This is a genomic window from Microbacterium sp. (genome assembly GCF_047607465.1).
Taxonomy (GTDB): Bacteria; Actinomycetota; Actinomycetes; order Actinomycetales; family Microbacteriaceae; genus Microbacterium.
In genome coordinates this window covers 1-50,715 of the sequence record NZ_JASGCY010000018.1, presented here as the reverse complement: position 1 = coordinate 50,715, position 50,715 = coordinate 1, and the positions used below count along the sequence as shown (strand labels likewise).

Here is a 50,715-nt window from a genome sequence, read left to right as displayed (position 1 = left end):
GTGCATCGCCCGGCCGACGGGCTGGGCCCGGCGTTCGTCGGCGCGCCTGCGGGCCCCGGCGCGCGCATCGCCGCCTTCACGATCGATGCGGCTGTCGTGGTCGTCATCGCCGCCGTCGTGCTGCTCACGACGAGGAGCCCTCTGCTCGCGGGACTGACCGCGGTCGAGCTCGCCGTGTTCCTCTGCGTGCTCGAGGCGCGCACCGGTGTCACCGCGGGCAACGCGCTGCTGCGTCTGCGCACGGCGCAGGGCGAGCGGCCGTTCTCGCCGGGCGTCGGGCGGCAGTTCGTGCGCGCGGTCATCACCGCAGCCGGGCTCCTCGTCGGCGTCGGCAGCTGGGTCGTCGTCGCCTCGGCCGGCTGGGATCGCGGCTCCCGTCGGCAGAGCTGGGCCGACAAGGCGGCGAACACCGTCGTCGTGGCGCTGCCCGCGCGCGCGGCCGCGACTGCGGCGCCGGTCATCCCCGAGGTCGTCCCCGAGCCGCTCGCGCCCCCGCAGGTCGTCGCGCTCGGTGAGCGCGGATCGTTCGTCGACGACGATTCCGAGCCGACCGGCGCGCGCGCCGCCTCCCGTCGCAGCGACGCACGCGGAGCGGATGCCGGCGAGAAGCAGTTGGTCGCGGTCGCCCCGGCGACCTCGCCGCAGCCGGTCGCTGAGCCCGCACCGGCATCCGAGACCGGTGCACTGCTGCTCATCTTCGACACCGGCCAGCGCGTGCAGCTCGGCCTGCCGCTGGCCGCCAACCTCGGCCGTGCCCCGATCGCGAGCACCCCGGACGACCGCCTCGTCGTCGTCGCCGACCCCGACTCGTCGGTGTCGAAGACCCATCTGCGACTGGAGCACTCGCGCGGACGCACCTGGGTGACCGATTTCGGGTCGACCAACGGCTCGGACGTGCGCTCCGATGAGGGCGAGACGACCGAGCTCGTCGCCGGTGAGCGCGTGCTCCTCGACGACGCCGACCGCGTGCGGATCGGCAATCGCAGTTTCACGATCAGCCTGCTGCTGGGCACTGACGGCAGCGCCGGAGAGAGAGCATGACAGGACCCCGTCTCGCGCCGCCCCGAGTGCCCTCTGGAAAACTCCCGGTGCAGGCGCCGCCCGAGCTGCAGCCGAGCGACGGCGGCATGGGCGTGCTGGGCTCGCTGCTGCCGATGCTCGGCAGCGTGGGAGCCATCGTCATGGTCACGATGTCGAACCAGTCGGTGACGGGTCTGCTCACCGGCGGCATGTTCCTGCTGTCGTCGCTGGGCTTCGTCGCCGTCAACGGCTGGCGGCAGCGTTCGCAGCGCCAGGCGACCACGCTCGCGGCGCGGCGCGAGTACCTCGCCTATCTGGCAGAGCTGCGTCAGAGCGTGCGCGTCGCCGCGCGGCAGCAGCGACGGGCCGCGAACTGGCATCTGCCCGCGCCCGCCGCTCTGCCGTACATCGCCGAGGAGCGCACGAGGGTGTGGGAGCGCACCGCGAACGACCCCGATTTCCTCTCGGTGCGCGTCGGCACGAGCGATCAGCCGCTGTGCGTCACGCTCGAGGCGCCGGAGCTGCCCCCGCTCGCCCAGCTCGACCCGGTCGCGGCGTCCGCGGCGCACCGCTTCATGCTCACGCACGAGGTGCAGAAGAACCTGCCGTTGGGGATCCCGCTGCGCGACTACGCCCGCGTCGAGATCACCGGAGACGAGGACGAGTCCCGCGCGCTCGCCAGGGCGATGCTCCTGCACATCGCCACGATGCACGACCCCGACGCCGTGCAGATCGTCATCGCCGCCGACCCTGCCGCCCTTGCGCTGTGGGAGTGGGCGAAATGGATGCCGCACACGCACTCCCGCACGGCGCGCGACGGCCTCGGTGCCGCGCGGATGATCGGTTCGCAGCTGTCGGAGCTCGAGGACATGCTTCCGGCCGAGGTGCGCGAGCGTGCGCGCTTCGCCCGCGACGGGGGCGCAGCGAAGACTCCGCACATCGTGATCCTCACCGACGGCGCGAGCACCTCGATCAACGACGTGCTCGTCAGCGGCGACGGCGTCCAGGGCGTCACCGTCATCGATCTGCCTGCGCGCTGGGGCGACCTCGACGACCCCTACACGCTGCGCGTCGCCTTCGAGCCGGGTGGGCGGGGGACCAGGGCCGAGCTGCTCAGCATGCAGTTCACCGGCAGCCCGTTCGACGCCGACGGCATCAGCATCGTCGAGGCCGAGGCGACCGCCCGGCGGCTCATCGCCCTCTACAGCGGCGGGGCGACGGTCGCCGCGAAGAAGGGCACAGGGGCGACCGGCCAGGCCGAGCTCGTCGAGCTGCTCGGGCTGCCAGACGTGCGCGACCTCGACCTCGACGCCGCGTGGAAGCCGCGGCTCGAGCGCGACCGTCTGCGGGTGCCGATCGGCCAGACCGAGGACGGCAGCCCGCTGATCCTCGACATCAAGGAGTCCGCCCAGCAGGGTATGGGACCGCACGGCCTCATCATCGGTGCGACAGGTTCCGGCAAGTCCGAGGTGCTGCGCACCCTCGTGCTGGCGCTCGCGATGACCCATTCGCCGGAGCAGCTGAACTTCGTGCTCGTCGACTTCAAGGGCGGTGCGACCTTCGCTGGCATGGCAGACATGCCGCACGTCTCGGCGATCATCACCAACCTCGGCGAGGAGATCTCGCTCGTCGACCGCATGCAGGACGCGCTGCAGGGCGAGATGGTCCGGCGCCAGGAGCTGCTGCGCGCCACCGGCCCGTTCGCGAACGTGGCCGACTACGAGAAGGCGCGCCGCGGCGGCCGCACCGACCTCGCGCCCCTTCCCGCCCTGCTCATCGTCGCCGACGAGTTCTCCGAGCTGCTGTCGGCGAAGCCGGAGTTCGCCGACACCTTCGTCAACATCGGTCGGCTGGGCCGCTCGCTGCAGGTGCACCTGCTGCTGTCGTCGCAGCGGCTCGAAGAAGGCAAGCTCCGCGGACTCGACACCCACCTGTCGTACCGCATCGGCCTGCGCACGTTCTCGGCGGCCGAGTCTCGTACGGTTCTCGGCGTCCCGGACGCCTATCACCTCCCCACGCAGCCCGGCGCCGGCATCCTGAAGTCCGACACCGAGACGATGACGCCGTTCCGGGCGGCGTACGTGTCGGGTCCGCCGCCCCGGCGGCGCCGGCGCGCCGGGGCGGGAACGGCGCAGGCCTCGGGGACGACGGCGGTCGAGCTGTTCACCGCCGCGCCGGTCTGGCGCGCCGAGGCGCCCGTCGACGAGCCCGCCGAGACGGTCGTCGATGCCGAGCCGGAGGAGACGCGCAACACCTTCGAGATCGCCGTCGAGCTCATGAGGGGCCGGGGCCCCGCCGCCCACCAGGTCTGGCTGCCGCCGCTGGAGACGCCGGCGACCCTCGACCAGCTCTTCGGAGACCTCGTCGAGGATCCGGCGCTCGGCCTCGTCTCGCCGCGCTGGCGCGCCGCCGGCGGGCTCACCGTGCCCCTCGGCATCGTCGACGTGCCCCTCGAACAGCGCCGCGAGACGCTCGCCGTCTCCCTGGGCGGGGCCGCCGGCCACATGGCGATCGTCGGCGCGCCGCTGAGCGGGAAGAGCACGCTGGCGCGCACCGCCCTGGTGGCGCTCGCGCTCACGCACACGCCGCAGGAAGTGCAGTTCTTCGTCATCGACTTCGGCGGCGGCAGCTTCACCGGGCTGCAGCGCTTCACGCACGTCAGCGGCGTGGCCACGCGCTCGGAGCCTGACGTCGTGCGCCGCACCGTGGCCGAGATCACGGGCCTGCTGAACGCCCGCGAGGTGTACTTCCGCAAGAACGGCATCGACTCGATCGACACCTACCGCCAGCGCCGGGCGCAGGGCCTTGCCGACGACGGCTACGGCGACATCTTCCTCGTCGTCGACGGCTGGGGGACGCTGCGCACCGAGTTCGAGATGCTCGAGCCCCAGATCCAGGCGATCGCCGCGCGCGGTCTGACCTACGGCGTGCACGTCGTCATCACGGCCTCGCGCTGGATGGAGATCCGCGCGAACATCAAGGACCTCATCGGCACGCGCATCGAGCTGCGGCTCGGCGACCCGACCGACTCCGAGGTCAACCGCAAGGCGGCCGAGAACGTCACCTCCCTCCCCGGCCGCGGCCTCTCCGAGAACGGTCTGCAGATGCTCACCGCACTGCCGCGGATCGACGGCGTCGACGATGCCTCCTCGCTCGCCGTCGGCATCGACGACGTCGCCGCCCGGGTCGCCGCCGCCTGGCACGGCCCCGCAGGCCCCAAGCTGCGCCTGCTGCCCTCGCGCATCGGCCACGCCGATCTGCGGGCCGTCGCCGCCGCGGCATCCGCCGACGGCTCGGAGCCGCGGGAGATCCTGCTCGGCATCGACGAGGCCAACCTCGCCCCGTTCTCGATCGATCCCATCGCCGAGCCCCTGCTCTACCTCTACGGCGACGCCGATTCCGGGAAGTCGTCGATGCTGCGCGGTGTCGTGCACGAGATCATGCGCCTGTACGGGTCCACCGAGGCGAAGATCTTCGTCGTCGACTATCGGCGGGCGCTGCTGGGCGAGATCCCCAAGGAGTACTTGGGCGCGTACCTCACCTCGCACGAGATGGCGGAGGGGGGTCTGGCGGAGCTCGCCCAGTTCTTCCAGACCCGCATCCCCGGTCCTGACGTCACCCCCGAGCAGCTGCGCTCGCGTTCGTGGTGGAAGGGCGCAGAGGGCTTCGTGCTCATCGACGACTACGACCTTGTCTCGACGTCGCAGGGCAACCCCGCGGCGGTGCTCGCACCGCTGCTGGCGCAGGCGGCCGACCTCGGTCTGCACGTCATCCTCACCCGCCGCACGGGCGGTGCGAGCCGGGCGGCGTACGACCCGATCATCCAGCGGATGACGGACCTCGGCGCCACCGGCATCCTGCTCTCGGGAAGCCCCGAGGAGGGCCAGCTCATCGGCAAGGTGAAGGCGGCCCCCGCGATCCCCGGCCGGGCGCAGATCGTCAGCCGCGACCGCGGCGTGGTCGCAGCGCAACTGCTGTGGGTGCCCCCGTCGTACCAATAACACCTGCGGAGGTTCCACGAATCACATCGACGATCGCGCAACCGGTTCTGCGAAGGCGCGAAGCGCCGCCCTCTGGTGGGGCGTCGCGGCCGCCGCGCTGGCGGTGATCGGCGCGATCAGGCCGCCGATCACCGCGGTCTTCGTGTTCGCGATCATCGCCTGCGCCGCGGTCGCGGGCGTCGTGGCGATCGTGCTCGGCATCGTCGCGGCGCGGCGTCCATCCGGGCGCGTTCCCGCCGTCGTCGGCATCGTCCTGGGCGTCGGGGCGCTCGCCGCAGCCGTCGTCTTCACGGTGCTCACCCTCGGCGCGGTCGCCGGCGGTCCGGTGGCGCAGGTCGAGCTGCGCGCCCAGGGCGAGGGCGCGTTCAGCGTGGAGTACCACGATGGCCGGGATCAGCGCACGGGCTCGAGCGCCGACGGGGACTGGACGGCGATGTTCGGCACCCGCGAGAACGCCACCGAGATGACGGTCACCGCCGACGAACCCGGCGAGGTGAGCTGTCAGATCCTCCGAGACGGAGAGGTCGTGGCCGAGGAGACGTCGGATTCAGGCACGGTCAGCTGTCAGTTCGACGGCTCGCGCTGAGCATCCGCTTCCGGCTGAGCATCCGCTTCTGGAGAACGGTGCCCGCTCAGCGGGCCGCGTCGGCGAGGTGCCTGGCGTCGTGGCCGAGGACCTTCACCATGATGCCGCGGCGGCGCAGCTCCGCCACGGTGCGGGTGCCCTCCTCGGCATCCCGTCCGAGCGCGTTGATGTTCGCCACGACCAGCACATCGCCGGCGTTGAGCGTGCCGATCAGGCGCGCGATGCGGTCGCTCCAGCTCTCGAGGATGTCGGGGGCCGGATGCCGGAACCCCTCGATCGGCACGCCGAAGCGGGTGAGGGCGTCACGCTGCTCGACGACCGACGGCATCCCCTCGCGGGCGACGACGAGGCCGACCAGGCGCGATCCGTCAGGGCGCGCCGACCAGAAGTCGCGGTTCTCCTGCAGCTCGGTGAAGCACTTCGGGCACTCGGCGGCCGCGTGCGGCAGGTGCAGCGGGCTCGTCTGAGCGTCATCGAATGATGCCGCGGTCTTCGTGGGTTCGTTCGTCTCGCTCATCGCGCACCTCCGGCATCCATTCTGCACTGTCTCGGGTGCGGAGTACCCTCAAGGCATGACCTTCAATCCGGATGCCGACATCTCGACCCATACGACCCGCAAGCGCGGTCGCGGCGCCGTCGTCGCCGGGGCCGGCGGCATCGGCCTGCTCGGCATCATCGCGCTCATCGCGGGGCCGCTGCTGGGGATCGATCTGACCGGGCTGGTCCCATCGGGCGAGTCCGCGGGCGGCACTGGCAGCGGGTCGGAATCGAGCCTCAGCGAGTGCAAGACCGGGCAGGACGCGAACGAGAACGTCGACTGCCGCATGGCCGGCGCCGAGGTCGCCCTGAACGCCTACTGGGAGGACCACGTCGACGGCTACGTCAAGCCAGGCATGATCGTCGTCGAGGGCTCCACCTCGACCGCCTGCGGCACGGCATCCAACGCCGTCGGTCCCTTCTACTGCCCGCCCGACCAGACGGTCTACATCGATCCGTCGTTTTTCCAGCTCATGCAGCAGCAGTTCGGCGCATCGGCCGGCAACCTCGCCCAGCTCTACATCGTCGGCCACGAGTGGGGCCACCACATCCAGAACATCGTCGGCACGATGGAGCAGTACCCGAACGACGGCACCGGTCCCGACAGCAACGGGGTGCGCATGGAGCTGCAGGCCGACTGCTACGCAGGGGCGTGGATCGGCCAGATGGCCTACGAGAAGGATGCCGACGGCGAGGCGTACCTGAAAGCGCCGACGGATGCGGAGCTCGACGACGCGGTGAATGCCGCGTACACGGTGGGCGACGATCACATCCAGGAGACCTCTGGCGGGTTCGTGAACCCCGAGAGCTTCACGCACGGCACGAGCGCGCAGAGGCAGTACTGGTTCGCCTACGGCTACAAGAGCGGTCTCGACGCGTGCGCGACGGCGTTCACGCTGCCGGGCGACCAGCTCTGACGCTCGGTGTGCTGCGGGGCTGAATGCGCCAGGCAGCGGTAGCGTCATCGGTGCAAGTCTGATCGGGGGATCACGATGACGAATCTGGACGCGCTGTATCCGGCCATCGAGCCTTACGAGACGGGGGAGCTGCTCGTCGGCGACGGGCATCGCATGTACTGGGAGATCAGCGGCAACCCGTCCGGCAAGCCGGTGGTGTTTCTGCATGGCGGGCCCGGCAGCGGCACCTCGCCCTGGCAGCGGAGGTTCTTCGACCCCGATGCGTACCGCATCGTGCTGCTCGATCAGCGCGGATGCGGGCGCAGCACGCCGCACGCGAGCGCTCCTGGCGCCGATCTGCGGTACGTCACGACCGCGCACCTCATCGCCGACATCGAGCTGCTGCGCAAGAACCTCGGCATCTCGAGCTGGCAGGTATTCGGAGGCTCGTGGGGCAGCGCCCTCGCGCTCGCCTATGCGCAGGCGCATCCGGATGCCGTCAGCGAGCTCGTGCTGCGCGGCATCTTCACCCTGCGCCGCGAAGAGCTGGAGTGGTTCTACGAGGGCGGCGCCGCGGCGCTGTATCCGGACCTCTGGGAGGAGTTCGCCGCCCCGATTCCGCTGCTCGAGCGCAATCGCATGATCGAGGCGTATCACCGGCGGCTGTTCGATCCCGACCCCGCCGTGCACGAACCGGCCGCCGTCGCCTGGACGCGGTGGGAGGCGGCGACGGTGACGCTGGTTGCGGACGCCGAGCACATCGAGGAGATGTCGGATGCGGCGCGGGCGCTCGCGTTCGCGCGCATCGAGAACCACTTCTTCGTGCACCGCGGCTGGTTCGCGGAGGGGCAGCTCATCGCAGGGGTCGACGGCATCCGCCACATCCCGGCCGTGATCGTGCAGGGGCGGCACGACGTGTGCACGCCGATGATGACCGCCTGGGATCTGCACCGGGCCTGGCCGGAGGCCGAGTTCGTGGTGGTCGACGACGCCGGGCACTCCGCGGCCGAACCCGGCATCCAGCGCGCGCTCCGCGCCGCGACCGACGGCTTTGCCCGGCGCTGAGCGCCGGTCGTCGGGCGCGGGGCGCCGGGCGAGGGTTGGTGGTGGCCGGTTTGTCGGGTGCGGATGCCGGTGCGCCGGCGTGTCGGGGCGGATCGGCCCGACAATCGGCAATCGGCCCGACAAAGTGCCCGCCTCCCTCCGGCATCCGTTCGTCGGGCGGTGGCCGCCCCGCGTGCGGAGCGAGACCAAACCCCGAGCGAGAACAGCGGCTATGCGCGCAGCGCCCGCAGCAGGGTCTTCACGAGTCCAGCGACTCCGCCGTTCGCGCGGAACCGCGTCAGCCCCTCGCTGACCTCGGCGCCCGTGCGCGACGAGACGAACCACGGGGGCTTGGGCAGGATCGTGGCCCTCGACGGCCGGCGCGGATCCGGCATCCATCGGGGAAAGGGCCGGAACGGGCCGCGGATCACGGAGCGCTCCACGTCGTCGAGGAGCAGTGCGTTGTGCACGACGCCGATGCCGCTGCCCACGTCGGCGATTGTTCCGCCGGGATACGCGCCCCATGTCATCGTCGGGGTGATGAAGCCGAAGGCCGTCCAGCCGTTGATGGCGATCGAGCCGTAGCGGAGGTCGGCGATGGCGCGCTCGAAGCCCGAGCCCAGCGACCTCTCGGTGGCCGGATCGATGATGATGTTCGCGCCGAGGGTGCCCTGCAGCGCCTCATTCGCATGAGCGACGGCGGCGTCGAGGAACGCCTGCCCGGTGCCAGGGACGGTGACGACACCCAGCACGGGGGCGAAGTACTCCGTGGTCTCGAGCGCCTCCGGGTCATCCGCTTCGCCGATCTCGACGAGCACGCGGTCGCCGAGCACGAGGGCATCGGGGTAGTCGTCCGTCGCCGCCTTCATGCGCGAAGGCGATCCCGGGTACCAGATCGGCCGCTCCGGCGCGGTGGCGTACGCGCGGCGCAGTTCGGCGCGGAACTGGTCGGCCTGCTCCCAGTCCTCCGAGAGGATGACGACCTGACCGGCGATGCAGTTGCGGCCGCAGTTCTGCAGCCGCATGGTGGCGACGTGCTCGGCCTGATAGGTGAGGTCGGCGGCGCTCCACTCGCCGGGGATGACGATGATCGGCGACACCCCGCCGAGCTCGGCCGTGATGGGCTTCTCCAGCAGCGGACGGTTCTCGCGCCGCCGTTCCTCCGGACTCTCGCCGGGAGCTTCCGGGCTCGTCGATGCGCCCCAGACGATCGCGTCGAACGTCGCCGCAGACCCCGTGATGTGCACGTGCGCGATATCGGGATGCCGGGTGAGGTACGCACCGACGGCCGGGCCACCGCGCACGATCCGCAGGATGCCGGGCTCGATCAGCGCCGCAAACGCGCGCTTGTAGACGGGAACGAGCGCGTCCTGCGTCGGGTTCACCTTGAGCAGGACCGTGCGGTTGTGCGCGAGCAGCTCGTAGAGGACATCGAGCACGGGGATGGAGGTGATGTTGCCGGCGCCGAGCACCAGGCCGACCCCGCCCGAGGCGTTCGGCGTGCGCTGTGCGAGGCCGGCCGCCGCCCGTGCGCGGTTCGTCGTCGTGCCCGGCGTGAGCCACACCTCGCCGGAGAAGCCCGACAGCAGAAAGCGGTCGATGCCGGTCAGCGGGAACGCGTGCACGCGGGTGCGGCCGCCGGGCGCCCGGTCGATGGTGACGCCTTCGAGGGGGTTCGTGCCGTTCGCCAGGCGGGAGAGGGTCTCGATGTACGCGTCGAGCGCACCGAGCACGCTGTACGGTCCGCTCAGCCACTCCTCGCCCCGAAGCGGATGCCGCCCATCGAGGCCTTTCGATGCCGCAGCCGTCTCCGCCCAGTCCTCGGAGGTGGCGGCGACGCCCGTGCGCACGGCGCGCAGCAGCGTCACGCGCTGGGCGAGCGTGAGCGCCGACCAGATCGAAGCTCCCGTCTGCAGCGCGCCGATCGCGGTGTCGAGCTCGTCGCGCTGGGCATCTGTCAGCGCGGAGGCCGTGGGCGCAGCATCCGTCTTCGTGTCCTTCGACGGTGTGGCGGATGGGGTCGCAGAAGTCATCGGCGTCTCCTTCGGGAAGGATCCCAGCCTAATCCGCCGAGCCTTCGCCCAGGCTCGACGACCGGGCTCGCTGGCTGGGCTCGCCGCCGAAGTCCGGTCGCGCTGCTGTTCTTGTGGTCGTTCTCATTCGTCGCGCTGCTGTTTCCCGCGTCGCGCTGCTCTTCTGGTTCGTCGCGCTACTGTTCTCCGCGTCGCGCTGCTCTTCTGGTTCGTCGCGCTACTGTTCTCCGCGTCGCGCTGCTGTTCTTGTTGCTGATCTCCTCCGTCGCGCTGCTGATCCCTGAGTCGCGCTGTCATTCTCCGCGTCGCGCTACTCAAGTCCGCACGCGCGGCTGAAGTTCCAGCAGCGCGGGCCGAGAAAAGCAGCGCGACGATCGATCCGGCAGCGCATGCGACAAAGAGCAGCGCGACAAGAGAACCGGCAGCGCGACGACAGAACCCGCACCGCCGCCGCGGGCGGCTCAGGCCTCGATGTCGGCACGGCGCAGCCGGTAGCGGGCGAGCACCGCGATGCTGGCGATCATGAGCAGGGCGGGAAGGATGCTGAAGCTGAGCACGATGCCCGTGACGGCTGACGCGGGCTGCACGGCAGACGCTCCGGCGACGGTCGAGACGTAGCCGGTCACGGCGAGCGTGAGCGATACGGCGCTCGCGCCCAAGGCGAAGCCGATGGTCTCGCCGGCGGTCCAGACCCCCGTGAAGGTTCCGGCGCGACCGGGTCCGCTGAGGCGCTCATCATGCGAGATGACGTCGGGCAGCATCGCCATCGGCAGCGACTGCAGCCCCGCATAGGCGATGCCGGCCACGGCGACGGCCGCATAGATCCACGGGCCGGGCGCCCACACAGCGACCGTGAGCGTCCCTGCCGCCGCCGTGAACAGGACGCTCGCGATGCGGAACGCCCGTTCCTTGCCGATGCGGCGCGCGACGATCGTCCAGCCGGGGGTGGCCAGCAGCGCCGGTCCCACCAGGGCGAGGAAGATCAGCGTCACCGCCGACTCCGAGCGCAGCACCCAGGTCGCGACGTACTGGGCGCCGGCGAGCATGGTGCCGGTGGCGAGGGCCTGCAGCAGGAAGGTGCCGAGCAGCGCCCGGAACGGCTGGCTCCGGCGCAGCGCCTGCACACCCGCGGCGTACTGCGCACGCAGACCGGACGGATGCTCCGAGACGGCGACCTGGCCGGTGCGGCGAGCTGCGGCATCCGCTGTCCTCGACGCGATCCACATGCCGAGGCCGATGGCGAGGCCCGCGGCGATGCCCATGATCAGGTAGCCGGTGACGGGATCGCCGCCGGCGCGGCGGAGCTCGGGTCCGCCCGCGCCGAACAGCAGGATCGCGGCGGTCAGCACGACGACGCGCCAGCCCAGCAGTCGCGTGCGCTCGTCGTAGCTGCCGGTGAGCTCCGCGGGCAGGGCGACGTAGGGCACCTGGAAAAGGCTGAAGGCGGTTGCCGTGGCGAGGAAGGCGAGCAGCACGCAGATCGCGCCGGCCACAGGCCCCCACGACGGCGGCACAGCGAAGGTGAGCGCGAAGCAGAGCGGCAGTGCGAGCGCACCGACCACCATGAAGCCGCGCCGCGAGCCGGTGCGGGCGAACTGGCGGTCAGAGGCCGCACCGATCAGGGGGTCGATGATGACATCCCAGATCTTCGCCGCGGTGACGATGGCCCCGGCGGCGAGAGCCGCCACCCCGAGGTTGTCCGTGAGGAAGTAGGTCAGCACCAGGCCGGGGACGGTGGCGTAGCCGCCCGTTCCCAGCGATCCGGTCGCGTACAGCGCGACCGTGCGCGCCGGAAGCCGGGTGGATGCTCGCTCGCGGCGAGCTGCGGTGCTCATCGCGCCAGCATAGTTGCGCCGTCGGCTCAGATCAGCGAGAGCTCGCGCAGCTTGGCCTCGACGTCGTCGTTCGACGGCTCGACGTGGTGCGACGAATCGGGGTACACCACGACGGGGATGTTCGTGCGCCCCGAGATCTCCTTGGCGACGTCGGCGGCCGCCGGATCGGCGACGAGGTCGACATAGGTGAACTCGACGCCGAGGTCGGTGAGCTGCTTCTTGGTGCGGATGCAGTCGCGGCACCAGTCCGCGCCGAACATCGTGATGGTGGATGCTGCCGGTGAGGTCATGGGACAAGCGTACGACCATCTAGGGGAAAGAGGGCTTGTTATAAGGGTAGCCTTACCTATACTTGATGCATGACTTCTGCGCGTGAGCACCTCGAGGATCCGGACTGGGACACCATCGAAGGGCCGTTGCTCATCGCCGGCGACGTGAACGACGTCGGCCGGATCGCCGAGATTTGCGCGCGGCTGCCGTGGGACGCGCAGGGCGTGGTGCTGCTCGAGGCGGCCGCGCGCATCCAGCAGCGCTATATCGACATGCCCAATGGCGTATCGGTACGCTGGCTGCTGCGCGGCGACGGCCTCGACCAGCCGACGCGGGGCGAGCGGCTGGGGCGCGCAGTGCACGCGTGGTGCGTCGAATGGGTGTGCGACGAGCCGGACGCCCAGTGGACGGTATGGCTCGGCCCGCACACCCCGCCGCGGATCGCGAGGATGGCGCGGAGCCTCCTCGGCGTCGGCGGCTGAGCCGACTCAGACCCCGGCGGTCGCCGTCTTCGAGGCGCCGGCGCTGATCGCATCGAGTGCCCGGCGCAGTGACGTGCTCGAGGTGTGCGCGGTGTACGGGAAGTACACGACCTCGACCCCGACCTCGGCGAACTCGCGCTCCAGGCGCAGGCCCTTCTCGGTGCCGCGCCAGTCGTCGCCCTTGAAGAAGTGCGTGAAGCGCACCTGCTCCCAGGAGTCCATCTTCGACGGCGTGGTCTCGACATAGACGTCGTCGACGAACGAGATGTGCCGCACGATCTCGGCCCGCTCCGCCGTCGGGATGACGGGCTCGATGCCCTTCACCTGACGGAGCATCTCGTCGCTGACGACGCCGGCGACGAGGATGTCGCAGTGCTGCTTGGCGTGACGAAGAAGGTTCAGGTGCCCGACGTGAAACAGGTCGAAAGCACCAACGGCATAGCCGATGCGCGTCCCCATGATCTCCCCAGATCAGTATTTCCCCAGAAGACGGATCCCCATCCGTCCAGCGACTCCCACAGCCGCTTCCGGCCAGCATACCAGAACGCGCCGGGCTCTTGCGTGCGCAGCGTGTGGAGGACGTCGTGCATGAGCGGACTCCGCCGGATTCCTCGCTCATAGCAAGTCGTGAAACGATGGGATGCAGGCGAAGAAGGGGAGCAGTGGTGGTACAGGTCACGGTCATCGTGCCGACCTACAACGAACGCGACAGTGTTGCCGAGCTCGTAGCGCGCACATCAGCAGCGCTTGACGGGCGCGACGCCGAGATCCTCTTCGTTGACGACAGTAGCGACGACACGGCGCTCGAAGTCGAACGAGTCGCTGTCGACGCCCCTCTTCCGGTGCGGGTGATTCACCGCGAGGACAACACCGGCGGACTCGGCGGGGCCGTCGTGGTAGGTCTCAGGGCTGCGGCATCCGATGTCTGCGTCGTCATGGACGGCGATCTGCAGCATCCGCCCGAATTGCTGCCCGCCCTGCTTGCGCGGCATGACGAAGGCGGAGCCGACGTGGTCGCCGCCTCGCGTTACGTCGGCGGCGGCGATACCAGGGGACTGGGGACGGCCGTGCGCTTCGGGGTCTCGCGGGCTGCGACCTGGCTCACCAAGGCGATGTTCCCGATTCGCCTGGCTCGTAGTACCGATCCCATGACCGGATTCTTCCTCGTCGACCGTTCGAGGCTCGATATCGATTCCCTCAAGCCGCAAGGGTTCAAGATCCTGCTGGAAATCCTCGCCCGTAACGATCTGCGCATCGCCGAGGTGCCGATGGAGTTTGGCGAGCGGAGGCACGGCACCTCCAAGGCGAGCCTGCGGCAAGGGGCGACGTTCGTCGCACACCTCGCCAGGCTTCGCTTCGGCAAGATGTCGCTGTTCGCGCTCATCGGCGTGATCGGCGCCGTCGCCAACCTCGGCATCATGTGGCTGCTCGTCGAGACGGGCGTGCCGTACGTGTGGGCGGCGATCATCGGCGCCGAGGTCACGATCATCGGCAACTTCCTGCTGCAGGAGCGCTTCGTCTTCGCCGACATGACGACGGACGCCCGACGCATCGGCGTCCGCTTCGTCACCTCCTTCGCGTTCAACAACGTCGAGGCCGCCGTGCGCATCCCGGTGATGGCGCTGATGGTCGAGACCTGGCACATCTCGAGCGTCCTCGCCACCGGGCTGTCGCTCATCGTCGCGTTCTTCGCGCGGTTCCTGTTCCACTCCCTCGTCGTCTACGCGCCCACCCGGCGCAAGGGGGAGGAGCCGGCGGTCGACACCGCTGCGCTGCGCGTGATCAAGGCGATCGACGCGGAGGCCATGCGGCCCGGGGAGCTCTGAGCCGCCCGACATCTGCCAGGATGGCGGGCGGGGAGGCGATATGAAACGCAAGGCGCTGGGGGCCGTGATCGCCCAGGGAGTGCAGGCGGCGACGGGACTTCTCCTGCAGATCCTCGTGGCACGCCTGCTGGGAATCGAGGAATACGGGCGTTTCGCGATCCTGTACGGGGTGGTGATCGTCGCCACCGCCGTCGTCACGGGGCTCATCGGCGACTCGCTGGTCGTGCTGGACCGATCGCAGCGCCGCGTCCGAGCCGGACTCGAGTCGATGCTCGTGCTCACCTCGGTCGTGCTCGCGGTGGGAGCGTTCACGATCGCGTGGTCTTCGGGATTCTCCGGGTTCTGGGAGGCGCTGGTCTTCGCCGTCGCGCTCGCCGCATTCGCGGTCGAAGAGATCGTCCGCCGCATGCTCATCGCCCACATGTCCTTCCTCCGCACCGCAGCGACGGATGTCTGCGGATTCCTCATCGCCCTCATCCTGATCCTGACGATCCAGCTCACCGGTACGCTTTCGCTCGCCGCGTTCCTCGCCGGGATCGCCGTCGGGCAGCTCCTGGCATCCGTGATCGGATGGCTTCTGCTGCCGCGGGACGATCGCCGCCTCGTCAGCCTTGTGGGCGCGGACCTGGGAGCCGTCTGGAGATACGGGATGTGGCGCGGGCTCCAGCAGGTGCTGCGACCGAGCCTCTTCACCGTCGTCCGGCTGATCGTCCTGTCCGCCTCGGGCCTCACCTCAGTGGGCCTGCTCGAGGCGGCCCGAACCTACACGTCACCCCTCATCCTCGTCATCGGAGGGCTCTCGTCGTTCCTGTTCGTGCGTTTCGCCGATCAGCACAAGGCGGGTGCCGGGGGGTCCGTGCGCGAGGCCGACAGGGTCGTGCTCTTCCTGCTGCTCGGCACCGTCGTGATGAGTGTCATCGCCGTCGTGCTGATCCCGTGGGTCAGCCCTATCGCCTTCGGGGTCGAGGTCGACGCTCTCGCTGTCATCGCGTGGCTCGCATACGGGGTGTCGGTAGCGATCGTCACGCCGTACGGTGCGCTCGGAGCGGTCGCGGGACGACAGGTGGGGGTGTTCTTCATCCGGCTCTCGGACACGCTGCTCGCGGTGCTCGCCGTCATCGGGATGCTCGCGTTCGGAGCAGCCCCTTCAGCGCTTCCCTTCGGGCTCGCCGTCGCCTCGATGCTGGGCGGTCTCGGGCTGCGCTGGATGGTCGTCGCCACCGGCCGGGAGGGCGACGGCGACCGGTAGTCGCTCCCAGGATCGAGAATGATAGGTTTGTCCCCTGTCTTCGACTGAGGGGGTTGGCGATGGAGGATGTCCCGTACGGGCGGATCCTGCGCGAGGGATGGGTGATCATCGTCATCCTCGCCGTACTCGGCGTGGGGTTCGGCTGGATCGTCACGAAGCTGCTGCCGGAGACCTACGCGGCAACATCGACGTTGCTGCTGCGCGTCGATTCGAACGAGGCGTCGCTGTTCGAGCGCAACCAGTTCAGCCTCGCGCGGATCAAGTCGTATCCGCCGCTCATCGACAGCCCCGAGGTCATCGACGCCGTGCGCGCCGACCTCAAGCTGGAAGACGCCGACTACACCGATCGGGATCTCCGACGGATGCTGTCGGCGGAGAACACCACCGACACCGTGCTGCTGGTGGTGCGGGCGGATGCCCCGACAGCGGCTCTCGCCACCGACATCGCGAACTCGGCGGCGAAGCACCTCTCCGAGCTGATCGGCGAGACCGAGAACGACAAGGCGGACACGAGGTACACGGTCGCGCTGGATCAGGTGCTGCCCGCGGTCGAGCCGCTGGCGCCGATCTCGCCCCAGGTGACCGCGATCACGGGTCTCGGCGGGATCGCCGGTCTCGCGCTCGGGGCGATCGTCGCCGTCTATCGCACGACGACGAATCGACGTCTGCGCACGATCTCCGACGTGCGACGGGCGTCCGGTCTGCCGGTGGTCGGGCAGATCCCGCGCCGCAGCCGCCTGCACCCCGAATCGAACTCGGCGGCCATCATGGCGTACGAGGAGATGATCGGAAACCTCGTCGCTCTCGCCGGCGGCGGCATGCGCACGCAGATCCTGGTCCCGGCCTCCGAGGGCGCCATCGACGACGATGCCGTCGCCGAGCTCCTCGCCGCCCAGCGGGCGATCGGCGCCACCGCGTGCGTCATCGACACCCGTGACTCCCCCGTGACCGGAAGCGGGTCGACGATCAACGAACTGATCGAGGACCCCTCGTTCGACGGCGATGACGAGACGCCCGCGGTCTTCGTCGCCGACGAGGCGATCGCTCTCGAGACCCTGGCGCATGAGCTTCCTGCGGTGGTCCTCGGGGCGCAGTACGCCTTCGATGTGGTCGTCGTCATCTGCGACCCCGCGGCCTCGGCTCTGATCGAGCAGCTCACCGAGCCCGGAACCGGGATCATCGTCAGCGTCAGGCACAACCGCACGTCCGCGACGGAGCTCGTCGCCGTCACCACCCGTCTCCGGGTGATGGGATTGCGGCCGGTCGGCGTCGTCATGCTCCACACGGGCACCAGAGCGCTCGGCTCCATCGCGGAGTCCTGGCGGGTCACGGATCGCGAGTCCGCACTCGCCGGCGCGGCCGGCCACTCGAGCCACCGCGCGGGCAGCGGAGGCTCGAATGCGCGAGCCGACTGAGAAGAGCAGGCAGCCGCGCCGCCAGTCAGCGCACCACCCGAGCCGGGCTCGCGGGGTGGTCGTCGGCGGCCTCTACATCCTGCTCATCGCGAGCGTCATACCCTGGCGGAGCCAGACGATCTACAGCGGCGGCGTGGATGCCGTCGTGATCGCGAAGGCGCTCATCGCGTTGCTGGCCCTGGCCTGCACCCTGATGCTCGCCGCCCGCACGAGGGAGCGCGTGGCCGTCGGCATCGCCCCGGCGGCGGTGATCTCGGTGACGCTCGTCGTGAGCCTGCTCGGCTCCGTGCTCGCGGGGAACGACGCCGCGACGATCGTGCTCGTCGCCAGAGTCTTCATGGTGATGGCGACCGTCCTGCTGCTGCTCACGATGGTCCCCTGGATCACCAGCGTCGTCTGCCTGCTCGCCGCGATGTCGTCCGTCGCGTTCGTCGCGGCGATCACGGGGCTGCCGGGGTTCGCGTCCTCAGGGCGCCTCGGGGGCGGCATCCCGGAGATCCATCCCAACGAGCTCGCGGGTCTCGTCGCGGCGCCGCTCGTCGGCCTCGTCGTGCTCATGCTGCGCACCGGCACGACGCTGTGGCGGCTGTCCGCCGCGGGGGTCCTGCTCGCGATAGCCGTGGCGAGCGGCTCGCGCACCGGTCTCCTCGCGATGGTCGTCGGGATCGTGATCGCTCTGCTGACCAACGGCATCCGCCATCGCAGCGTGCTGTATCTGCTGTTAGGCGCACTCCCGCTGGCCTACGCCATCGGCTCCTTCACCGACATCTTCGGAAGCATCGCGACCCGAGCCGGCTCGAACGACACGTCGACGGCGCTCGACTCGCGGTTCGACGCCTGGCGGGTGGTGCTCGCGTGGGACTGGAGCGAGTGGCGGAAGTGGATCGGTCTCGGCCTCTCCGCGAAGAAGGTCCCCGTCGACATCAAGTGGCGGGATGAGCAGGTGCTCGACAGCAGCTGGGCGTCGCTGCTCGCGCAGTCCGGCCTGATCGGCACCGCGCTGATCGCCGCGCTCCTCGTCTGGTGCGTCGTGGCCGCGATGACGTCGTCGCGTCGGCGTTGGCTTATCGCGCCCCTGCTCGTTCTCGTGATCGTGCGATCGGTGACGGAGAGTGGACTCGTCGACAGCGCGACCGCGTTCATCCTCTTCTTCGCCGTCACATCCCTGCTGACTCACAGGTCGAGGCATGCGGACGACCCCGTGGAACCTCGTTTCGAAGTGGAAGAAGCCGACGATTCGAGTCGGCGGGCCTGACCTAGAATGACGACAGTCCGCGCAGCCGCGGAGAAACGGTTCTGAGGAGCAGACAGTGGCCGAGTCGCAGAGCGAGCCGCGGGTACGGCGGGGGTGGCGCATGTGGACCGCCGTCGTCGCGATCGCCGTCCTCCTCGCAGGGGGGATCGTCTGGGGAGTGCTCGCCGGAGCAGGATCCGGCCGCTCGGGCGAGGAGTCCTCGCCCGAGTCCTCGTCCACGCCCACGCCGCAGCCGACGGAGTTCGCCACACCGTCACCCGGCGCGACCGACGAGGTCGAGAAGCCCGCCGACGGCGAAGAGGTCCCGCTCGATCAGCCGGCTCCTGCAGTGCAAGGGGTCGTTGCAGAGGTCGTGGGCCTCGAGGCGACGACGGCGGGCGGCGACGTTCCCGGCGAACCCGCTGGGCCAGCGATCAAGGTCACGGTGCGTCTCACTAACGGCTCGGCGTCCGCGGTGGACACGGCCGGATCGAATGTGACGCTGACTTACGGCGGAGACGATCGGCTTCCCGCCGCCGGGCTCGCCGTCGACGGGACATCGACGTGGCCGGATTCGATCCCGACGGGGGGCCATGCAGATGCGATATTCCAGTTTGCAGTTCCCTCTGTCCCCGAGGGGGACATACGTGTTATGGTCGACCTGTTGGCGTCAGCGCCGAACATCGTCTTCGTTGGATCGCGACCGTAGGGAGGTCGCGACGGCAGGGCGAGCACACTGGGGAGTCATCGTTCAGTGCCGATGACGGGATCGGCACGAACGGTTCATCATCTGGGGAGATGAACGATGGGCAATACAGCAATGTCTTGGGGACGCCGCGGACGCGGGGTGGTCGGAGCGATCGCACTGACGATCGCCGTCGCCATCGGGTCACTGGTCGTCACGGCACCCGCCGACGCGGACGTGAGTCCTCCCGCGGGTGAGGCGCAGACGGTCACCGCCGACTCGCTGCCCACCGTGCAGATCGACGGCATCGTGTGGGACCAGGCCGTCGTGGGCAACGTCGTCTACGCAGCCGGCTCCTTCTCGAGTGCGCGCCCGGCCGGCGCTGCGGCGGGGACCAACGAGACCCCTCGATCCAATCTGCTCGCCTATGACATCACCACCGGCGTGCTCATCACCTCCTTCGCGCCCACGATCAACGGCCAGGTGCGGCAGGTCGAGGCCTCCCCGGACGGTACCCGGCTCTACATCGTCGGCGACTTCACCACGGTCAACGGCGTCACGCGTAACCGTGTCGCCGCCTTCGACCTTCCGACGGGCACGCTCTCAGCGTTCAACCCGAACTCCAACGGCGTCACTTCCGGCGTGGCGGCGACGAACGACACGGTCTATATCACCGGGACGTTCGGGCGGGTCTCGGGGAACGACCGCTCCGGTGCCGCCGCCTTCACGCGCAGCGGCACGCTCCTGCCATGGGCGCCCGTGCTCGAGGGGCGTCAGGGCAAAGTCGTCACCGTGTCCCCCGACGGCACGAAGGTCGTGCTCGGCGGTAACTTCCAGACACTGAACGGAAGCTCGAACCCCGGATACGGGCTCGCGATGGTCTCGGCATCCGACGCTTCGCTGCTGCCCTTCTCCGCGAACAACGTCGTCCGCAACGCCGGACTCGACGCATCCATCTTGTCTCTGAAGTCCGACGGCGACGACATCTACGGCACCGGCTATGTGTTCGGCAACGGCGGAAACCTCGAGGGGTCGTTCCGTGCATCCTGGTCGACCGGAGATCTGATCTGGGTCAACGACTGCCATGGCGACGAGTACGACGTGCAGCCGATGGGCGACGTGGTCTACGCCGCCGGGCACTCGCACTACTGCGGAAGCCTCGAGGGAGGCTTCCCGCAGAGCGATCCCTGGACGTTCTACCGAGGGATCGCCGTGACCAAGGACGTGGCCCGGATCACCCCGTACGGGCTGAACCTCGGCTACTACGACTTCGGCGGCAATCCCGCTCCCAAGCTGCTGCACTGGTTCCCCAGCTTCAACGCCGGCAACGTGAGCGGCGCCTCGCAGGGCCCGTGGTCCGTCAGCGCGAACAGCGACTACCTCGTCTACGGCGGGGAGTTCACCCGGGTCAACAACACAGGGCAGCAGGGTCTCGCCCGGTTCGCCGTCACCTCCAAGGCCACGAACGCGCAGGGGCCCATCCTCTGGAACACCGCATGGCCGGCGACCGCGATCGCCCTCACCGGCGGATCGGTCCGCGTGAGCTGGCCGCTCAACTACGACCGCGACAGCGAGTACCTGAAGTACGAGGTGCTGCGCGACAACGTCGTCGTCAAGACCTTCGAGAACGTGCGGTCGAAGTCGCCCGACTGGGGTCTTCCGCCGATGGCGTTCGTCGACACCACCGTCGTGAACGGTACCAGCTACACCTATCGCGTGCGCGCCACCGACAACGAGGGGCATTCGATCCTCGGCGGCACGGCGACCGTGACCGCATCCGGATCCGCCGAGCCGAGCGTCTACCGCTCGGCCGTCCTCGCCGACGCGCCACTGGACTACTGGCCCCTCGATGACAGCAATGCGAGCTCCTCGTACGACTGGGCGGGTGCGTCCGACCTGGCCGTCCGCAGCGGCGTGACCCGAGGCGTCACCGGAGCCATGCTGAACGACACCCGCAAGGCGTCGGACTTCGACGGCTCGAACGACGGCTTCGCGACGACCACGACGGCCATCGCGGGTCCGGACACCTTCGGCGTCGAGGCGTGGTTCAAGACGACCACGACGAACGGCGGCAAGATCATCGGTTTCGGCAACAGCCCGACCGGCACGTCGTCGAACTACGACCGTCATGTCTACATGGAGCCCGACGGCAGGGTCACGTTCGGCGTGTACCCCGGCTCGTCGCAGACGGTCACGTCGTCCAACGCCTTCAACGACGGGCAGTGGCACTACATGTCCGCGGGCCTCGGCAGCGCCGGCATGGTGCTCTACATCGACGGCGTGCGGGTCGCGCAGCGGACCGACGTCACATCGGCGCAGGCGTACAACGGTTACTGGCGCATCGGCGGTGACAGCCCCTGGTCGGGCGCCGCGTTCTTCGACGGTCAGATCGATGACGTCGCCATCTACGGGGCGCCCCTGAGCAAGGAGCAGGCCGCCGTGCACTACGTCGCCTCCGGGCGGACGCTGGAGGGGGCCGCGGCACCCGCCGACGCGTACGGAGCCGCGGTCTACTCCCTGGATCCGGCGCTCTACTGGCGCCTGGGCGAGTCGATCGGCAGCACCGCGGCCGACGCCTCGGGCTACGGCCAGAAGGGCACCTACTTCGGCGGTGTCAACAAGGGAGCGGCCGGTGCACTGACAGGGGTGGCGAACACCTCGGCCACCTTCGACGGCGGACAGGTGATCAGCCAGAACTCGTTCACCAACCCGAGGTCCTACTCGCTCGAGGCGTGGTTCAAGACCACGACGGCCACGGGCGGGAAGATCATCGGGTTCGGCAACAGCCCTGACGGGAACTCCTCCGGCTACGACCGTCATGTCTACATGACGCCGACGGGGCAGCTCATCTACGGTGTCTGGGTCGGCTTCGGCGACACGCTGCAGACGTCGGGCTCGTACAACGACGGGCAGTGGCACCACGTGGTGGCCACCCAGGGCACGACCGGCATGCGCCTGTACGTCGACGGAGCGCTCCAGGGCTCGAACGGGCAGACGAGCGCTCAGGACTACACGGGCTACTGGCACGTCGGCGGCGACGTGACCTGGGGTCCGGGGGACTGGGAGTTCGACGGCTCCATCGACGAGGTCGCCGTGTATCTCGCGCCGATCTCCGCGACAGCGGTGGCGCAGCACTACTCGCTGGGCACGACGGGCGCTCCGGCGAACATCGCGCCGACGGCCGCCTTCACCACCGCCGTCACGAAGCTGGCGGTCTCCGTGGACGCCGGGGGCTCCACGGACTCCGACGGCACGATCGCGGGCTACTCCTGGAACTGGGGTGACGGGACCCCTGACGGCGGCGGCGCCACCGCGTCGCACACCTACGCGGCCGCCGGAAGCTACACGGTGACCCTCACGGTGACCGACGACCAGGGGGCGACCGACACCGAGACCAAGACGGTCGACGCCGTGGCCAACCAGGCGCCGGTGCCGTCGTTCACCTCGACGGTCGCGGATCTGAAGGTCGATGTCGACGCCGGCGCGTCGACGGACACCGACGGCGCGATCTCCTCCTATTCCTGGAACTGGGGCGACGGCAGCGCCGCAGGCACGGGCGTCACCGCGACGCACACCTATGCGACGGGCGGCGCGTACACGATCACGCTCACCACGACCGATGACGAGGGGCTGTCGTCGCAGACGACGGCATCCGTCATCGCCACCGCACCGGTGGGCGCCGTGACCTACGCCTCCGACTCGTTCAACCGGTCGGTGGCGAGCGGTCTGGGAACGGCGGATGTCGGGGGCGCCTGGACGCTGTCCAACACCGCGTCGAACTACCTCGTCAGCGGGGCGTACGCGGCCTTCCAGCAGCCGGCCGGTGGCGCGCAGCGGTACGCCTACCTCACCGGCGTCTCGTCTGCGGACACGGCGGTCGACGTCGATGTGGCCCTGCCTCAGCGTCCCGTCGGCGGCAGCGCCTACTACACGGTGTCCGTGCGACGGGTCGGGACCGACGAATACAAGTCGCGTGTGATCGTCTCGACGACGGGAGTCGTGACGCTGCAGCTGCAGCAGAACAGCGCCGTGCTCACCAACGTGGCCGCCGGTATAACGGTCGCCGCGGGAGACGCGCTGCACGTGCGCACCGAGGCCACGGGCACCTCGCCCACGACGATCCGCGCGAAGGTATGGCAGGTCGGCACCACCGAGCCCGCCAACTGGACCACCTCGACGACCGACAGCACCTCCGGCCTCCAGGTCGCGGGCCACGTGGGCCTCGGCGTGTATCTCGGTGGCGGGGTGACCAACGTCCCGTTCCAGACGCGTTTCGACAACTTCTGGGCAGGATCGACGACCGGAGACCCGACGCCTCCCGCCAACCAGCCGCCGACGGCCGCCTTCACCTCCGCGGTGAACGGTCTGACGGCCACCGTCGACGGTTCGGGGTCGACGGATGCCGACGGCACGATCGCATCCCTCGCCTGGGACTTCGGCGACGGCGGCACCGGCACGGGGGCGACCCCGGCGGCCCACACGTATGCCGCGGCCGGCACCTACCAGGTGAAGCTGACGGTGACGGATGACGACGGCGCGACCGGCACGGTCACGCACGCCGTCACGGTGACCGCGACGCCGGGCAATCAGAGCCCGACAGCATCCTTCACCGCGGTGCCGACCGACCTCACCGTCGCGCTCGACGCCTCGGCGTCGAGCGACCCGGACGGGAGCATCGCCTCCTATGCCTGGAGCTACGGCGACGGAGCGACCGGCACGGGAGTCACGGGATCGCACGTCTATGCCGCCGGCGGCACATACACGGTGACGCTCATCGTGACCGACGATCAGGGCGCCACCGGCACGCTGACGAAGTCCGTCACGCTGGTCGCACCCGCCGGCGACGTGTTCGCGGCAGACGACTTCGGTCGCGCGAACGGCCTGCTGGGCACCGCGCAGAACGGCGGGCTCTGGTCGCAGACCGCCGGCGCGGCAAACGTCGCCATCGACAACGGCACGGCGAAGTTCACCACGCAGGCGGCAGGGCAGACCCGGACGGCGACGTTGAACTCGGCCCTGTCCTCGAGCACGGACCTGACGTTCACCGTCACCGCCCAGGCGCTGCCCGCGGGCGCGCGCATGTACGTCACCGCCCTCGCGCGAGTCATCGGCTCCGACGACTATCGCGCACGCTGGCTGGTCGGAGCCGACGGCTCCGTGCAGGCGCAGCTCGCTCGCGGGGGCACCGCGCTGGTGACGCAGAACCTCACCGGGTTCACCTTCGCCGCCGGCACGACCTACAACGTGCGGGTCCAGGCGTTCGGCACCGCTCCGACGACGCTGCGGAGCAAGATCTGGGCTGCGGGGTCGCCGGAGCCGCTCGACTGGCAGCTCGCGACGACGGATGCGACCGCGGCCCTGCAGAACGCCGGATACGTCGGGATCGCCACCTACGCGGGGGGCGGCTTCAGCGCTCTGCCGTATACGCTGACCTTCGACGACTTCGCAGCGAGAGGAGTTGCGCCCTGACATTCGCAGATTCGTACCGGAGCCTGGCTGCGGCGCAGAAGGGAAGGGCCCGCGGGGCCCCCGCGTACTCGGTGTTCGTGAACCGCCCGGTCGGACGAGTGATCGCGGCGGCGGCGCACACCATCGGACTCACGCCGAACCAGGTCTCGCTGATCAGCGCCGCCTTCACGATGACCGGCGTGGTCCTGCTCGCCACCGTGCCGCCGTCGATCGGCCTCGGCATCGCCGTGTGGCTGCTGCTGGCCATCGGCTACGCCTGGGACAGCGCTGACGGTCAGGTCGCGAGGCTGCGCGGGGGAGGCTCCCTCGCGGGAGAGTGGCTCGACCACGTCCTCGACTCGACGAAGCTCGTCGCTCTCCCCATCGCCGTCGCGATCGGCGCGTATCGCTTCTTCCCGTTGCCCAGCGATCTCTGGCTCCTGGTGCCGCTGGGGTTCGCCGTGGTGTCCACGGTCACCTTCTTCGGCATGATTCTGAACGATCTCCTCCGGGGAAAGCGCGGAGTCGCGCAGGCAGCGGATGCCGGAGGATTTTCGGTTTTCCGCTCTCTGCTCGGATTGCCGACCGACTATGGCATCCTCTGCGTCGCGTTCGCCCTCTGGGGCTGGCCGCCCGCTTTCATGCTGATCTACAGCCTGCTCGCGCTCGCGGCGCTGCTCTATCTGCTCGCGGCGCTGGCTGTGTGGTTCCGGAAGATGTCCGCTCTCGGGTAGTCCCCGAGGGGTATTTTCCGGCACAGTTACGCAATCGATATCAGCAAATCCTCAGGAAGCATCCAGTGGATTCAGGATATGGTCTAGGATCATCCGCCACCGAAGGCGGATGTCATCGCCGTCATACCCGAATCTGACGGCGACGAGAAGCACATCGGACAGAATGCCTCCCCCTCATGCGTCTACGTACCCCTGTCATCGTTTCCCTCACTGCCCTGATACTTCCCTTCGCTCTCACCTCGCCCGCGGCAGCAGACTCCGCCTCAGACGTGGTCGTGGTCCAGGATTCCATGGACCGAACCGTCACCTCGGGCCTCGGAGCCTCGCCTGACGGTACCGTCTACGACGCTGCGCCGCTGGCGGCCGTCTCCGTCGACGGCGACGCCGCCCGACTGGTGGCGGCCAAGCCGGGAGCGACGGTCACAGCCCGACCGAGCGGCCTGTCGCTCGCTGATTCCACGCAGTCCGTGCAGTTCACGTTGCCGCAGCTGCCCAAGTCCGGCTCCGGCGCCTACGTGAGTCTGCAGTCCCGCATCGCGGACAGCGGCTTCTACCAGGTTCAGGTGCGGGTCGACCCGAAGGGCACGGTGCTCCTCGAGACTCTGCGGGTCAACGCGGGCGTCCAGACGTCCCTGGGCTACACCTGGGTACCAGAGCTCCGGGTGAAGGCCGGCGTCCCGTTCGTACTCGAGACCCGGATCTCCGGTACGGATGCCGTCGCCATCGACGCCCGCGTCCACGCTGCGGACGCCACGCCGAAGAGCTGGAAGCTGTCCCTGACCGACCGCGCGGCCAAGCGACTGACCACGGAAGGGCGCACGGGAGTGCGCCTGTACCTGTCGCGATCCACGCCCGCGCTGTCCGTCCTCTTCGACGATCTCCAGGTCACCACTCCGGCGGACGAGGATCCGACGACTCCGACGACTCCGACGACGCCCACGACGCCGACGACGCCCACCACGCCGACGACGCCCACCACGCCGACCACGCCGACCACGCCCACCACGCCGACCACGCCGACGACTCCTTCCTCGGATGCGGCACCCGTCTGGAACACCGCGGGCGCACGCACGGCCGCGGGGTCGGCGCTCGTCGGCACCACGAACTACGCGGTTCCCGCTGGTGCGCTCTTCGTGAGCGCGGGAGGCGCGTCCTCCGGAACGGGCACCTCGGCATCGCCTTTCGCGACCGTCCAGTCCGCCGTCGACCGCGCCGCCTCCGGCGCGACGATCGTCGTGCGCGGGGGCACATATCACGAGTCCGTCGTGGTCCCCTCGGGGAAGAAGATCACGATCCAGTCCTACCCGGGAGAGGCCGTCTGGTTCGACGGCGCTTCCACGCTGAAGAGCTGGCAGGGGTCGGGCGGACGCTGGTTCGCCTCGGACTGGAAGTACGACTTCGACTCCACGCCGTCCTTCACCAAGGGCGAGGCCGACGGCACGGCGGCCGGCTGGCGGTGGCTCGATCCCGCGTACCCGATGGCGGCGCACCCCGAGCAGATCTGGGTCGATGGCGTCGCGCAGCAGGAGGTGTCCTCGCTGGACAAGCTCGCTCCCGGCACGTTCTTCACCGACGTGGCGAACGACCGCCTCTACCTCGGCACGGATCCGACAGGGCGCACCGTTCGCGCCTCCACTCTGACCAAGGCGCTGTCGCTGCGCGGCGAGGGCGCGGTCGTCCGCGGCATCGGAGTGCGGGGATACGCGACCTCCGTCTGGATGATGGGAACCGTGACCGTCGAGGCCCCTCAGGCCACCATCGAGAACGTCGTCATCTACGACAACGCGTCCACGGGGCTCTTCGTCGGAGCCTCGAATGCGACCGTGCGCGACGTGACCCTGGCGCGAAACGGCCTGATGGGTCTCGGCGCCAACTATGCGGATGCGCTCGCGATCGACGATCTGCTCGCCGTCGAGAACAACGCCGAGCACTTCAACACGGCCCCCGTATCCGGTGGCGTCAAGATCACGAAGTCACGCGGCGTGACCGTTTCCGACTCCGCCATGCTCCGCAACGACGGCCCCGGCCTGTGGCTGGACCAGTCCGTGTACGACGTGGACATCGTCGGATCGGACCTCGTCGAGAACCAGGGCGCTGGTGCGTTCCTGGAGATCTCGCAGAAGATCGACTTCGTCAACAACCTGGTCCTGCGCAACGTCGGCAACGGCGTGAAGATCAACAACACCGGCGGGGTGAACCTGTGGAACAACACGATCGTGGGCGGAGACAGGCCGCTCAACATCGTGCAGGACAGTCGCAGCGCCTCCGACCCGTCGGTGCCCGGCCACGACGGCCGCAGGCCGAACCCGGACCCGACCATGCCGTGGCTGATCCGCGACATCTCGATCGGCAACAACGTCATCGCGGAGAGCGCAGGGAACTGCACGTTCTGCATCGAGGACTACACCCATCGCTACACGCCGAGCGAGCTCAACATCCGCACCGACGGCAACGTGGTCCAGCGGAACAGCGCGACGGCGCCCACGTGGTTCGTCGTATGGTCGCGAGGTGCGCAGAACGCCAATCCGTATGTGTTCAACACGTGGGACTCCTACCGGACCACGACCGGTCAGGACGCTCACTCGACGGCGGTCGAGGGGCGACCGGTGACCGACCTGAACGGTAGGCTGCTCGCGGGGATCACCGCTGTCCCTCAGGGGGTTCCCGCCGCTGTCGCGCCGTACCTTCCCGCAGGGCCGGTGACGATCGGAGCTCGTTTCTCCTGACATGAGAGGGCGGGGCGGGCGGCGAGAGTCGCACCCGTCCCGTCCCGTCTCGGCCCTGGGCCGGGCCCACCTGGACGTGGTCGTGGCATCCCATCCGCGGCAAGGCCAGGCCCCGCGATGGCCGGGACCGCTTGACTCATCCGCGCGGCGATCTCGCCGCGCGGAGACGGGATCAACGCAAAAGATGAAGGCCGGGGTGGTGTTCCACCCCGGCCTTCGGCTGTGTTCCCCTCGCCTCAGGGGGTGACTGCGATTGCTCGGTAGTCGTCGAAAGCGATGCTGTACGGGAGGCTGCTGAACCCGGACCCCGCATAGGTCAGGATCCCCGTGTATCCGGCGGTCTGGAGCGCGGCGGTCGAGTCCGTCGTGCTGATCTGCCAGGCGGTCGGCTCCGTGGTCCCCGCAGCCCAGATCTTGCTGCGCAGCGTGGTCGTCCCGGTGCCGTACACCTGGACCCGCACGTTGTAGGCGGTGCCGGGGACGATCGTGAACCCGGTGAGGTTCTGGGCCACGAGGGCGGTGCCCCCGCGAGCGAGCTGTGTCTGGACGGTGCCGTCCGCGGCGATCAGCCAGCGTGCGCGGTAGTCGTCCGACCCCACGACCCTGCCCAGCGCTGTGACGTAGATACGGGCACCGGCCGCGGCCGACGGCGTCGTGAACGAAAACGACAGATCCGTGCTCGACGACAGCGCCGACTTCAGCGAGGCGGTCCAGGTCTGACCGGCCGCCAGCGTGGTGAGCTTCGCCTTGCCGCCGTCGATCGAGACGTTCGCGGTGCCACCCGTCTGCATCCACGCGCCTCCGACCGGAGCCGTCCCGAGCACGCCGTTCGCCCGGCCGAAGTCATCCGACGCGAACGGCAGGACGGCCGGAGCGGTCACGGTGATCGGCTTGGTCGTCGTGCCGGTGGCGCCCCCGTTGTCGGTGACCGTGAGCGACACCGTGTAGGTGCCGGCCGCCGCGTACGTGTGCGAGGCGGTCACCCCCGTGGCCGTCGCGCCGTCCCCGAACTCCCACGAGTACGAGGCGATCGTGCCGTCGGCGTCTGTCGACCCCGAGGCGTTCGTCGAGACGGTGAGATCGGTGGCAGCCGAGGTGAATGCGGCCGTAGGAGCCTGGTTCGGCGCCACGGTGACGTCGTGGCTCGTCGAGGCCGATCCGCCGCGGTCGTCGGTCACGGTGAGGGTGACGGTGTAGGTGCCGGCACTCGCATACGTGTGGGTGGCCGTCGCTCCCGTGCCCGTCGCGCCGTCTCCGAACGTCCACGCGTACGCGGTGACAGTGCCGTCAGGATCGGTGGAGGATGCCGCATCCACTGCGACCGTGAGCAGGTCGGCGGAGGCGGTGAACGCCGCCGTCGGATCCTGGTTCGGAGCGAGCGTCGTGGTCACGGACTTCGTCTTCGTCGCCGTGGCCCCGCTGTCGTCGGTGACCGTCAGCGTCGCGGTGAACGTGCCCGCCGACGCGTAGGTGTGCGTCACGCTCGCCCCCGTGCCGGTCGTGCCGTCGCCGAAGTCCCACGCGTAGGACGCGATGGTTCCATCGGGATCGGCGGATGCCGAACCGTCGAACGCGACGTCTCGGTGATCCACCGTGGCGCTGATGGCGGCGGTCGGCGCCTGGTTGGCGGCGACCGTCACCGACCGCGTCAGGGTGTTGCTGAGCGCGGTGCTGTCGGTGACCTTGAGGCTGATCGTGTACGTGCCTTCGGTTCCGTAGGTGTGCGAGGCGGTCGGGCCGGTCGCCGTCGCGCCGTCTCCGAAGCTCCACTCGTACGTGAGCACGTCGCCGTCGGCATCCGTCGAGGTGCTGGCATCGACGTCGACCTTCAGCTTGTCGATCTGGTTCGCGAAGGCCGCCACCGGAGCGCGACCGGGCACGGTGCGCCCGCTGGACGCGAAGTGATCGTGGATGCGGCTCTCGGGTAGCGCCGTGGGGTACACGGCCACTTCGTCGAGGGTTCCGGCGAAGTAGTTGCTGGACGTGCTGCCCCAGGTGCGGTCCGCGCCGACGCGCCAGTATCCGCGGTAGTTCTCCGAGCCCGCCATCGAGTTGCTGCCGATGAGCTGGGTGTCGACCCACAGCCTCATGCCCTCGGCGCCCTGCGTCGCGACCACGTGGTGCCAGGCGCCGTCGTTGTAGGCGGTGGGGCTGACGAGCGTCGTCTGCGGCTGGCCGCTTCCGAACTGCAGCTTGCCGTCGTTCTGCATGATGACGTGTCGGTCATACGACGAGCTGAGTCCGCTCGTGGCATTGCCGAACCCGATCAGGGTGCCGCCCTTGTTGGTCGTCGTCTTGAACCACAGCTCGGCGCTGTACGTGGTCGGAGCCGTCCACGCCTCCTGAGCGACGATGAGCGCGTTCGAGCCGTTGAAGGTCGTCGACGTCCCGCTGTCGATCGCCGGAGCCTGGCCCCTGGTCATCGTGCCGGAGGCGTTGCCGGTGGTGCCGCCCGCAGCGGAGTCAGCGATCGTTCCTGCCGCGGTCTCGTTCAGGCGCCAGTAGAGGTCCGGCCTGTCGGTCGTCACCGAGGCCCCGTACACGTCGCTCGGAGCAGCCGTCCACGCGGCGGAGCGACCGCTCGCGAGATAGTGCGACTGGATGGCCGAAGGCGTCAGCGCTGTGGGGTACACGGCGACGTCGTCGATCGTTCCCGCGAGACCTGCGTTGGTCGGCTTGTTGGCGAAGCCGTTCGTCTGGTCGGCGCCGATCCTCCAGTAGCCGTTGTAGATCTTCGGCGCGGTGCGGGCCTGGTCCCGGTCGACGCGCTTGCCGTCGACGAAGAGCTGCATGCCCTCCGAGCCGACGGTGCCGACGATGTGGTGCCAGTTGCCGTCGTTCACGCTCGAACGGCTGGAGACGGTGCGGTACGACCCGTCGTTGATGGCGAAGTTCGCGCGACCGGAGTTGTCCAGATAGAGGACGCGGTCGGTGACTCCCGAGGTCGCCGTCCCGGTCGCAGAGTCGCCGAAGCCGACGATGCGTCCGCCCTTCGTGTTCGTGGTGTTCACCCACGCCTCGACCGTCACGGCCGCGTCCGCCGCGTTCACATCCTGCGTGGCCATCTTCGCCGTGCTTCCGCCCGCGGAGGTGATGCCGGGATTCGCATCATTGGTCATGGCGCCGGCGGCTCCGAGCGTGAGACTCGTCGCCGTGCCGACAGCGTCACCGACGTCGTCGTACAGGCGCGTCCCCGTCGTCTCGTCGAGTCGCCAGTAGTGGCTCGCCCCGTCGGCGCGCACGGCGGCGCGGTAGGCGGACGTCGGAGTCCCCGACACCGTCACGTACGGCGACCACGCACTCCACTGCACGTTGCCGTCGGCATCCTTGGCGCGCACCTGATAGCGCACCTGCGTCCCCGGTGTCTGACCGGTGTCCACGATGCTGAGGTTCGGGAGGCTCCAGAAGCGTCCGTCCGTGCGCGTGATGGTCCCGATCTTCACAGACGGGTTGCGGAACACGTCGTAGGTGATCGTGGCGTTGTCACGGTCCCAGGCGCTCGTGAAGGGAACGCGCACCACTCCGGCCTCGTTGGAGTACGGAGCGGGCGTCAGACCGGTGTTGTACACCGGGCCGACTGCGTGCGGGGACACTCCGGTCTTCCCGAACCGCACGAGACCCTGCTGGGCGACGTTGTTCACCTTCGGGAACTCTCCGCCGAGGACCACGTAGTCCGCGTTGCCGGTCACCGACCACGCTGCCTGGCGTGCGGGCGTGTAGGTGCCGAACTCGAGGTCCGGGTACCAGTTGAGCTGCTCCGTGTACGGCAGCCCCGTGAAGTCCCAGCCGTAGGCGTCCTTCTTGGTGGTCACGCCGCTCGGGGTCGTGCTCTCGGCGAGCGCCTTCTGCCAGCGCGCCCGCGGGTTCGTGTCGGGGAACGCCCCGACCACGCTGCAGTCGTGCTTGTGCGAGACCGAGTACAGGACGCCGCCCTGCGGGAAGCTGGCGTAGGTGTCTCCGAGGCAGTCGTTGACCCAGTTGATCTGCCCCGTGTACGGGTCAGCGGCGAAGGTCCCCTCGAACGAGGCTCCGGCGCCGAACGCATAGCCCGTTCCATACACCTGGGTGCCGTCGGTGCTGAGGCTCGAGATCGCGCCGTTGAGACCCGCCGACTTTATCCGGTCGGTGGCCGCCCAGGGGAGCGCGGTGCCGGTGGAGGCGTCGATCGATGCCATGCCGTAGGCGCTTGCGTCGTTCAGAGTCGTGAACGAGCCGCTGATGATCACGCGCGAGGAGTCGGGGCTCATCACCATATCCCACACGAATCCGTCGCCGGCCGCCGACGGCGCCCACGAGGTGAGGTTCCCCGTCGAGCTGCTCCACGCGGCGAGCTCGCTGCGGGGCTGGCCGCCGCTCGAGCGGAAGTTGCCGCCCACGTACACGGTGTCGCCCGAGAACGCGAGGCCGCGGACCTGACCGTCGGTGCTAGGCGCCCAGTCGATAAGGGCGCCGGTCGCGACGTCGAAGGCGGCGACGTGCGCACGCGCCTGACCGTCTGCGGTGGTGAAGTCTCCGCCGAAGTACACGGTCTTGCCGTCGGGTGTGGCTCGCACCACGAGACCCTGAGCGTCGAGGGAGTGCGTGAAGTTCGGGATCGGGTTGCCCGTGGTGATGTCGAACGCGAAGATGTTCTTCGCGTCGATCTCCCCGGGGCCGCCGACGGCCACCCCCGGCGGGCGTGCCTTCGTGAAGCTTCCGGTGACGTAGACGTTGTTGCCGACGACGACCTGGCTCCAGACGACGCCGTTGATCTGCCAGGTGGGCAGCACGTCTGCGGTGACGGTGTCCGGCTGGCCCGGTGTCTCCGCCTGCGCCGACTGCGCGGGCACGGCGATGAAGGCGAGCGTCGCCAGGGCGGTCGCCGCGGTGGCGACGACGCGGCGGAGAAGGGCATCCCCGCGGACGGTGCGTGTTATGGAGTTTCCTCGTGGTGCGAAGCGGTCGGTTCGGGTTGTCGATCGTGCAGTCTCGGAGGCCATGTCAGCTCAGGCCTCCGCGGAAGACGGCGGATGTATGCGCGCCGTCGAAGTCGATGACCAGCGTGACCTGGTCGCGTGAGCTCGCGGGCAGCGCGAACGCGTAGGCAGCGGTGGTGCTCGCTCCGGCGGCCACGGTCCCCGAGAAGTCCGACACATTGGCCTCGACGGCGTAGACGGGCGCGACGGGGGCGCCGCCGGCGTCGAGCATCGTGAGCACCGACGAGCCGAGATCGATCGGAGCGGAGGAGCCGTTGTCGAACGTGATCGTCAGGCGGGTGTACTCGCGATCGGTGAAGCTGCCGGGGCCCTGCGAGGTCTCCTTCGCGAAGGAGACCTCGTCGATCCGCAGCGTCACCTTGTCGTCATAGGTGACGGGACCCGAGGTGTCGGCGGGCTTCGCGCTCACGGATGGCGTGCCGCTGTCTCCCGGGCGCGCGACCTTGGCGACCGGCTGGTCCGGGGTGGTCCCGGCATCCGTCCCCGGCTCCGCGGTGGCGCCGGCATCCGCGGTCGGCTGCGAGGTCGGAGCGGCTGACGACGATGTCGTCGGCTCCGCGCCGCTCTGCGGCTGCTCAGCGCCGCTGCAGGCGACCAGACTCGCGCAGAGCGCGATGGTCGCGAGTGAAATGCATGCACGCGCGATCGACATGATTGTCGTCTCCCCAGATTCCCCAGTCAGGGATGCCGACAGAACTCATTCCCGTGAGTCGAGCGGCGTGCGTCATCCCCAAATGACGCTGTCCCCAGTGAGCGCGATACTATCACGCGGCATGGAGCGGGACAATAGTCCCGATCCGATCCGATCCGATCCGATTCGTTCCGAGGTCAGCGCCGGAGCGCAGCGAGGAGCTCGCGCGAGTACCGCGCGGCCGAGAACGCCTCGGCGGCCGCCTCCGAGTCGGTCGAGGCCTTCGACGCGAACGACGTCCATCCGTCGATGGTGGCGGCGATCGCATCCGCCAGCCGCCCGGCGTCTCCTGGAGGCACCAGGGTCGCACTCGTCGAGGCGCGCGTGGCCTCGGGCAGGCCTCCCACCTCGCTGACGACGGCGGGCCGAGCAGCGAGAGCGGCCTCGACCGCGGTGTTGCCGAAGGGCTCGTCGACGGTCGAGGGGATCAGCACGATGTCGTTGGCCGAGATGTCGTCCCACACCGAGGGTTTGAAGCCGAGGAAGGTCACGCGTTCGCCCAGATCCCATCTATCGACGAGGGAGTGCAGCTCTTCCGCGTACGCCTCGTTCCCCGGGAAGACCGCGCCCAGGAGATCGAGATGGGCATCTCTTCCCTCTTCCGTCAGGCGGTGCAGAGCCTCGATCGCGACGTGTGGGCCCTTGCGGTGCGAGAGCCGGCCGATGAAGAGCAGACGGGTCGGGCTCTGCAGGGCGTCGCGTGGCGGGACGACGGTCTCCGGACCCGCGACCGCGTTGTACACGACGACGGCGCGTCGTCGCAGTCGCGGCAGTGCCGCTGAGAGCACGCCCAGGCTGAACCTGCTGTTGATGATGATCCGGTGGCTGAACAGCAGGGGAATGTACAGGGCGCGACGCAGGATGCTCGCGATGGAGGCCTCGCCCTCGTGGACGTGGCACACCGTGAGGCGTCGGCTCCAGCGACTGAGGGGCAGCCAGAGCGGGGGAGTGATCGTGTTGACGATGACGACCCCGGCATCCGTCTCTCGGATCAGCCGCAGCCCCGGTCGTATCGACCGGAGGGTCGTCAGGACCAGTTCCCACAGTCCTCGCGGATTGAGGAGTCCCTTGCGGACGATCGGGGTCGCGCATTCGACCACCTCGGCGCCGGCGCGCTCGAGCAGCGGCACCAGCGGACCGGTGTGGGGAACGGTCACGACCACCCGTCTCCCCTCGCCCACGAGTGCGCGCACGGTCTCCAGCGCCATCCGGTCGGAGCCGTAGAGATCGGCGCCCGGATTGGCGATGAGTACGACGTTCGGGTCGCCAGTGCTCATGGTCAGCTCTGCGGCCAGTACTCGTCCACGAGGCTCACCGTCGATGCGATGTTCGCCCGGCTGGACGCTCCGAACACGATCGACTCGAGGTTCGGGAGGCCGCACACCCACTCGATCGCCTCGCGCGGCGGGATCGCTCCGCTCGCGAACACCGACATGGCGACCGCCCGGAACGGACGCTTCTCCATCGCCTCGCGGTAGCCGTCGACACCCCCCGACATGCGGAACCCGAGCTTGTTGATGTTCGAGCAGACGATCGGGTTCTCGACCCCTGCCTTGTCGAGATCGTCGAGGAGACGCGGGAGGTTCATCGTGATGAATCCGGGCTCGGCGTTGTACCGCTTGCGCACGTGGTCGGCGAAGATGCGGAACGCATCGGTGAAGCCCAGGCCGGAGAGCAGGTCGACCACGACGTTCTGCAACCAGATGACGGGAGTCGACAGCCCCGCGAACATCTTCAGCTCGGCGTCGATGAGCAGGGTGGTGACGCCCTCGATGTCCTTGCGGGCGAGGGAGGACGTGCCGCGGGCGATGCTGTCGAGCAGGCCCTCCTCGGGGAGGAACTTGCGGATCGCCCCGAGGAAGCCGTCTTCCGTCACCGCGTTCGCGTACTTGTGCGCGTACGGCATGCAGGGGAAGAAGCTCATGTCGGCGTAGCGGTCCGGCTGGGCGCGCACGCGGTCGGTCACCTCCGCGATGCGGTCGTGGGTCGTGCACATGAAGGTGTGCACGCCCTCGTCGTAGGCGGCGTCGAGCACGCTCATGATCGAGTCGGTGTTCTGGAACCGCATCTGCTGGGCCCGGGCCTTCTCCTCGGACATGTGGTTGACGCCGAAGAACTGGTTGTCGCCGAACAGCAGTCGGTCCATCGTGCGGGTGTTCGTCGTCATGGTCATTTCCCTCCACGCAGGGCGCTCAGCGCTGCAGCGATGCGCCCCTTCGGTGCCGTCTGGACGGCGAGGTCGGATGCGGCGTCAGCCGTCAGACGGGAGTCCTCGCGCAGCGCGTCCTCGCTGATCATCGAGATCACCCTGTCGGTGACCGCCGCGGATGCGAAGTCGTTGGTCCCGGTGAGGTCGCCGCTCTGCACGCGCTGCACGAAGGAGTCCAGCTGCGCGCTGTACTCCTCGCCGCGCAGGTAGAACCACGGAGCCTCGGTGAGTTCGGTCGTGTAGCGGACGTTCCACCCCACCTGGTACCCGTCCGGGATGGTGGCGGTGTCGCGCAGGTACACGTGGATCTCCTGGCGGTCTGCGTAGATCCGGCCGTTCGTCCCCCACAGGGTGATCTTGGTGGTCATCTTCCGCTGGGACTCGTCCGACCAGTTCGAGATGATCTGCGCCGTTCCGTCCGGATAGTGCAGCGTGCTGGCGACGGCATCGTCGATCTGCGCCGAGAAGATGCTGGTCAGCTGGCTGCCGCTCACGGACTCGGGGGTGCCGAGGTACCAGGTCAGGAGATTGAGCGGATGCGCCGCGTAGTCGTAGAGGCAGCCGCCGCCGGTCGCGCGCTCGCTGCGCCAGGTGCGTCCGGCGGGTTTGAGCACCACGGGGCCGTATGCCTCCGCCAGCGCGGTGTTCACGGTGCCGATGGCGTCGAGCTCGAGAAGCCGCTTCACCTCGCGGAAGGCTCCGACGAACCTGTTGTGATAGCCGACCTGGGTCACGAGACCCTTCTCCGCGGCGAGCGCCGTGAGCGTCACGCTGTCGGCGGGATCGATCACGAGGGGCTTCTCGCAGAACACGTGGATGCCGCGCTCCAGCGCTCCGCGGATCATCCCCGCGTGCAGATGGGTCGGCGTCGCGATGATGATCGCCTGCGGGCGCGCCTCATCGAGCATCTTCGTGAGGTCCTTGTAGGTCTTGACCCCGGTGTACTTCGCGAGGATGTCGAGCAGATAGCCCGTCGCATCGCATACGCCGACGAGATTCACGTCGGGATGCGCCTTGATCATCGACAGGTGCGACAGACCCATCTTCCCCAGACCCACCACTGCCACATCGATCATGCCTTGACCCCTGTCTCCTGCTGAGCATGTCCGCGCCGCGCGAGGGCGGTGCGGAGCGCGTCTTCGTACTCGGCGCCGATCTTGGTCCACGTGAACTCCTCACGGAACCGCTCACGGCTCGCGGCGCCCATGCGCCGCCTTCTGCTGTCATCGGAGAGCACATCGTCGAGCAGGCCGGCGAGATCGTCGGCTCCGGTGAAGTAGGCGTTGTCGGGTCCTGCGACCCAGGTGTTGTACGGATTGTCGTTGGCGATCACCGCGTTGCCGGCGGCCATGGCCTCGACGAGCGACGGGTTGGTCCCGCCGACCGTGTGCCCGTGCAGGTAGACGGCGGAATGGAAGCGCAGCGACTGCACCCGCTCGGGCTCGAAGATGGCGCCGGGGAACATGACCTCCTCCGACGCCGCCGCGCGGACGGCGACGTGATAGGGATCGTCGTCCCCATACGGGCCCACGACGACGAGCGGCATGCCGCGCTCGGCGGCCGACCACGCCTGCACGATCTCGAGGACCGAGTTCTCGGGGATCGGACGGCACACGACCATGGCGTAGCGCCCGGGCTCGAGCCCCAGCTCTTCCACGGGTGCCGTCGGGGCCTCGAGCACCTCGTGGGCGCCGTAGGTGATCGTCTGCACCCGGCGCCGGCCGAAGTGCCGGCGCAGGTAGGTCGCGATCACCGGATGGTCGGCGATCAGCACGTCTCCGACCCACCCCGCGAGCCGCTCGTTCGCGAGGAGGATGCCCTGCTTGAGGACCCCCCAGCGCTTGCGCGTCCACTCCATGCCGTCCATGTTGATGACGTTCGGGATGCGACGTATCCGGGGGATGACGTCGAAGACTCCCGTGTTGTATCCGAACGTGAGCCAGACGTCGCCGTCCTCGTGCTCGCGCATCGCGTGGCGGACAGTGGTCAGATCGAAGGCCGACGTGCCCTTCCATCCTTCGCGCGGCTCGTGCACGAGGACGCGCTGCAGCCCGTTCCACTCGTCGGTGGTCGTGGGACCTTCGCCGGCGAGCTGACAGTAGACGATCACGTTCCATCCCTGATCGCGCAGGTACAGCCCGACGTTCTCCGCTGCGGTCTCGAAGCCGCCGTAGGCGGCCGGAACGCCGTGGGTGCCAAGTATTCGCACGGTTGACGGCACGATGAATGTTCCCCTCGTTTCAGGCGCCTTCACGCCTGTCTCACTGAATGCGGTCCGGTGACTCCGCCACTCCCCGGCGGACCGAACCTCAGCGTTCTGTGACTAGTATGCACCGCTCGGCCGAACCATGACCTTGGCCGTCCGCCACATGATCTGCAGATCGTTCATGACAGACCAGTTCTCGACGTAGCGCAGGTCGAGGCGCACGCTCTCGTCCCAGGAGAGGTCGCTGCGGCCGGAGACCTGCCAGAGGCCGGTGATGCCCGGCTTGATGTACAGGCGTCGGAACACGGTGCCGTCGTAGGCGGTGACCTCGCTTGGCAGCGGCGGGCGGGGACCGACCACGCTCATGTCGCCGGTGAGCACGTTCCAGAACTGCGGCAGCTCGTCGAGCGAGTAGCGGCGCAGGACGACCCCGATGCGGGTGATGCGCGGGTCGTTCTTCATCTTGAAGAGCAGACCGCTGCCTTCGTTCTGCTCCTGCAGCTTCGCGAGCTGCTGCTCGGCGTCGGTGCGCATGGTGCGGAACTTGAGGATGCCGAACTCCTGGCCGTCACGGCCGATGCGGGTCTGGCGGAAGAAGACGGGTCCGCCGTCGTCGAGCTTGATCAGCAGGGCGATCACCGGCATCGCGATCAGTCCGATCGGGATCATCGCGAGCGCGGAGACGACCACGTCGAGGACGCGCTTGAACCCGTGGCGAGCGCCCTCGTAGGTCGGGATCTCGACCTGGATGAGCGGCAGCCCCTCGACCGGAGCGAACGAGACGCGGGGACCTGCGATATCGGTCAGACGGCTGGAGAGCACGAGCTCCGCGGCGGTGCCTTCGAGCTGCCAGCCGAGACGCTTGATGAACTCGGGGTCGCCCTCGGGGTGGCTCGCCACGATGATCGTGTCGGCACCGAGCTGACTGGCGACCGCCGCGACGGTGTTGACGTTGCCCAGGACCGGGAATCGTGCGTCGCCCGCCTCGACGTCACGGGCGTTGCCGTCGAGGAGCGTGGCTCCGACGACCTGGTAGCCGGAGGCGCCGATCGGGTGCAGAGTGCGCACGACGTAATCGACGTCGTCCTTGTTGCCGACCACGAGCGTGCGCGAGGTGAATCGTCCTTGCGCACGCTGCGTGCCCAGCCAGTTGCGCCACATCCACCGCGTGACGAGCAGCGTGAACAGCCCGAGCGGCAGACCGACGAGCACGACCAGCTGCATGTGCCCCCACACCAGCAGCACGCTGACCATTGCGATCAGACCGAAGGCGAGTGCGCTGGCGTTCGCGACGCCGCGGTACTCGGTGGCGCTCGCGTGGAAGAGCGCGGCATCGCGCGTGTGCAGCGCGCTGAGCGTCAGATACCAGACCGCACCCAGCACGCTGCCATCGCGCAGGGCCTCTACGCCCGCAACGCCGGCCATCATCTGGACCGATGCGGTGACGGCGACGGCGAACAGGATGACAGCGGCATCCGTGATCCGCAGGCGCATGCGGTAGCGACGCTCCCAGAGGCGGCGTCGTTCGAGCGTGGCGGAGACGCGCGGTGTGACGACCATGCGCGGCACCGGCTTGATGACCCGAGGCGCGGCGATCGGCGAGAAAAGCGACCCCGGTCGAGCGATGTTCAGTGCATCGTCGACGGCGCTCATGCCGAGGCCTCGCAGGCCGTGAATGTACGCAGAAATCCCCAGTGCGACATAGTTTCCCCAGTTGTTCCCCAGACCGCGAACCCCACGCTCACGGTGTCATGTCTGCGACCCGACCCCTCGGGTCCTGCTGAGTTCGTGACCCCACGCCACGACTCTCCTCCGCCGTCCCACACGGCGGGGTTTGCTACAGGAACTGCAGACGTTGTTCACCTTATCCCATACGGCAGGTTAACGGAAGGTATTTCCGGGGTCTTAACGAAATAGGCCTCCCAGGACGCCGCGCCCAAGTCTCATAGAAACTGCATAGGTGAAGCCAAGGGTTCCGATCGATTCCTGCGTCACGATGGTGTCATCACACCAGCTGTACCCCGAGAGGAGCCAGATCATGAGCCGCATTCCTGAGCCGACTCAGACACCAGAGGGCCCGATGTACGAGGGCCGCCTGCTCGACCACCCCGACGAGGAGGTCGTCGACCAGGGCGCCTCCTTCGACATCGGCACCCTCATCAGCCGGCGCGGGGTCCTCGGCATCGCCGGTCTCGGCGTCGGCGCCGTCGTCCTCGCCGCCTGCGCCCCCACGACATCGACGGACTCCACGTCGGCGGCGGGCTCCGCAACGACCGGATCCGATGGATCGACCGACTCCGGCGCTACGACGGGCTCGACCACCTCGACGGGGGAGATCCCCGACGAGACGGCGGGTCCCTACCCCGGCGACGGATCGAACGGGCCGGACGTGCTCGAGCAGTCGGGCATCGTCCGGCAGGACATCACCACCTCGATCGACGGCTCCGCGACCGCCGATGGCGTGCCGCTGACCATCGAGTTCCAGGTGCTCGACATGGCGAACGACGATGCGCCGTTCGAGGGTGTCGCCGTCTACGCCTGGCACTGCACGGCCCAGGGCGAGTACTCGATGTACTCCGAGGGGCTCGAGGATGTCACCTACCTGCGGGGCGTCCAGGTGGCGGATGCCGACGGCAAGGTCTCGTTCACCTCGATCTATCCTGGGTGCTACTCGGGTCGCTGGCCCCACATCCACTTCGAGGTGTACCCAGACGTCGACTCGATCACGGACTCGACCAACGCGATCGCGACGTCTCAGATGGCGATGCCCGAAGACTCCAGCAACACCGTGTACGCGCTGTCGGCGTACGACGGCTCGGCGCAGAACCTCGCGCAGGTCACGCTCGCCAGCGACAACGTCTTTGGCGACGACTCCGGGGCTTCGCAGCTGGCGACGATCACCGGAGACGCGACGAGCGGATACACGGCGAGCCTCGTCGTCCGCATCGACACGACCACGACACCGTCGGGGGGAGCCGCGCCCTCCGGTGGCGAAGGCGGCCCCGGCGGGTCAGGAGATCCCGGCGGCGAAGGCGGCCCCGGCGGCGGAACCCCGCCCGCCCGTTGAGAAACACCACTTCGAAAGGACAGAGAGATGCTTCAGAACCTCACCGGATGGCACGCGCTCATCATCCTCGCGATCGTCGTGCTGATCTTCGGAGCAGCCAAGCTCCCGGCCCTGGCCAAGAGCGTCGGACAGTCGATGCGCATCCTTCGCGCCGAGGCCGCCGAGCCCGCCGAGGCGGTCGATAACACCCGCGCTCCGGCATCCGCTCCCGGCGGCGCCTCCGCCGCGCCCATTCCGGACGCGGCGGAGGCCGGGTCGCCTGCCGCCGAGTCGGATCGCTCGCGCTCCGTCGTCAAGGTCGCGGAGTAGGCCATGACAGTGCTCGCCCCGCCGAGCACGCCGATGCCGGCCAGGATGCCGCTGTCGTCGCACCTCAAGGAGGCGCGCACCCGCGCGGTCCGTGCGACGATCGCACTCCTGGTCGGCATCGCGCTCGGCTACGTCCTGTCCGACACGGTGCTCGAGGTGCTGCGGACCCCGATCACCGCGCTCGCCGAGTCGCGCACCGCGAGCCTGAACTACGACAGCGTCACCGGGGCCTTCGACCTCAAGCTCAAGATCGCCCTGTTCACCGGCATCGCCCTGTCGAGCCCGGTGTGGATGTACGAGCTGCTCGCCTTCCTCGCCCCGGGGCTGAACCGCCGCGAGAAGAAGTACACCTTCGGCTTCCTCGCCGCCGCGCTGCCGCTGTTCGCGTCCGGATGCGTCGCCGGCTTCGCGCTGTTCCCGCACATGGTCGAACTGCTCGCCGGCTTCGCCTCGTCGGAGGACACCACTCTCCTGCAGGCGTCGTACTACGTCGACTTCGTGCTGAAGATCGTGCTCGCCACGGGCGTCGCTTTCGCGATGCCGGTCTTCATCGTCGTGCTGAACCTGCTCGGTGTGCTCTCCGCCCGCACGATCGCGCGCAGCTGGCGCATCGTCGTCGTCGTGATCGTGCTCTTCAGTGCGATGGTGACGCCCGCGGCCGACGTGCTTTCCATGTTCCTCATCGCCGTGCCGATGACCCTGCTCTTCGGCGCGGCCCTGCTCATCGCCTGGTGGCACGACCGGGCGCGCGCCCGCAAGGAGGGCTGAGTCGTGTTCGGTCTCGCGTTCGAGAAGCTGTTCGTCGTCGCGCTCCTCGCGGCGATCATCATCGGTCCGCGCCGCCTTCCCGAGTACGCGGCGCTGGCCGCCTCCGCGCTGCGCCGAGCGACCGGATGGGCGGCGCAGGCCAGGCACCGCCTCGACGAGGAGACGAAGGTCGTCGACTGGCGCACCCTCGATCCCCGGCAGTACGACCCGCGACGCATCATCCGCGAGGCCTGGGCGGATGCCGAAGCGCGGGAGGGTGCGGATGCGCATGCGGCGCGCGACGGGGAGGCGGATGCCGTGCCCAGCGACGCTCGGCCGGCTCTGACGGCCGCCGCCCCGGAAGCCGCTCCTGGGCGCTGGATCGTCACGGGGTCGTCGGCCCATCCGCGTCGGGTGTGGGAGGCCGCGGAGCGGTGAACGCCCGGGTCTGCTAGGCTCATCGGTGCAGCGCGTGCGTTTCGCCACTCTCGGCCGCCGCGTCGCCACTGATCAGGGCCATCACGGACCGCGCACACCGACGCGTGCGGAATCCGCCCTCGATCTCAGAACACTGCGGTGCGCGAGCGCGCCCGTCACGAAGCGATGAGCATCACCATGAGCACGACCACCCACACCCACGACCCCTTGACCTGGAAGCAGGCCGACATCGACGTGCACGTCGCCACGAGCGGCGGCGAGTTCGCCGGATTCGTCGAGTCCGACGGCTCCGCCCATCTGGTGCGCGATCACCGCGGCGTCGAGATCGGCGTCTTCGCAGACCTGCACGCGGCGTTCCGCGCACTCGAGGCGAGCCGCGAGCCCTTTCGCGGCGACGCCGTGACCGCCCCGCGCGCGATGCGCCGCCGTCCGCGTCGCGCCCGCGTCTGACAGCATCCGCGTCAGCCCTGCTCCGCTGGCCACTCCGACGGGATGCCGCCGTCCGGCCCCGGCAGCACGAGCCCCTGGTGCGGCGTGATCACGTGCCAGCCGTCCGCGTCGTCGCGCAGGAACAGCACGACGGCATCCGCGTCCCGGAACTCGTCGAACGACTCTGTCTCATCGCCGCAGCTGCGCGGCAGCGAGGTGACGACGATCTCGGAGCCGCCCGCACCCTTCTGCCACTCGTCGACCTCGACGTTCCAGCGTGAGGCGCGCATGCCCATGTACGTCGTCGGGTCGACCTCATCGCCGAGGCGGCCGATGGCGACGGCATCCGCCTCTTCGACGGCCGCCGCCGGCGTCTCGAAATACACCCAGTCGATGCACGACTGCGTCGTGACCAGCGGCCCGCTCGAGCACGCGGTCAGGGCGAGAAGGGCGACGGATGCTGCGGCGCCGGCGCTGCGACGGAACATGCTCCGAGCATCGCACTCCGCGTGATCCGCGGCCCGGTTCGATCCCGAACCGCAACAAAGCCCGCGGAGTGACGGATGCATGCCGAACCCGGCATGGACTGCGCCGTAGCCTGTGAACAGCGAACGGCATCCGCCCTTGGCTTCCACAGCTCGAGGGCTCCAGATCGACAGGAGAGCATCATCTCCCTCTCGCAGATGCACCAGGCCGACGTGCTCGGCCCCGTCCGCCAGACGTACTCGGGCACCGCCGAGTTCCCGCCCATGGCGGCCGCCTACAAACAGGTGTCCCAGGTCGTCCGCGAGACGGGGCTGCTGCAGCGCACCGGCTGGTTCTACGTGCTCGTCGGCGCCGCGCTCGCCGTGGCGTTCGGGGGCGCGGTGACCGGGTTCATCCTTCTCGGTGACAGCTGGTTCCAGCTCCTCATCGCCGGCGCTCTCGGTATCATCTTCACGCAGGCGGCCTTCCTCGCGCACGAGGCGGCGCACCGGCAGATCCTCTCGTCGGGGCCGGCGAACCTGCGCCTCGCCCGCATCCTCGCCGCCGGCGTCGTCGGCATCAGCTACTCGTGGTGGGACTCGAAGCACACCAGGCACCACGGCAATCCCAACCAGGTGGGCAAGGACCCCGACATCGAGGTCGACACCATCTCGTTCCTCGAGACGGATGCCGCGCGCTCGCGCGGACCGATCCGCCTGCTCACGCGCTACCAGGGATGGCTCTTCTTCCCGCTGCTCGCGCTGGAGGGGCTCAACCTGCACTACCTCGGCATCAAGCACCTCGTGACGGGACGCAAGGTCACCGGGCGCTGGTTCGAGCTGGCTCTCATCGCCCTGCGGCTCGCGGTCGTGCTCGTGCCGGTGTTCCTCCTGCTGCCGCTCGGCATGGCGTTCGCGTTCGTCGGCGTGCAGCTGGCCGTGTTCGGGATCTACATGGGGGCCTCGTTCGCGCCGAACCACAAGGGCATGCCGATCATCGCCCCGGGCGCCCGCCTCGACTTCTTCTCGAAGCAGGTGCGCACCTCGCGCAACATCACCGGCGGCTGGTGGGCCACCTGGCTCATGGGCGGGCTCAACTACCAGGTCGAGCACCACCTGTTCCCGAACATGCCGCGTCCGCACCTGGCCAAGGCGCGGGAGATCGTGCGCGACTACTGCTCCTCGCACGGCGTGCCGTACACCGAGACGAGCCTGCTGCGCTCCTACGCGATCGTCATCGACTACCTGAACCGCGTGGGCCTGGCCGCGCGCGACCCGTTCGACTGCCCGGCCGTCGCGCAGTTCGGGCGCGCGTAAGGCGTGTCCCGGCAGGGACGAGGAAGGGGTGCGAGCGTATCGCTCGCACCCCTTCCTCGTCTCCGCGGATCAGCGGTTGTCGGAGTTCTCCACCTCGATGACGTCGATCGTGATCTTTCCGTCGATCGTGGCGGTGTCGTCGTCGATGATCTCGTCGTCGAGGACCTCCTCGCCCAGGAACACGTCGTTCGGGGCTGCCTCGATGGGTTCGGGCTCTGCGGTCTCAACGGGCTCTGCGCTCTCCGCCGGGGCAGCATCCTCGACGGGCACTGCTGCTTCGTCCGACGCGGCTGCTGCGTCGGTGGCCGCCGCGTCTGCGCTGAAGACGCCCTCCGGGCGGATCAGTTCGCGCACCTCGGCCATGAAGCTGGCGAGCTGCTGCTGCTGCCAGCGCAGCTGGCGGGCGTGATCCTCGGCGTCGCGCAGCACCGTTGAGGTGTGACCGGTGACCGAGTCGACGATCTTCTGGGCCTTGAGGCGTGCGCGCTCGAGGGTGTCGCGCGCCCGCACCTGGGCGTCGGCCTCGATCGCCGCGGCCTGCGTGCGCATCAGGCGCTCGTAGTCGTCGGCTTTGGCCGAGATGCGCTGAGCGTGCTCGAGGGAGGCGGCGACCTGCTCGTTCGCGTCGTTCGTGATGCGCTCGGCGTGCGAGACGGCCTGGTTGTGCAGCACGAGGAACTCCTGCTGCGCGTCGTCCTGACGGCGGGTCAGGGTCTCTTCGAACTCGAGCACGCGGGCGTTCATCTCGCGCACCTCGCGTTCGGCATCCGCTCGCAACTGCGTCGTCTCGCGGGTGACGAGCGCGCGCAGGGCGGCGGCGCCCTTCTCGGCCTCGGTGCGGATCGCGGTGGCCTCCTGGGTGGCCTGGTGCACCCGCTCGGCGGCGTGCGCGGCCTCGCGCTCGATCGTCGCCTCGTGCGCCGTGTACTCGGTGTCGATCTTCAGGCGGATCTGATCGGCGTCGTGCTGCGCCTGCGAGATGATGCGCGCGGCGTCCGCTTCGGCCTCGGCGCGCTGGGTCGCGACCTCTTCGCGCGCGGCATCCATGAGGCGGTCTGCCTGCACGGCGGCGTTCTGGATGAGGACGTTCGCCTGCTCCTCGGCCACCCGCAGGATCGCCTCGAACTGCTCGCGGGTCGGTGCGTCCTGGCCCTCGGGGCGCGGCGCGTCGACGAGCTCGTTGGTGAGGGTCAGCACGCGCTCTTCGGCCTCGGCGGCCTGCGCCTTGGCGGCGAGGAGGTCGGCTTCGACGGCCTCACGGGCGCTGCGCTCCTCGTCGCGGAGGGCCTCGAGCGCGTCCTCGTGGCGGGCCTCGGCGTCGGCGAGCTCGGCCTGGGCCTGCTTGAGCTGGTTGCGCAGGGTGCTCAGCGCCGAGTCGACCTCGGCCTTGTCGTACCCGCGGAACGCTGCGGTGAAGCCGCCGGGCTGCTCACGTACGGAGTCGTCGATCAGCTTGTCGAAGAAGTCGTTCTCGGCGGGGGAATCGCTCATGGTCGGCCTTTCTGGCAGGGCCGTGGCGCACTCCGGCTGTGTGGAGTGCGCAGGCCGCAGGGGGGACGGGCGGGGGATCGCCGCTACACGCGGGCGCGCTCTTCCCAGAGTAGTCGCGCAGGCGGTGCTTGTGCAGTCACACTTCGTCCTCGGCCGGCGGGATGCGTCCGCTGCCTGCGCCCACCCACAGCGAGGGGTCCGCCGGGTGGCGCTCGAAGCGCACTGCAGGTCCCTCAGACGTGCGGATGCCGCGCGAGGACGCCGCCGTGGAGACGTGCGCGAGCAGCTCGGTCCAGAACCCCGCGCCCTTCGGTGCGCCCAGATGCTCGCGGGACCTGGTCACGCTGAGCAGTGCGCCACCGGCGGCGGGTGCGAGCCGCGCGACGGCGTCGTCCGCGTGCACGAAGCGGATGCCGAAGTGATCGTCGCCGAGGACGGTGAACATGCGCGGATGCTGCACGATGACCTGCTCGACGAGCTCGCGCGCAGTGGCGAGGGGAGCGTCGATCGACAGCGTCTTGGCCAGCTCATCGAGGGCGGCCGCGGTGTGCGCTTCTGCGGCTGTGCGCTCCGACCGCTCTCCGCTCCTCTGGGTGCGACGGCGGATCCATCCCGGCAGGAGGAACGAGGCGACGACGACGGCGACGATCATGCCGGCCGAGACGAGGAGGAAGGGGCTGTCCACGGCCCCAATCTACGGGGCCGTGGTGGCTTAGCATCCTTTCGTCGTTGCCGCTGGCGTCGCCGGCGCAGTCCTCGGGCTCGGCGCGGCATTCTTGACGATCTGCAAGGACACGAGCAGTGTGAATGCCATCTACCTCAACGGCGGCGTCGCCGGTGTGGTCCCGCCCAGCTACTGGGCGCAGTGAGAGAAAGGTGCCAGAAATGCCCACCGAAAACCGCTACATGACCTTCGGCCTGATACTCGGTGTGCTCGGCACGGGGATCGGCGTCGGCCTGGTGATCGCGAGCTTCATCGTCGGCGTCGGATCCTCGATCGGCGCTGCTCTGCCGTCGTCCGGCACGATCACGATCGTCGCCTTCGTCGTGTTGACCGTCGTGCTCCGTGTCGCGGTGCGCCGCCAGAAGCAGGTCGGTGAGCACGCCTGATCGCTGACACGCGAAGAGGAGCGCGGATTCCGGGCCGCTCTGAATCGCCCCGGGCCCAGTGGAGGGCGGGTTCTCCTAGCGCCGGCTGGTGCTGTGGGTTGTTCTCACGGTAGTACTCGTTCTCCTTCTCGATGGGTGTGCGGTATCCGATCGAGGAGTTGCATCCGGCTCTCGTTGAACCAGTCTCAACGTCGGCGGCGCCTGATCCTGTCCCGCATGTGCTTGTTCCGTTCCCGTCGCGATTCGTGCCGCACAGCCCGCCGCCCCTGCGTTCCAGTCGCACTTCGTGCCGCTAACGGCCCTGGATACCGACACCAACTGCGACTGGAGCCTCGGGCGCCAACGCCAGAACGGCACCAACTGCGACCGGACGTCAAGAAGGCTCTGGGTTTCGTCGTTGGGATCGAGATAACGGTCGAGAGAACGGACTACAGGCCGCTTCTTGCTGGAGCAGATTCGTCGTCTCGGAGCGCTGCTGGGACAGATCAGGAATGTGGCAACCGCGTCGCCGGAGATGGCGGAATGGTTCGGGATCGCGATCGTTCCGAACGACTCCGAACTGATCGAGGTGCTCAAGCCCTCCTCTTCCCGATAGCACGAGAGCTCTTCGAGGCGTATCCTGCGAGGTTCGGTCTCGAAAGCCAAGGGAGCAGAGATGGTCGACTCTGACGATGAGTTCGAGGAGCTGGCCCTTGCCGCCGAGCGTGGTGAGCTGGCGCGAGTTCCCGGAACAACGCTCAAGGGCGAGGAGCTTGCGACTCTACTCGAGGGTCTGCGCGCCGAGCACGGTGACGACGTCGAGGGCTTTCTCCGGGCGTTCTTCGACCTGCGCCCGGAGGGTTGACCAGTTCTCCAACGACCCGTTGGAGAATCGTCCAGCAGGCTGCTGGACAGATTGCGTCCGACCTGCGACGCCGTTTCCTCGCCGAGAGTCTCTGCTCCCTGGGTAGGCTGGTGTCGAAGACCCCGGAACGATCACTGGCTCAGCCACATCGCCGGGGTTTCGTCTTCGTGGAGCTACCGACACAAACCGGCACAAAGTCTCCGAGGAACCGCGAGGGGGCGTCCTTCGTCTCGCTGCGCTCGCTCAGGAACCGAGCCCTCCGACAGGCTCAGGGGCCCAGATGGCCGGCCCGAAAACCCTCCCTCATCAGGGCAAAGCAAACCCCCGCCATGTAGAAGCTAGGCGAGGGTTTCTGGGACCGTTGTAACGACGGTCCTTGTGGCTCCGACGGGCGTCGATCCCGTGACCTCACGATTTTCAGCCTGGTGCCCGGCCCGGTGCCGACCCAGAATCACTCCGCTGTGTAGCTCATAGGCAACTCGATGACCTCGAAGATCGCGGGTGAGTACCAGCGCTCGCGCCCACCGCGGCCGTGAGTTCCGAGCGATCGGAGCCAGCCACGTGTTTCGGCGTTCTTGATCAGGTTTCGCGCGCCCTGATTTGTCAGGTCGAGTTGATCCTGCACGGACTTTACCGTCACGAAGGGGTTGCGCACGATGATGTCAACGAGTCGCGGCAAGCTCGAGCGTTCTTTGATCGCCTCCGAGTGGTAGCTCTCGCGGATGGAAATCAGGCGTCTCGAACGTGCGACGGCGTCGTCCGCCTGGGCGCGGACGGCATCGAGGAAGAAGAGGAGCCAGCCTTCAATGTCGGCGTCCTCGCGCACCGCCTGCAGTCGCTCGTAGTATTCCTCGCGGTGTGTCTCGAAGTAGTTCGAGAGGTAGAGCAAGGGCAACGGGAGGCGCTTACGCTCCATGAGCAGGAGGTTGATGAGCAGTCGGCCGATCCTCCCGTTGCCGTCGAGGAACGGGTGGATCGTTTCGAATTGGTAGTGCATCAGCGCCGCCTGAACGAGCGCGGGGAGGCTGCGGCCATCGTCGTTGACGAATCGCTCCCAGTCTGCGAGGAGGTCACCGAGGTGCTGGGGCAAGGGCGGTACGAAGGTCGCGTTGTCGGGGGTGGCTCCAGCGCGACCGACCCACACGGGGGAACGCCGGAACTCACCGGGCGACTTCTCTTCACCGCGCACGCCGGTCAGCAGCGTCTCGTGGACTCGGAGGATGAGCCGCTGCGTGATCGGGAGCGTTCCGGCAAGTTCGTAGGCCTGCCAGGTCGCCTCGAGGTACCGCTGTACCTCGGCGGTGTCATCGTTTCGCGCGTCGGCGTCCACCTCGGCTTGAAAGACATCCGAGAGCGACGCTTGCGTGCCTTCGATACGGGAACTGGCAAGCGCCTCCCGGCGAAGGTACGGACCGACGAGGAGACTGGGGTCGGTGATGAGCATGCCGAGACCCTGCAGGTGACCGAGGGCGGCATCCGCCTCCGACAGTGAGGCCACAACGGTGCTCGAGAGCTCGAGCTGACGAGGGATGGGCTTTGGGAGATAGTAGACGAACGCATCTTTCTTGCCCGGCTCTCGCGTCGCGCGACCAAACGCGGAATCTACGAATCGAGTTGCATCCACCGATCTAAACTACAACAGAAATCGCGATTCAGTTGGAGCGTGAGGAACGAGTGACAACTGTAGTTGGAGCGTTCTGCTCACCTTCCAACTGACTCCACCGCAAGGTTGGAGTGTCGGCTCGCTAACGGGTTAGCCGATCACCGGATCGACCAACGCTTCGATCTTCGCGAAGAAGTCGGGTAAGACCTTGCGGCCTATGAACGGCCCACGTTGAGGGTGAGCCTGGAGCAGGTCGCCTGGACGAGGCATTGGCGCCGACGTTACGAGCACGAAGTCTTGCACCCCCCTTCTGGTACTGGTGCATGCTCTCGCTACTGTTGTGGGCGATGTGGTTGCGGCCGGTGCGTGGTCAATTGAGCATCCCCCGCGCTCTGTTGGGATGCGTCTTTGACCTCCGACCTGTCGGCACCGGGGGAGGGGGCGTCCTTCGTCTCGCTGCGCTCGCTCAGGAACCGGGGGCTTCGACAGGCTCGGGAACCGGGGAGAGGCAAAGCAAAACCCCCGCCATGTAGAAGCTAGGCGAGGGTTTCTGGGCTGATTGTAATGATCAGCCTTGTGGCTCCGACGGGCGTCGATCCCGTGACCTCACGATTTTCAGTCGTGCGCTCTACCAACTGAGCTACAGAGCCGTGCGACCGGCGAACCTGTCGCATCTAGACGAAAAGGCCTTCCCGAAAGAAGGCCCGTCGCTTAGAGCGACCCTGACGGGACTTGAACCCGCGACCTCCGCCGTGTCAGGGCGGCACGATAACCAACTGCGCTACAGGGCCAT

At 68.8% G+C, this 50,715-nt stretch carries 39 protein-coding genes and 2 tRNA genes; 23 read left to right on the top strand and 18 right to left on the bottom strand.

What is annotated here, in order from left to right:
- From QM568_RS02135 to QM568_RS02125, 3 genes are all read left to right on the top strand, one after another.
- On the top strand, positions 1-1,041 hold a 1,041-nt coding region (locus tag QM568_RS02135; protein WP_415135346.1), incomplete at its 5' end, for an RDD family protein.
- On the top strand, positions 1,038-5,021 hold the full coding sequence (gene eccCa / locus QM568_RS02130) for a type VII secretion protein EccCa (RefSeq protein ID WP_415135344.1): 3,984 nt from the start codon (positions 1,038-1,040) through the stop codon (positions 5,019-5,021). The genes QM568_RS02135 and eccCa, both read left to right, overlap by 4 nt.
- Before the next feature lie 103 nt (positions 5,022-5,124).
- Positions 5,125-5,607: a hypothetical protein gene (locus tag QM568_RS02125; RefSeq protein ID WP_415135342.1), complete on the top strand. Its 483-nt coding sequence runs from the start codon at positions 5,125-5,127 to the stop codon at positions 5,605-5,607.
- A gap of 46 nt (positions 5,608-5,653) precedes the next feature.
- Here QM568_RS02125 and QM568_RS02120 read toward each other — a convergent pair whose 3' ends face one another.
- Entirely contained in the window at positions 5,654-6,124 is a 471-nt protein-coding gene (locus tag QM568_RS02120; protein ID WP_415135340.1) for a recombinase family protein, read from the bottom strand.
- A gap of 55 nt (positions 6,125-6,179) precedes the next feature.
- On the opposite strand from QM568_RS02120, the gene QM568_RS02115 reads away from it, so the two are divergent.
- Positions 6,180-7,061 carry a neutral zinc metallopeptidase gene (locus tag QM568_RS02115; RefSeq protein WP_415135338.1) on the top strand — a complete coding sequence of 294 codons (882 nt, stop codon included), beginning with the start codon at positions 6,180-6,182 and terminating at the stop codon, positions 7,059-7,061.
- Between the two features lie 75 nt (positions 7,062-7,136).
- On the top strand, positions 7,137-8,105 hold the full coding sequence (gene pip, locus QM568_RS02110; RefSeq protein WP_415135336.1) for a prolyl aminopeptidase: 969 nt from the start codon (positions 7,137-7,139) through the stop codon (positions 8,103-8,105).
- 209 nt (positions 8,106-8,314) lie between these two features.
- On the opposite strand, the gene QM568_RS02105 is transcribed toward pip, so the two are convergent.
- The 3 genes from QM568_RS02105 to QM568_RS02095 form a co-directional block, all read right to left on the bottom strand.
- Positions 8,315-10,117: an aldehyde dehydrogenase family protein gene (locus QM568_RS02105; RefSeq protein WP_415135334.1), complete on the bottom strand. Its 1,803-nt coding sequence runs from the start codon at positions 10,115-10,117 to the stop codon at positions 8,315-8,317.
- A 461-nt stretch (positions 10,118-10,578) separates the two neighbouring features.
- Positions 10,579-11,952, bottom strand: a complete 1,374-nt coding sequence (locus tag QM568_RS02100; protein ID WP_415135332.1) for an MFS transporter — start codon at positions 11,950-11,952, stop codon at positions 10,579-10,581.
- Between the two features lie 26 nt (positions 11,953-11,978).
- Positions 11,979-12,242 (bottom strand): glutaredoxin family protein, encoded by a 264-nt coding sequence (locus QM568_RS02095; RefSeq protein ID WP_415135330.1) that lies wholly within the window; start codon positions 12,240-12,242, stop codon positions 11,979-11,981.
- Between the two features lie 69 nt (positions 12,243-12,311).
- Between QM568_RS02095 and QM568_RS02090 the strand changes: the two genes are divergently transcribed.
- Positions 12,312-12,704 (top strand): SIP domain-containing protein, encoded by a 393-nt coding sequence (locus tag QM568_RS02090; protein WP_415135328.1) that lies wholly within the window; start codon positions 12,312-12,314, stop codon positions 12,702-12,704.
- 6 nt (positions 12,705-12,710) lie between these two features.
- Here QM568_RS02090 and QM568_RS02085 read toward each other — a convergent pair whose 3' ends face one another.
- The gene (locus tag QM568_RS02085; RefSeq protein WP_415135326.1) at positions 12,711-13,163 is read right to left on the bottom strand and encodes an adenylyltransferase/cytidyltransferase family protein; all 453 of its coding nucleotides are present in this window, start codon (positions 13,161-13,163) and stop codon (positions 12,711-12,713) included.
- Positions 13,164-13,339: 176 nt separating this feature from the next.
- Here QM568_RS02085 and QM568_RS02080 point away from each other — a divergent pair, with 176 nt between their 5' ends.
- The 8 genes from QM568_RS02080 (at position 13,340) to QM568_RS02045 (ending at position 28,021) form a co-directional block, all read left to right on the top strand.
- Positions 13,340-14,530 (top strand): glycosyltransferase, encoded by a 1,191-nt coding sequence (locus tag QM568_RS02080; protein ID WP_415135324.1) that lies wholly within the window; start codon positions 13,340-13,342, stop codon positions 14,528-14,530.
- A 40-nt stretch (positions 14,531-14,570) separates the two neighbouring features.
- A complete protein-coding gene (locus QM568_RS02075) occupies positions 14,571-15,779 on the top strand; it encodes a lipopolysaccharide biosynthesis protein (RefSeq protein WP_415135322.1) in 1,209 nt (402 codons plus the stop codon).
- 59 nt (positions 15,780-15,838) lie between these two features.
- Positions 15,839-17,194: a hypothetical protein gene (locus tag QM568_RS02070; RefSeq protein WP_415135320.1), complete on the top strand. Its 1,356-nt coding sequence runs from the start codon at positions 15,839-15,841 to the stop codon at positions 17,192-17,194.
- Positions 17,178-18,449: an O-antigen ligase family protein gene (locus tag QM568_RS02065; RefSeq protein WP_415135318.1), complete on the top strand. Its 1,272-nt coding sequence runs from the start codon at positions 17,178-17,180 to the stop codon at positions 18,447-18,449. Before QM568_RS02070 ends, QM568_RS02065 begins: the two co-directional genes overlap by 17 nt.
- A gap of 55 nt (positions 18,450-18,504) precedes the next feature.
- Positions 18,505-19,137: a hypothetical protein gene (locus tag QM568_RS02060; protein WP_415135316.1), complete on the top strand. Its 633-nt coding sequence runs from the start codon at positions 18,505-18,507 to the stop codon at positions 19,135-19,137.
- Positions 19,138-19,248: 111 nt separating this feature from the next.
- Entirely contained in the window at positions 19,249-24,582 is a 5,334-nt protein-coding gene (locus tag QM568_RS02055) for a PKD domain-containing protein (RefSeq protein WP_415135314.1), read from the top strand.
- A gap of 77 nt (positions 24,583-24,659) precedes the next feature.
- Entirely contained in the window at positions 24,660-25,295 is a 636-nt protein-coding gene (locus QM568_RS02050; protein ID WP_415135312.1) for a CDP-alcohol phosphatidyltransferase family protein, read from the top strand.
- Positions 25,296-25,585: 290 nt separating this feature from the next.
- A complete protein-coding gene (locus QM568_RS02045) occupies positions 25,586-28,021 on the top strand; it encodes a right-handed parallel beta-helix repeat-containing protein (RefSeq protein ID WP_415135310.1) in 2,436 nt (811 codons plus the stop codon).
- Between the two features lie 236 nt (positions 28,022-28,257).
- Here QM568_RS02045 and QM568_RS02040 read toward each other — a convergent pair whose 3' ends face one another.
- The 7 genes from QM568_RS02040 to QM568_RS02010 all read right to left on the bottom strand — a co-directional run bounded on the left by QM568_RS02040 (position 28,258) and on the right by QM568_RS02010 (position 39,756).
- On the bottom strand, positions 28,258-33,000 hold the full coding sequence (locus QM568_RS02040) for a PKD domain-containing protein (protein ID WP_415135308.1): 4,743 nt from the start codon (positions 32,998-33,000) through the stop codon (positions 28,258-28,260).
- 1 nt (position 33,001) lies between these two features.
- Positions 33,002-33,649 carry a hypothetical protein gene (locus tag QM568_RS02035; protein WP_415135306.1) on the bottom strand — a complete coding sequence of 216 codons (648 nt, stop codon included), beginning with the start codon at positions 33,647-33,649 and terminating at the stop codon, positions 33,002-33,004.
- A gap of 176 nt (positions 33,650-33,825) precedes the next feature.
- Complete coding sequence (locus QM568_RS02030; RefSeq protein ID WP_415135304.1) at positions 33,826-34,965, bottom strand: glycosyltransferase family 4 protein; 1,140 nt, start codon at positions 34,963-34,965, stop codon at positions 33,826-33,828.
- Between the two features lie 2 nt (positions 34,966-34,967).
- Positions 34,968-35,855, bottom strand: a complete 888-nt coding sequence (locus tag QM568_RS02025; protein WP_415135302.1) for a hypothetical protein — start codon at positions 35,853-35,855, stop codon at positions 34,968-34,970.
- A 2-nt stretch (positions 35,856-35,857) separates the two neighbouring features.
- Positions 35,858-36,973: a Gfo/Idh/MocA family protein gene (locus tag QM568_RS02020; RefSeq protein WP_415135300.1), complete on the bottom strand. Its 1,116-nt coding sequence runs from the start codon at positions 36,971-36,973 to the stop codon at positions 35,858-35,860.
- Positions 36,970-38,151 carry a DUF1972 domain-containing protein gene (locus tag QM568_RS02015; RefSeq protein ID WP_415135298.1) on the bottom strand — a complete coding sequence of 394 codons (1,182 nt, stop codon included), beginning with the start codon at positions 38,149-38,151 and terminating at the stop codon, positions 36,970-36,972. The genes QM568_RS02020 and QM568_RS02015 overlap by 4 nt, the downstream gene beginning before the upstream one ends.
- Before the next feature lie 69 nt (positions 38,152-38,220).
- Positions 38,221-39,756 (bottom strand): sugar transferase, encoded by a 1,536-nt coding sequence (locus tag QM568_RS02010; protein WP_415135296.1) that lies wholly within the window; start codon positions 39,754-39,756, stop codon positions 38,221-38,223.
- A 385-nt stretch (positions 39,757-40,141) separates the two neighbouring features.
- Between QM568_RS02010 and QM568_RS02005 the strand changes: the two genes are divergently transcribed.
- From QM568_RS02005 to QM568_RS01985, 5 genes are all read left to right on the top strand, one after another.
- Complete coding sequence (locus QM568_RS02005; RefSeq protein ID WP_415135294.1) at positions 40,142-41,170, top strand: intradiol ring-cleavage dioxygenase; 1,029 nt, start codon at positions 40,142-40,144, stop codon at positions 41,168-41,170.
- Between the two features lie 27 nt (positions 41,171-41,197).
- The gene (locus QM568_RS02000) at positions 41,198-41,479 is read left to right on the top strand and encodes a twin-arginine translocase TatA/TatE family subunit (RefSeq protein WP_415135292.1); all 282 of its coding nucleotides are present in this window, start codon (positions 41,198-41,200) and stop codon (positions 41,477-41,479) included.
- Between the two features lie 3 nt (positions 41,480-41,482).
- On the top strand, positions 41,483-42,247 hold the full coding sequence (gene tatC, locus QM568_RS01995) for a twin-arginine translocase subunit TatC (RefSeq protein WP_415135290.1): 765 nt from the start codon (positions 41,483-41,485) through the stop codon (positions 42,245-42,247).
- Positions 42,248-42,250: 3 nt separating this feature from the next.
- On the top strand, positions 42,251-42,664 hold the full coding sequence (locus QM568_RS01990; RefSeq protein WP_415135288.1) for a Sec-independent protein translocase TatB: 414 nt from the start codon (positions 42,251-42,253) through the stop codon (positions 42,662-42,664).
- Between the two features lie 177 nt (positions 42,665-42,841).
- The gene (locus QM568_RS01985; protein WP_415135286.1) at positions 42,842-43,114 is read left to right on the top strand and encodes a hypothetical protein; all 273 of its coding nucleotides are present in this window, start codon (positions 42,842-42,844) and stop codon (positions 43,112-43,114) included.
- 11 nt (positions 43,115-43,125) lie between these two features.
- On the opposite strand, the gene QM568_RS01980 is transcribed toward QM568_RS01985, so the two are convergent.
- Positions 43,126-43,581 carry a hypothetical protein gene (locus tag QM568_RS01980; protein ID WP_415135284.1) on the bottom strand — a complete coding sequence of 152 codons (456 nt, stop codon included), beginning with the start codon at positions 43,579-43,581 and terminating at the stop codon, positions 43,126-43,128.
- A 195-nt stretch (positions 43,582-43,776) separates the two neighbouring features.
- Between QM568_RS01980 and QM568_RS01975 the strand changes: the two genes are divergently transcribed.
- The gene (locus QM568_RS01975; RefSeq protein WP_415135282.1) at positions 43,777-44,874 is read left to right on the top strand and encodes a fatty acid desaturase family protein; all 1,098 of its coding nucleotides are present in this window, start codon (positions 43,777-43,779) and stop codon (positions 44,872-44,874) included.
- A 69-nt stretch (positions 44,875-44,943) separates the two neighbouring features.
- Here the strand turns inward: QM568_RS01975 and QM568_RS01970 are convergent, their stop codons facing one another.
- Both QM568_RS01970 and QM568_RS01965 read right to left on the bottom strand, forming a co-directional pair.
- Positions 44,944-46,365, bottom strand: a complete 1,422-nt coding sequence (locus QM568_RS01970) for a cell division initiation protein (RefSeq protein ID WP_415135280.1) — start codon at positions 46,363-46,365, stop codon at positions 44,944-44,946.
- A gap of 136 nt (positions 46,366-46,501) precedes the next feature.
- Entirely contained in the window at positions 46,502-47,050 is a 549-nt protein-coding gene (locus QM568_RS01965; RefSeq protein WP_415135278.1) for a hypothetical protein, read from the bottom strand.
- Between the two features lie 200 nt (positions 47,051-47,250).
- On the opposite strand from QM568_RS01965, the gene QM568_RS01960 reads away from it, so the two are divergent.
- The 3 genes from QM568_RS01960 to QM568_RS01950 all read left to right on the top strand — a co-directional run bounded on the left by QM568_RS01960 (position 47,251) and on the right by QM568_RS01950 (position 48,319).
- The gene (locus QM568_RS01960; RefSeq protein WP_415135276.1) at positions 47,251-47,475 is read left to right on the top strand and encodes a hypothetical protein; all 225 of its coding nucleotides are present in this window, start codon (positions 47,251-47,253) and stop codon (positions 47,473-47,475) included.
- Between the two features lie 442 nt (positions 47,476-47,917).
- The gene (locus tag QM568_RS01955; RefSeq protein WP_415135274.1) at positions 47,918-48,070 is read left to right on the top strand and encodes a hypothetical protein; all 153 of its coding nucleotides are present in this window, start codon (positions 47,918-47,920) and stop codon (positions 48,068-48,070) included.
- 60 nt (positions 48,071-48,130) lie between these two features.
- Positions 48,131-48,319: a hypothetical protein gene (locus QM568_RS01950; RefSeq protein WP_415135272.1), complete on the top strand. Its 189-nt coding sequence runs from the start codon at positions 48,131-48,133 to the stop codon at positions 48,317-48,319.
- A gap of 451 nt (positions 48,320-48,770) precedes the next feature.
- On the opposite strand, the gene QM568_RS01945 is transcribed toward QM568_RS01950, so the two are convergent.
- The 3 genes from QM568_RS01945 to QM568_RS01935 form a co-directional block, all read right to left on the bottom strand.
- Positions 48,771-49,817 carry a Fic family protein gene (locus QM568_RS01945; protein ID WP_415135270.1) on the bottom strand — a complete coding sequence of 349 codons (1,047 nt, stop codon included), beginning with the start codon at positions 49,815-49,817 and terminating at the stop codon, positions 48,771-48,773.
- A gap of 682 nt (positions 49,818-50,499) precedes the next feature.
- A tRNA-Phe gene (locus tag QM568_RS01940) sits at positions 50,500-50,572 on the bottom strand.
- A gap of 67 nt (positions 50,573-50,639) precedes the next feature.
- A tRNA-Val gene (locus QM568_RS01935) sits at positions 50,640-50,713 on the bottom strand.
- Positions 50,714-50,715: the final 2 nt, after the last annotated feature.

Coding starts and splice junctions, on each gene's coding strand:
- eccCa (WP_415135344.1), top strand. CDS start 1,038: ATGACAGGACCCCGTCTCGCGCCGCCCCGAGTGCCCTCTGGAAAACTC.
- QM568_RS02120 (WP_415135340.1), bottom strand. CDS start 6,124: ATGAGCGAGACGAACGAACCCACGAAGACCGCGGCATCATTCGATGAC.
- QM568_RS02115 (WP_415135338.1), top strand. CDS start 6,180: ATGACCTTCAATCCGGATGCCGACATCTCGACCCATACGACCCGCAAG.
- pip (WP_415135336.1), top strand. CDS start 7,137: ATGACGAATCTGGACGCGCTGTATCCGGCCATCGAGCCTTACGAGACG.
- QM568_RS02105 (WP_415135334.1), bottom strand. CDS start 10,117: ATGACTTCTGCGACCCCATCCGCCACACCGTCGAAGGACACGAAGACG.
- QM568_RS02100 (WP_415135332.1), bottom strand. CDS start 11,952: ATGAGCACCGCAGCTCGCCGCGAGCGAGCATCCACCCGGCTTCCGGCG.
- QM568_RS02095 (WP_415135330.1), bottom strand. CDS start 12,242: ATGACCTCACCGGCAGCATCCACCATCACGATGTTCGGCGCGGACTGG.
- QM568_RS02090 (WP_415135328.1), top strand. CDS start 12,312: ATGACTTCTGCGCGTGAGCACCTCGAGGATCCGGACTGGGACACCATC.
- QM568_RS02085 (WP_415135326.1), bottom strand. CDS start 13,163: ATGGGGACGCGCATCGGCTATGCCGTTGGTGCTTTCGACCTGTTTCAC.
- QM568_RS02080 (WP_415135324.1), top strand. CDS start 13,340: ATGGGATGCAGGCGAAGAAGGGGAGCAGTGGTGGTACAGGTCACGGTC.
- QM568_RS02075 (WP_415135322.1), top strand. CDS start 14,571: ATGAAACGCAAGGCGCTGGGGGCCGTGATCGCCCAGGGAGTGCAGGCG.
- QM568_RS02070 (WP_415135320.1), top strand. CDS start 15,839: ATGGAGGATGTCCCGTACGGGCGGATCCTGCGCGAGGGATGGGTGATC.
- QM568_RS02065 (WP_415135318.1), top strand. CDS start 17,178: ATGCGCGAGCCGACTGAGAAGAGCAGGCAGCCGCGCCGCCAGTCAGCG.
- QM568_RS02055 (WP_415135314.1), top strand. CDS start 19,249: ATGTCTTGGGGACGCCGCGGACGCGGGGTGGTCGGAGCGATCGCACTG.
- QM568_RS02045 (WP_415135310.1), top strand. CDS start 25,586: ATGGACCGAACCGTCACCTCGGGCCTCGGAGCCTCGCCTGACGGTACC.
- QM568_RS02040 (WP_415135308.1), bottom strand. CDS start 33,000: ATGGCCTCCGAGACTGCACGATCGACAACCCGAACCGACCGCTTCGCA.
- QM568_RS02035 (WP_415135306.1), bottom strand. CDS start 33,649: ATGTCGATCGCGCGTGCATGCATTTCACTCGCGACCATCGCGCTCTGC.
- QM568_RS02030 (WP_415135304.1), bottom strand. CDS start 34,965: ATGAGCACTGGCGACCCGAACGTCGTACTCATCGCCAATCCGGGCGCC.
- QM568_RS02025 (WP_415135302.1), bottom strand. CDS start 35,855: ATGACGACGAACACCCGCACGATGGACCGACTGCTGTTCGGCGACAAC.
- QM568_RS02020 (WP_415135300.1), bottom strand. CDS start 36,973: ATGATCGATGTGGCAGTGGTGGGTCTGGGGAAGATGGGTCTGTCGCAC.
- QM568_RS02010 (WP_415135296.1), bottom strand. CDS start 39,756: ATGAGCGCCGTCGACGATGCACTGAACATCGCTCGACCGGGGTCGCTT.
- QM568_RS02005 (WP_415135294.1), top strand. CDS start 40,142: ATGAGCCGCATTCCTGAGCCGACTCAGACACCAGAGGGCCCGATGTAC.
- QM568_RS02000 (WP_415135292.1), top strand. CDS start 41,198: ATGCTTCAGAACCTCACCGGATGGCACGCGCTCATCATCCTCGCGATC.
- tatC (WP_415135290.1), top strand. CDS start 41,483: ATGACAGTGCTCGCCCCGCCGAGCACGCCGATGCCGGCCAGGATGCCG.
- QM568_RS01985 (WP_415135286.1), top strand. CDS start 42,842: ATGAGCACGACCACCCACACCCACGACCCCTTGACCTGGAAGCAGGCC.
- QM568_RS01980 (WP_415135284.1), bottom strand. CDS start 43,581: ATGTTCCGTCGCAGCGCCGGCGCCGCAGCATCCGTCGCCCTTCTCGCC.
- QM568_RS01975 (WP_415135282.1), top strand. CDS start 43,777: ATGCACCAGGCCGACGTGCTCGGCCCCGTCCGCCAGACGTACTCGGGC.
- QM568_RS01970 (WP_415135280.1), bottom strand. CDS start 46,365: ATGAGCGATTCCCCCGCCGAGAACGACTTCTTCGACAAGCTGATCGAC.
- QM568_RS01960 (WP_415135276.1), top strand. CDS start 47,251: ATGCCCACCGAAAACCGCTACATGACCTTCGGCCTGATACTCGGTGTG.
- QM568_RS01950 (WP_415135272.1), top strand. CDS start 48,131: ATGGTCGACTCTGACGATGAGTTCGAGGAGCTGGCCCTTGCCGCCGAG.